The 57,671-nt window shown below is 47.2% G+C and carries 51 protein-coding genes (2 of these 51 cut by a window edge); 30 read left to right on the forward strand and 21 right to left on the reverse strand.

What is annotated here, in order from left to right; translation table 11 throughout:
- The 4 genes from H6F52_RS11310 to H6F52_RS11325 form a co-directional block, all read left to right on the forward strand.
- Positions 1-1,409, forward strand: the 3' portion of a protein-coding gene (locus tag H6F52_RS11310; RefSeq protein WP_190534654.1) for an AAA family ATPase. 160 nt of this gene lie to the left of the window's left edge; 1,409 of the gene's 1,569 nt are visible here — the last part of the coding sequence; the start codon falls outside the window, past its left edge; the stop codon is at positions 1,407-1,409.
- Positions 1,410-1,477: 68 nt separating this feature from the next.
- Positions 1,478-1,888 (forward strand): hypothetical protein, encoded by a 411-nt coding sequence (locus tag H6F52_RS11315; RefSeq protein ID WP_190412584.1) that lies wholly within the window; start codon positions 1,478-1,480, stop codon positions 1,886-1,888.
- A gap of 186 nt (positions 1,889-2,074) precedes the next feature.
- Positions 2,075-2,866: a YdcF family protein gene (locus tag H6F52_RS11320; protein ID WP_190412585.1), complete on the forward strand. Its 792-nt coding sequence runs from the start codon at positions 2,075-2,077 to the stop codon at positions 2,864-2,866.
- 62 nt (positions 2,867-2,928) lie between these two features.
- The gene (locus H6F52_RS11325) at positions 2,929-3,153 is read left to right on the forward strand and encodes a hypothetical protein (protein ID WP_190534657.1); all 225 of its coding nucleotides are present in this window, start codon (positions 2,929-2,931) and stop codon (positions 3,151-3,153) included.
- Between the two features lie 63 nt (positions 3,154-3,216).
- Here the strand turns inward: H6F52_RS11325 and H6F52_RS11330 are convergent, their stop codons facing one another.
- Together H6F52_RS11330 and H6F52_RS11335 are read right to left on the reverse strand one after the other, a co-directional pair.
- Positions 3,217-3,441: a ferredoxin-thioredoxin reductase variable chain gene (locus H6F52_RS11330; RefSeq protein ID WP_190412587.1), complete on the reverse strand. Its 225-nt coding sequence runs from the start codon at positions 3,439-3,441 to the stop codon at positions 3,217-3,219.
- 184 nt (positions 3,442-3,625) lie between these two features.
- Positions 3,626-5,812 (reverse strand): protein phosphatase 2C domain-containing protein, encoded by a 2,187-nt coding sequence (locus H6F52_RS11335; RefSeq protein WP_190534659.1) that lies wholly within the window; start codon positions 5,810-5,812, stop codon positions 3,626-3,628.
- A gap of 263 nt (positions 5,813-6,075) precedes the next feature.
- Here H6F52_RS11335 and H6F52_RS11340 point away from each other — a divergent pair, with 263 nt between their 5' ends.
- A complete protein-coding gene (locus H6F52_RS11340) occupies positions 6,076-6,510 on the forward strand; it encodes an NfeD family protein (RefSeq protein ID WP_242033923.1) in 435 nt (144 codons plus the stop codon).
- A 45-nt stretch (positions 6,511-6,555) separates the two neighbouring features.
- Complete coding sequence (locus tag H6F52_RS11345; RefSeq protein WP_190534665.1) at positions 6,556-7,539, forward strand: SPFH domain-containing protein; 984 nt, start codon at positions 6,556-6,558, stop codon at positions 7,537-7,539.
- On the opposite strand, the gene H6F52_RS11350 is transcribed toward H6F52_RS11345, so the two are convergent.
- Positions 7,536-7,943, reverse strand: a complete 408-nt coding sequence (locus H6F52_RS11350; RefSeq protein WP_190412589.1) for a Fur family transcriptional regulator — start codon at positions 7,941-7,943, stop codon at positions 7,536-7,538. The two genes, H6F52_RS11345 and H6F52_RS11350, sit on opposite strands and share 4 nt — an antisense overlap.
- Positions 7,944-8,105: 162 nt before the next feature.
- Here H6F52_RS11350 and purS point away from each other — a divergent pair, with 162 nt between their 5' ends.
- The 3 genes from purS (at position 8,106) to H6F52_RS11365 (ending at position 10,517) form a co-directional block, all read left to right on the forward strand.
- Complete coding sequence (purS, locus tag H6F52_RS11355) at positions 8,106-8,393, forward strand: phosphoribosylformylglycinamidine synthase subunit PurS (RefSeq protein ID WP_190412878.1); 288 nt, start codon at positions 8,106-8,108, stop codon at positions 8,391-8,393.
- A 108-nt stretch (positions 8,394-8,501) separates the two neighbouring features.
- The gene (gene purQ / locus H6F52_RS11360) at positions 8,502-9,176 is read left to right on the forward strand and encodes a phosphoribosylformylglycinamidine synthase subunit PurQ (RefSeq protein WP_190534669.1); all 675 of its coding nucleotides are present in this window, start codon (positions 8,502-8,504) and stop codon (positions 9,174-9,176) included.
- 228 nt (positions 9,177-9,404) lie between these two features.
- Positions 9,405-10,517, forward strand: coding sequence for an iron-containing redox enzyme family protein (locus tag H6F52_RS11365; protein WP_190534672.1), 1,113 nt, complete (start codon positions 9,405-9,407; stop codon positions 10,515-10,517).
- 250 nt (positions 10,518-10,767) lie between these two features.
- On the opposite strand, the gene H6F52_RS11370 is transcribed toward H6F52_RS11365, so the two are convergent.
- The 3 genes from H6F52_RS11370 to H6F52_RS11380 all read right to left on the reverse strand — a co-directional run bounded on the left by H6F52_RS11370 (position 10,768) and on the right by H6F52_RS11380 (position 13,057).
- Positions 10,768-11,484, reverse strand: a complete 717-nt coding sequence (locus tag H6F52_RS11370) for a class I SAM-dependent methyltransferase (protein ID WP_190430526.1) — start codon at positions 11,482-11,484, stop codon at positions 10,768-10,770.
- 469 nt (positions 11,485-11,953) lie between these two features.
- Complete coding sequence (locus tag H6F52_RS11375) at positions 11,954-12,310, reverse strand: hypothetical protein (RefSeq protein ID WP_190534675.1); 357 nt, start codon at positions 12,308-12,310, stop codon at positions 11,954-11,956.
- 135 nt (positions 12,311-12,445) lie between these two features.
- Positions 12,446-13,057 (reverse strand): Uma2 family endonuclease, encoded by a 612-nt coding sequence (locus H6F52_RS11380; RefSeq protein WP_190534678.1) that lies wholly within the window; start codon positions 13,055-13,057, stop codon positions 12,446-12,448.
- A 397-nt stretch (positions 13,058-13,454) separates the two neighbouring features.
- On the opposite strand from H6F52_RS11380, the gene H6F52_RS11385 reads away from it, so the two are divergent.
- Positions 13,455-14,471 (forward strand): SDR family oxidoreductase, encoded by a 1,017-nt coding sequence (locus tag H6F52_RS11385; RefSeq protein ID WP_190430524.1) that lies wholly within the window; start codon positions 13,455-13,457, stop codon positions 14,469-14,471.
- Between the two features lie 196 nt (positions 14,472-14,667).
- On the opposite strand, the gene H6F52_RS11390 is transcribed toward H6F52_RS11385, so the two are convergent.
- Both H6F52_RS11390 and H6F52_RS11395 read right to left on the reverse strand, forming a co-directional pair.
- Positions 14,668-15,360, reverse strand: a complete 693-nt coding sequence (locus H6F52_RS11390; protein WP_199292335.1) for an ABC transporter ATP-binding protein — start codon at positions 15,358-15,360, stop codon at positions 14,668-14,670.
- A gap of 568 nt (positions 15,361-15,928) precedes the next feature.
- Positions 15,929-17,182, reverse strand: a complete 1,254-nt coding sequence (locus H6F52_RS11395) for an FtsX-like permease family protein (protein ID WP_190412597.1) — start codon at positions 17,180-17,182, stop codon at positions 15,929-15,931.
- Between the two features lie 486 nt (positions 17,183-17,668).
- Here H6F52_RS11395 and H6F52_RS11400 point away from each other — a divergent pair, with 486 nt between their 5' ends.
- From H6F52_RS11400 to H6F52_RS11410, 3 genes are all read left to right on the forward strand, one after another.
- Positions 17,669-17,968 carry a hypothetical protein gene (locus H6F52_RS11400; protein ID WP_190412599.1) on the forward strand — a complete coding sequence of 100 codons (300 nt, stop codon included), beginning with the start codon at positions 17,669-17,671 and terminating at the stop codon, positions 17,966-17,968.
- A 136-nt stretch (positions 17,969-18,104) separates the two neighbouring features.
- Positions 18,105-19,037: an SH3 domain-containing protein gene (locus tag H6F52_RS11405; RefSeq protein WP_190534681.1), complete on the forward strand. Its 933-nt coding sequence runs from the start codon at positions 18,105-18,107 to the stop codon at positions 19,035-19,037.
- A gap of 209 nt (positions 19,038-19,246) precedes the next feature.
- Positions 19,247-19,465, forward strand: coding sequence for a hypothetical protein (locus H6F52_RS11410; protein ID WP_190534684.1), 219 nt, complete (start codon positions 19,247-19,249; stop codon positions 19,463-19,465).
- Between the two features lie 120 nt (positions 19,466-19,585).
- On the opposite strand, the gene H6F52_RS11415 is transcribed toward H6F52_RS11410, so the two are convergent.
- The 3 genes from H6F52_RS11415 to H6F52_RS11425 form a co-directional block, all read right to left on the reverse strand.
- Positions 19,586-20,347 (reverse strand): MinD/ParA family protein, encoded by a 762-nt coding sequence (locus H6F52_RS11415; protein ID WP_190412602.1) that lies wholly within the window; start codon positions 20,345-20,347, stop codon positions 19,586-19,588.
- Between the two features lie 287 nt (positions 20,348-20,634).
- Positions 20,635-20,961 (reverse strand): ArsR family transcriptional regulator, encoded by a 327-nt coding sequence (locus tag H6F52_RS11420; protein ID WP_190534687.1) that lies wholly within the window; start codon positions 20,959-20,961, stop codon positions 20,635-20,637.
- A 117-nt stretch (positions 20,962-21,078) separates the two neighbouring features.
- Positions 21,079-23,436, reverse strand: a complete 2,358-nt coding sequence (locus H6F52_RS11425) for a CHASE2 domain-containing protein (RefSeq protein ID WP_190534690.1) — start codon at positions 23,434-23,436, stop codon at positions 21,079-21,081.
- A 545-nt stretch (positions 23,437-23,981) separates the two neighbouring features.
- Here H6F52_RS11425 and H6F52_RS11430 point away from each other — a divergent pair.
- Positions 23,982-24,785 (forward strand): DUF928 domain-containing protein, encoded by an 804-nt coding sequence (locus H6F52_RS11430; protein ID WP_190687960.1) that lies wholly within the window; start codon positions 23,982-23,984, stop codon positions 24,783-24,785.
- A gap of 51 nt (positions 24,786-24,836) precedes the next feature.
- Here the strand turns inward: H6F52_RS11430 and H6F52_RS26425 are convergent, their stop codons facing one another.
- The 8 genes from H6F52_RS26425 to H6F52_RS11465 all read right to left on the reverse strand — a co-directional run bounded on the left by H6F52_RS26425 (position 24,837) and on the right by H6F52_RS11465 (position 29,869).
- Positions 24,837-24,995 (reverse strand): DUF6760 family protein, encoded by a 159-nt coding sequence (locus tag H6F52_RS26425; protein WP_347276133.1) that lies wholly within the window; start codon positions 24,993-24,995, stop codon positions 24,837-24,839.
- Complete coding sequence (locus tag H6F52_RS11435) at positions 24,980-25,357, reverse strand: phage tail assembly protein (RefSeq protein WP_190436942.1); 378 nt, start codon at positions 25,355-25,357, stop codon at positions 24,980-24,982. The genes H6F52_RS26425 and H6F52_RS11435 overlap by 16 nt, the downstream gene beginning before the upstream one ends.
- 9 nt (positions 25,358-25,366) lie before the next feature.
- On the reverse strand, positions 25,367-25,726 hold the full coding sequence (locus H6F52_RS11440; RefSeq protein ID WP_190534696.1) for a hypothetical protein: 360 nt from the start codon (positions 25,724-25,726) through the stop codon (positions 25,367-25,369).
- Positions 25,713-26,219, reverse strand: coding sequence for a phage tail protein (locus H6F52_RS11445; RefSeq protein ID WP_190412608.1), 507 nt, complete (start codon positions 26,217-26,219; stop codon positions 25,713-25,715). The genes H6F52_RS11440 and H6F52_RS11445 overlap by 14 nt, the downstream gene beginning before the upstream one ends.
- Before the next feature lie 122 nt (positions 26,220-26,341).
- Positions 26,342-26,842 carry a phage tail protein gene (locus H6F52_RS11450; protein WP_190412609.1) on the reverse strand — a complete coding sequence of 167 codons (501 nt, stop codon included), beginning with the start codon at positions 26,840-26,842 and terminating at the stop codon, positions 26,342-26,344.
- Between the two features lie 107 nt (positions 26,843-26,949).
- Positions 26,950-27,420, reverse strand: coding sequence for a phage tail protein (locus H6F52_RS11455; protein ID WP_190412610.1), 471 nt, complete (start codon positions 27,418-27,420; stop codon positions 26,950-26,952).
- A gap of 82 nt (positions 27,421-27,502) precedes the next feature.
- Entirely contained in the window at positions 27,503-29,221 is a 1,719-nt protein-coding gene (locus tag H6F52_RS11460; protein WP_190534699.1) for a phage tail sheath C-terminal domain-containing protein, read from the reverse strand.
- A gap of 99 nt (positions 29,222-29,320) precedes the next feature.
- Positions 29,321-29,869, reverse strand: a complete 549-nt coding sequence (locus H6F52_RS11465; protein WP_190412612.1) for a Pvc16 family protein — start codon at positions 29,867-29,869, stop codon at positions 29,321-29,323.
- A 240-nt stretch (positions 29,870-30,109) separates the two neighbouring features.
- Between H6F52_RS11465 and H6F52_RS11470 the strand changes: the two genes are divergently transcribed.
- The 4 genes from H6F52_RS11470 (at position 30,110) to H6F52_RS11485 (ending at position 35,503) form a co-directional block, all read left to right on the forward strand.
- A complete protein-coding gene (locus H6F52_RS11470) occupies positions 30,110-31,264 on the forward strand; it encodes a HAMP domain-containing sensor histidine kinase (RefSeq protein WP_190534702.1) in 1,155 nt (384 codons plus the stop codon).
- Positions 31,265-31,343: 79 nt separating this feature from the next.
- Positions 31,344-32,021, forward strand: coding sequence for a response regulator transcription factor (locus H6F52_RS11475; protein ID WP_190412614.1), 678 nt, complete (start codon positions 31,344-31,346; stop codon positions 32,019-32,021).
- A 99-nt stretch (positions 32,022-32,120) separates the two neighbouring features.
- A complete protein-coding gene (locus H6F52_RS11480) occupies positions 32,121-33,467 on the forward strand; it encodes a DUF4255 domain-containing protein (RefSeq protein WP_190534706.1) in 1,347 nt (448 codons plus the stop codon).
- The gene (locus H6F52_RS11485; RefSeq protein WP_190534710.1) at positions 33,464-35,503 is read left to right on the forward strand and encodes an ATP-binding protein; all 2,040 of its coding nucleotides are present in this window, start codon (positions 33,464-33,466) and stop codon (positions 35,501-35,503) included. The genes H6F52_RS11480 and H6F52_RS11485 overlap by 4 nt, the downstream gene beginning before the upstream one ends.
- Before the next feature lie 90 nt (positions 35,504-35,593).
- Here H6F52_RS11485 and H6F52_RS11490 read toward each other — a convergent pair whose 3' ends face one another.
- Positions 35,594-35,803 (reverse strand): Nif11-like leader peptide family natural product precursor, encoded by a 210-nt coding sequence (locus H6F52_RS11490; RefSeq protein WP_190412617.1) that lies wholly within the window; start codon positions 35,801-35,803, stop codon positions 35,594-35,596.
- 72 nt (positions 35,804-35,875) lie between these two features.
- Here H6F52_RS11490 and H6F52_RS11495 point away from each other — a divergent pair, with 72 nt between their 5' ends.
- From H6F52_RS11495 to H6F52_RS11525, 7 genes are all read left to right on the forward strand, one after another.
- Positions 35,876-38,227: a substrate-binding domain-containing protein gene (locus H6F52_RS11495; protein WP_190534713.1), complete on the forward strand. Its 2,352-nt coding sequence runs from the start codon at positions 35,876-35,878 to the stop codon at positions 38,225-38,227.
- Positions 38,228-38,369: 142 nt separating this feature from the next.
- A complete protein-coding gene (locus H6F52_RS11500; RefSeq protein ID WP_199299674.1) occupies positions 38,370-38,657 on the forward strand; it encodes a hypothetical protein in 288 nt (95 codons plus the stop codon).
- Entirely contained in the window at positions 38,657-39,247 is a 591-nt protein-coding gene (locus H6F52_RS11505) for a phage tail protein (RefSeq protein WP_190534716.1), read from the forward strand. Before H6F52_RS11500 ends, H6F52_RS11505 begins: the two co-directional genes overlap by 1 nt.
- A gap of 19 nt (positions 39,248-39,266) precedes the next feature.
- Positions 39,267-44,333: a hypothetical protein gene (locus tag H6F52_RS11510; protein WP_190534719.1), complete on the forward strand. Its 5,067-nt coding sequence runs from the start codon at positions 39,267-39,269 to the stop codon at positions 44,331-44,333.
- 28 nt (positions 44,334-44,361) lie between these two features.
- The gene (locus H6F52_RS11515; protein WP_190412621.1) at positions 44,362-44,892 is read left to right on the forward strand and encodes a hypothetical protein; all 531 of its coding nucleotides are present in this window, start codon (positions 44,362-44,364) and stop codon (positions 44,890-44,892) included.
- Between the two features lie 454 nt (positions 44,893-45,346).
- A complete protein-coding gene (locus tag H6F52_RS11520; RefSeq protein ID WP_190534722.1) occupies positions 45,347-47,440 on the forward strand; it encodes a VgrG-related protein in 2,094 nt (697 codons plus the stop codon).
- 113 nt (positions 47,441-47,553) lie between these two features.
- A complete protein-coding gene (locus tag H6F52_RS11525) occupies positions 47,554-47,844 on the forward strand; it encodes a PAAR domain-containing protein (protein WP_190412623.1) in 291 nt (96 codons plus the stop codon).
- A 140-nt stretch (positions 47,845-47,984) separates the two neighbouring features.
- On the opposite strand, the gene H6F52_RS11530 is transcribed toward H6F52_RS11525, so the two are convergent.
- Positions 47,985-49,661: a WD40 repeat domain-containing protein gene (locus H6F52_RS11530; RefSeq protein ID WP_190534725.1), complete on the reverse strand. Its 1,677-nt coding sequence runs from the start codon at positions 49,659-49,661 to the stop codon at positions 47,985-47,987.
- A 618-nt stretch (positions 49,662-50,279) separates the two neighbouring features.
- On the opposite strand from H6F52_RS11530, the gene H6F52_RS11535 reads away from it, so the two are divergent.
- From H6F52_RS11535 to H6F52_RS11555, 5 genes are all read left to right on the forward strand, one after another.
- A complete protein-coding gene (locus tag H6F52_RS11535; RefSeq protein ID WP_190412625.1) occupies positions 50,280-50,693 on the forward strand; it encodes a GPW/gp25 family protein in 414 nt (137 codons plus the stop codon).
- A 126-nt stretch (positions 50,694-50,819) separates the two neighbouring features.
- Positions 50,820-53,027 carry a putative baseplate assembly protein gene (locus H6F52_RS11540; RefSeq protein WP_190534727.1) on the forward strand — a complete coding sequence of 736 codons (2,208 nt, stop codon included), beginning with the start codon at positions 50,820-50,822 and terminating at the stop codon, positions 53,025-53,027.
- Between the two features lie 186 nt (positions 53,028-53,213).
- A complete protein-coding gene (locus H6F52_RS11545; protein WP_190534729.1) occupies positions 53,214-54,293 on the forward strand; it encodes a phage tail protein in 1,080 nt (359 codons plus the stop codon).
- A gap of 61 nt (positions 54,294-54,354) precedes the next feature.
- Positions 54,355-55,614, forward strand: coding sequence for a DUF4159 domain-containing protein (locus H6F52_RS11550; protein ID WP_190534732.1), 1,260 nt, complete (start codon positions 54,355-54,357; stop codon positions 55,612-55,614).
- A 230-nt stretch (positions 55,615-55,844) separates the two neighbouring features.
- Positions 55,845-57,671 carry the 5' portion of a hypothetical protein gene (locus H6F52_RS11555; RefSeq protein ID WP_190534735.1) on the forward strand. Its footprint extends 339 nt past the window's final position, so 1,827 of the gene's 2,166 nt are visible here — the first part of the coding sequence; it begins with the start codon at positions 55,845-55,847; its stop codon lies off the right edge, out of view.

Consider the following 57,671-nt stretch of genomic DNA (forward strand, 5'->3'; position numbering starts at 1 on the left):
GCTTTTTAAACTATTCAACCTTAGAGCTAAGGCAGCATTTTTGTAATGAAGAAATCCGGCTGAATCAGCGCGGTGCATCGGAAATTTATTTAGAAATTTTGCCGATTACTCAGACAGACGACCAATTTCATCTAAATGGCACGGGTGAGCCGGTGGAATATGTGCTGAAAATGCGCCAGTTTCCCCAAGATGGCTTATTCAGCAATCTGTTTGAGCAAGACTTGCTGACGGAAAAACTTATGGAGGATTTGGGACGGGTTGTTGCCAAATTCCATGAAAAAGCGCACACAGATGACTATATTCGTAAATTTGGAGAAGTAACTCAAGTTCGGGATGCCATTGATGAAAATTATCGGCAAACTGAAAACTATATTGGTGGGCCGCAAACTCAGGAACATTACGAGGAAACCAGGCAGTATACAGACTCGTTCTTTGCTGAGCGAGAGAAGTTATTTAAAAGCAGAATTCAAAATAATTGGATTCGGGAATGCCACGGAGATTTGCATCTGAGAAATATTTGTCTCTGGCAAGACAAGATTCTGCTATTTGATTGCATTGAATTTAACGAGCCGTTTCGCTTTGTCGATGTCATGTTCGACATTGCCTATGCAGTGATGGATATGGATGCGCGATCGCGTCCAGACCTCGGCAATGCCTATTTGAATACTTATGTCGAGCAGATGGGAGATTGGGAGGGGTTGCAGGTGTTGCCTTTGTACTTGAGCCGTCAAGCTTATGTACGGGCGAAGGTGACTTCTTTCTTGTTGAACGATCCGGCTGTTCCCGCAGCCGATAAGGAAAAAGCCGCCGCCACTGCTGCCCAATATTACCAACTAGCGTGGGAATACACGCGATCGCCGTCTCCGGCTTATGCCAATGTTAGTGGCTCCTCTCGCCAAGGAAAGCTGTTTTTGATGTCTGGTCTATCGGGTTCTGGAAAGAGTACGGTAGCGCGGCTCCAGGCGCGGCGCTTGGGGGCAATTCACATCCGTTCGGATGCGCTGCGGAAGCATTTAGGAGGCGTTCCCTTGGAACAACCAGGAGGAGCCGACCTTTATTCAGATGAGATGACTCAGAAGACTTACAGCCGGTTGTTGGAATTGGGGATAATGCTGACAAGCCAAGGTTGGTCGGTGATTTTGGATGCGAAGTACGATCGGCAGAAGTTGAGAGAAGATGCGATCGCTCAAGCCACTGCTCACCAAATCCCTTTGCAAATCCTCCACTGCACGGCACCAATGGAAGTTTGCCAGGATCGTCTCGCCTCCCGTACTGGTGATGTTTCTGATGCTACCGTTGACCTATTGGCGAAGCAACAAGCCACTGCTGAACCTTTTACTCAATCCGAACAAGCCTACGTGAAAACTTTAGACACGACTCAGGATTGGGAGTCACAATTAAATAGCTAATCGAAAAGTGGCTAATTGAAGGATTCAACCACTCTTCGATTAGCCACTCTTGGATTAGCCAGACACTTATGACGAACAAAGGCAATGGGTTCAGATCCCTGGGACTCTCAAGTGGGTTCTCTGCTGGGTTGAAGTACTGGTTGTTTTTTCTGATTTGCTTTGTAATGCTGGGGTATCGGGTGCCCTTGAGCATCTTTCTAGGGGCGGTTGGGGGTTTTGCAGGGGCATGGGTAGTTGCCTGGTCAAAAGCCAAAGATGAACCCCGGCAGGTACGCTCAGAGGAGACGAAAGAAGGTTCCAATGGGCGGAATCGGAATAATTCGGCAAACCGAAAACGCTATGGTAAACCCAAAAAACAATATCGTGGCTTAAGTGGTCGTCGCGACCGGGGCAACCTAGGAAATAACCAACAAAACAATACAGCTTACAACACAGAAGATAGCCGGGAAGACAACACAGAAGATAACCGGGAAGAATAATTCTGCTGGGGATGAAAAGCAGAGGCGCAAAAGGGGGACAGGAAGTTATCCTCTTTTAGATTTTGGACTTCAGATTCTGGATTTTAGATTTTGGCTCGTACAAGTCTTGTCCGTAGACACGCTGAGGCATTGATTTTTAGTGGCTTTAAGGTGAAATGGTATAGCAATTACTAATTACCTTGTTCTATGTTTTTGTTTCTCTCAAAACTGCTACCGCTATTTATCTATCCCTTGGGAATTGCCTGCGTGCTAATGATTGTGGCACTGGTATTGCTGTGGAAACGACCTCGTTGGGCGGCGGTGCCGATTGTTTTGGCATTGATTGCCTTGCTGGTGGGGAGTAATGGCTGGGTGGAAAACTCGTTATTGCGATCGCTAGAATGGCAAAATCTCCCACCAGCCGAACTCCCAACTGCCGAGGCGATTGTTATCTTGGGCGGTGCCACGAAATCGGCTTCGCCGCCTCGACCGAGTGTAGATTTGAGCGAAGAAGGCGATCGCGTCTTCTATGGTGCCCAGTTATACCGCGAAGGCAAAGCTCCTGTCGTGATTGCTAGCGGCGGACGCATCGACTGGCGGGGCAGTGGGGCACCGGAATCTGCGGATATGGCTGTAATTTTAGAAACATTAGGCGTCCCTAAATCTGCCATTCTTCAAGATCCTAGCTCTTTAAACACTTATGAAAATGCGGTGAATGTGCGGCAAATTTTAGAAAAGCAGGGGATTCGCCGAGTATTATTAGTGACTTCGGCAATGCATATGCCGCGATCGCTTCTGATTTTCAAGCGTCAGGGAATTCAAGCCATCCCCGCACCCACCGACTTTTTGGTGACAGAAGCCGACTTTCTCGAATCCAACCGGAGTCTGCAAGCTCGAATCCTGAATGTTTTACCAGATGCCGAGCGGTTACACAGGTCAACCAGAGCGTTAAAAGAATACATTGGAACAGGGATCTATCGCCTTAAAGGCTGGCTTTAAAAAGTTTAGACAGTAGTTTGAAGCGATTATTTTTCCAACCTTCAACCTTCCAACCTTCAAAAATGCCAAAAGAATTCCCACACTTTATTCCAGCACCTCCCCCCGTAGCGGACATCTTTGCCACCTACCAAATGACTCATGACTTTTACCGGGAAGCCGAGTACCGAAAGGAACTTGAGCGTTACTGCCAGTGGTATCACATGACAGCGGAAGCTAACCGGCAAGAGTTGCAGAGAATGCGGGGTGACATCAATATATTCGGCTGGTTTAATCGCGGTAGGCGATGATAGTCAATGGCTCATGGTCAATGGCTCATAGCTAATCGCGAATATGAGCCATTGACCATGAGCCTAATTTAGAGTTTCTAGCTCATCCTCGCGGAAGTGACCTTTAAATTTTTTGTCAAACTGGACAAAAACTGGAAGGTTGGCGCTGACGGGTCTGCCTTGCCATTCGTGAATGATTGAGACCACTTCTCCTTCCCGATCCTTGACATCAAAAGGCTTACCCTTATTTTCAGGATGGTGGTAAACAATCACAGATTTGATAACGCGGACGCGATCGCCTACTTTCATTTCTTGATCTCCGGTTGGGTATCTGAGTCAAACTGGTGCAGCCTTCTTTTGAGGAATAACTGCTTCCACCAAGCGTGGTGAGCTGGGAGCGTTGCCTATCAAGACGCTTGGCTCTTACCAGTACCCAAGCATTGTGCTATTGTGAACAACCTTAATATTCTTGCACAGGACGGTAACTTCCTCTTTATGGACTTGGAGGGGGTGCTGACGGAACTGGCGATGCTGAATCTTCGGGAGGGGGTACTGAGGGAACTGGTGACGCTGAATTTTCAGGAGGGGGCGGCACTTGTGTGGATGGAGAAGGAGAGTTCTGCGGCGATGGTGGCACACTCGACGCGGGAGATGGCGTTTCGGGAACTGGAACGGGCAACGGTGCGGGGTTGAACAAGCGATCGCGTATTTGCTGGAACCCTTGAGGATTGTATTTCCACCAAGCATATAACCCAGCAGCACTGCCCCCCAGCAGTAGGAGGAAGACTCCCAGTGCGACGACCAACCCTTTCCCTCGGCGCAGTCGGTTTGGCTTTGCCGGAACGATCTCTACCGGCACCGCTTCAGCATACTTCACGTCTTCAGCTTCAGCTTGCAGAGTAGCTTTCGGCATCAAGGTGAGATTCCCGATCTCGCCAAAATTGAGTAGCACCGGATACTCTGGGGAAACGCGGCAGTAAGTAATCACGACTGAAGTATTATCGTGACCGTTCTTCTGATTCGCTAAGTCAATCCAGGACTGGACTGCCGCCTCCAGGGGAATTTTAGCCTGAAGCACCGGCTCCACATAATCTACCCAGGAACGCTCAACCCAGTTATTGTCGCTCAGACCATCAGAACACAGCAGCAGCAGTCCGTCTTCTTCCACAATGAAGCGTTGCACATTCGGACGAAGAAACTCGGCATCCCGCGTGCCTAGCGCTTGGGTGAGTGCCCCGGCATCGGGTCGCTGTAACGCCTCCCGGTAGAGACTGCGCCCCATTCGTACTTCCCTAGCAGCAACGTCATCGTCTACGGTCAACAGCTGGCAAGAATGGGGGGTAATCCAGTAGGCGCGGCTATCCCCAACATGGGCGATATAGAGTTCGTGGGCATTCCCCACACCAGAGTTAGCCGTCGTCACCTTCTGGGGCAGCTGGAGAGCCATCACCAGCGTCGTTCCCATCCGCCGCCTAGACTCTCGTCCTTGTTCGTCATTGCGGGCACAAATGAGGTTATTGACTACCCGGATACTTGCTGCGAGTTGCTCTTTCACCAGTTCTGGGGGCACGATTTCCGTTTGCTCTGCCACTTCCGCCAAAAGCGCCCGCACTTGCAGTTTCAGGGATTGTACTGCTAGCTGGCTGGCAACTTCTCCACCTTCATGACCACCAATCCCATCGCAAACGATGCTCAAGTGGGGAATCAGCGGGTCAGTTGTTTGGGTGAAGTCTGCGGCTAGCAAATCCCGCGCCGTGGGATAGCAGGTGTCTTCGTTGTGGTCATGTTGAGGACCCGTATCTGTGGCACCGGCAACCCGCAAGCGCAAGGGGAGTTCCGCTGCCTGCTCCAGTAATAGCTGATTTAGCCGTTCGGCGATCGCGCTTTCGGTCGCATCTTCGGCTTGCATCAGTTCGCAAATTTCTAAAAGTGGCGTCACCGCTGATGCCTGGATTAATCGGCACCAACTCGCGATAACAAGACCCAGATCCCGGAGACTTGGGCCAAACCCCGCGACCATTTGATCCCCGGTCGGTTCCGCTAAGGCGTGAGCGGCAAAAGGTTCAAGGCTCAAGGTGAGAGGCAGAAATTTTTTCTCTTCCCGCCGACTTCCTCCGACGTGCTTGTGGTCGGAGATCCCATTCCCATTGTTTGTATGGGCAACTTCCATCTCTGGGTCGGTGACTGGGTCTGCGTAAAGTTCTAACAGCCGCAACCGCCACCCTTCAACTCGGAGATTGTCCGCAACTAAAAGGCTAGAAGCTACCCCAAATTCCGCCAGCGGCGTCCAAAGTTCCAGAATTTGCCAGAGCCAGTAAATCTGGCGGACTGCCGATGCTTGGGGCAAAGCGTCCAAAATGGAAGGAAATAGCTTGCCTGTGGCATCCATCGGGACATTTTCTAGCAACAGAATCTCAGTCGGGGATGGAGAATTTCCCACTGCTGCATATCCATAGACTTCGGGGAGATGAAACCGCTGGGGATATAAGCGCAGGTAAGGGTAAAGATTTTCCGGGAACTGTTCGGGGATCTGAGGCGGCTGTGTCGGTTGAGTATCGAGCCAAACTTGAGGTGCAACAACTTGATATCTGTCTTGCACGAATTCTCCGACCGGGATCGTTGCAGCAACTGAGCCAGTTGCCCAAAGATAGCGATCGCTCTTCAACTGGGAACTGTTCATAAACCGAAATTTTTATAAAAAAGCTTCCAAGAGATTCTTAAGGAAAAATTCCACTGGTTTCTGGGAAATTTATAGCTGAAATGTTGTAGTAAACAAACAGGCAAGATGCCTTCCCAATCCTAACTGGCTTTCATTGGAATAGTTCATCTTACCTTGATAACTATCCTTACCGGGATATCAAGAAGGGATTGAGTTTTATGACGATTTGGTTTCTAGCAGGGTTGTTGGATTCTCTTTTTCTCATCCAGCTGGCGCTCCAGCCTTTGGGATTCAGCCCAACTTTGTTGTGGTTACTGGTAGGAGCGATCCTTTGCTCGATAGAGCTAGTTGTACCAACAGCTTTTACTGCTTTCATGATGGGAATCAGCGCCTTCGTGGTGGCACTGTTAGTCATGCTGCTCCCATTACCGGCGGCTTTACAGGTGGTGCTTTGGTTAGTGTTTTCAATTGCTTTCGTTTACCTGGGTCATCGCTTGATGCCAAGACGAAAGGTATCTTCGATGGAAGATGCAACCGAGGGTCAGACTTTAACAGAGATTTTGCCAGGAGAGATGGGGCGGGTACTCTACGAAGGAAATTCTTGGAAGGCACGCTGTGAAGATGAGAAACTGGCGATCGCTCCCAATCAAAGAGTGTACGTCGTCAGACGGGAAGGCACAACTCTCATCGTGCTTCCAGAACACCTATTGAAATCCTAATTTTAGGGTTTATCAATCTGCGATATTGTAAAAACGAGGTTCACAATGGAAGGATTTTTTGGGTTACTAATTGCTTTAGTTTTAGGCGGATCTGCCCTCTCAGGCGTCAAAGTGGTTACTCAAGGAAACGAAGCTTTAGTCGAAACTTTAGGTAAATATAGCGGCAAAAAACTAAAACCCGGTCTGAATTTCGTGATCCCGGTTTACGAAAGAGTCGCTTACCAAGCAACCGTCCGGGAAAGAGTTCTCGATATTCCTCCCCAACAATGTATTACCCGCGACAACGTTTCGATTACCGCTGATGCTGTCGTGTACTGGCGCATTCTGGATTTGGAGAAAGCCTACTACAAAGTGGAAAATCTCCAGTCAGCAATGGTGAATTTGGTGCTGACGCAGATTCGCTCGGAAATGGGCAAACTGGAACTGGATGAAACCTTTACTGCCCGGACTCAAATTAACGAACTTTTGCTTAGAGAACTGGACGAATCTACCGATCCTTGGGGAGTGAAGGTGACGCGGGTAGAACTGCGAGATATCGTTCCTTCCAAGGCTGTACAAGAATCGATGGAATTGCAAATGTCGGCGGAACGTCGCAAGCGGGCGGCAATTCTTACCTCTGAGGGCGAACGCGAATCAGCTGTGAACTCTGCGAAAGGGAAGGCTGAGGCGCAAGTTCTGGAGGCAGAAGCCCGTCAAAAATCCGCGATTCTGGAGGCAGAAGGGCAACAAAAGACGATTGTTCTCAAAGCGCAGGCGGAACGGCAGCAGCAAGTTCTCAAGGCTCAGGCTACTGCTGAAGCGCTCCAAGTGATTTCTAAAACGCTCAAAACCGACCCCAACGCCCAGGAAGCTCTTCAGTACCTACTCGCTCAGAATTATCTAGAAATGGGGATGGCGATTGGCAAGAGCGGTAGCAGCAAGGTGATGTTTATGGACCCGCGCACTATCCCAGCTACGTTGGAAGGCATTCGCTCGATTGTCGGAGACACGAACCAAGCTCAATTTTTAGATTTAGGCGACGATAGTTAATCTAAGGCATCGCTAGCAACTTGAGCAACACAGCAGCGATCGCACAGTCCAAAAAACTCCAGAGTATGGTAGAAAATTTTAAACGAGTGCGATTGTTGCAGCTGGCTCTCCAACTCATGGACTGGACATTGATTGATGGGAATCGAGTCTCCGCACTGCAAACAAGTTAGGTGGTGCTTGTCTTGTTGCACGGAACTGTAGAGCGATTCGCCACTTGCCAATGTCCGTACCTGGACGACACCATCCAGTTTTAAGGCTTCCAGGGAACGATAGACGGTTGCTAGTCCCATGCTTTGGCTACGATTGCGAAGTTCTACATAAATATCTTGAGCTGAGACAGCTCGGTTCATCGTCTTGAGCAGATTCAAAATACGCTCCTGACTGCGGGTGCGTTGGGCTTTCATGGTCTTCAGTTTTGCTAGATATCCTTAATATGTTTCAGGTTGTCGCTGATACCTTTATCTCTTTCCAGCTTAAATTGCGAGAACTTCACGCAGCTCACACCCTTCCCCCCTTAGAATAAAACAAATATCACCTATCTAAGGGAATAATTTATAGGAATGGCTGTGAATCGGAAATATCAAGCGAAAATCTACGTGACTCTGCGCCCTTCAGTTTTAGACCCAGCAGGCACGGCGGTACAGTCTGGGTTGGGGCATATGGGATATGCCAATGTTGAGCAGGTGCGAATCGGAAAGTATATTGAACTGACTCTGATGGCAGAGAGTGAGGATGAGGCGCGGCATCAATTAGATCGGATGTGCGATCAGTTGTTGACGAATCCGGTAACCGAAAACTATCGGTTTGACCTAACTGAGATGTCGGGTCAGATAGAGACGGAGATATTCTTTTAGGATAATAGGGGCTAGGTAGTTGGTAGTTAGTAGCGATGGGTCATTTGTGAAGAACCAATCGCTACTGATGACTTCTGGCTAGCCAGTCTTCCATTAGCGATTAGCAATATGAAATTTGGGGTTGTTGTGTTTCCGGGTTCTAATTGCGATCGCGATGTCGCCTATGTGACTCGCGATTTGCTACATCAGCCAACGCGGATGGTTTGGCATGAAGACACGGATATTTCCGATCTCGATGTGGTAGTGATTCCGGGTGGCTTCAGCTACGGCGATTATCTGCGATGTGGCGCGATCGCTCGTTTCTCTCCGGTGATGCAAGCAACGATTAAACACGCCCAGCAAGGGAAGTTTGTCTTGGGTATCTGCAACGGGTTTCAGGTGCTAACAGAGGCGGGACTCTTGCCAGGGGCGCTTACCCGCAATCAAGAGTTGCATTTTATTTGCGATCGCATTCCCCTGAAAGTCGAACGCACCCATCTCCCTTGGACACAAGCTTATTCTACCGGACAAGTCATTACCCTCCCGATTGCCCACGGTGAGGGGCGCTACTACGCCGATGCCGCTACTTTGGCAAAGCTGGAAGACAACCAGCAAATTCTCTTCCGTTATCACGGCGAGAATCATAACGGCTCTTTAAATAATATTGCGGGTATTTGCAATAAAAAAGGCAACGTGCTAGGAATGATGCCTCATCCAGAACGCGCCTCAGATCCGATTTTAGGCGGTACGGATGGCATTGGGTTGTTCCAAGGATTACTGTCTGCGGTGGCAGCGAGCGCGTAGTGTCCTGGCAAAAAGTCCGGCGAAAAGTGCTTTGTTGAACCACAAAGACACCAAGATAGAATTTGTGCTTTCTTGGTGTCTTCGCGTGTTTGTGCTTAATCTTCAAGCACCTATATATTTAGGTAGAAATACGTTTGGCTGTCGCAAGTTCCCCCCACAGACCGACAATTGTTCCAAGCAGACAGCACTAGCATCAAAAAAGTGCAAAGACGGAATTCATGGGCAATTATGGTCGCGATTACTGATTTTCAACCAACGAATACGGCAACGAGTCAAGAAACAGCCACAAGCTACAACGAATCTGAGCAGCAATTTATAAAATTGCTCGAAATGGAAGATTTAGACAACAAGCTAGCTGCACAACCTGAACTAGCAAGCGACGTTGAAAGTGCGATCGCTACCGCAATTGAGGCGGCTTACAAGGTAGGAAGTGGTGATGAGCTAGTTGAAGCCGCACACCTCTTTTTGCAGCGCGTGCTGTATCGCATCAATCGGCTCAAGCTGTTTTGGTATGACGATCTGCGCCATTACACCAACGAGCGCTCAATTTGGTTGCAAAAAGTTCGCAACCAAATTGAATCCGCTTGGCAGCAGTGGGAATTGGCACACTTTGATGTAGAAGCACTCCAAAAACTTTCCCCAACCGATGTCAAGCAAGCGCTGAGCGAGCGGGGTGCAGCCGACTTAGATCCTCCCCTATCGGAAGGTAGTCGCTACTTGCGGGAGCAGACAACAGAGGCTGGTTATCGCCGAATCTTGGCAATTGGTTCCTTTGATGGCTTAGTTGAAGGCAGCCGCCTGTCGCGCATTCTGGGAGGCACCGCCAACGCAGTACAATGTACCCTCGTCAAAGTGTTGTTGGAAGAGTACGGCAACGGTCGCCTTTCCCGCAAGCACTCTACCTTTTTTGCCCAGATGCTTGACGAGTTTGGCATGAACACAGAGCCAGAGGGCTACTTCGATTTAGTACCTTGGGAAGTGCTAGCCTGCGCCAATCATAACTTTCTCGTCACCGAGCGCAAAATTTATTTCTTGCGTTACTGCGGTGGATTGACTTATTTTGAAGTGGCAGGTCCTGCGGCATACAAAACCTATCTAGCCGCAGCGCAACGGTTGAAACTTTCTGATGCAGCAATGGGTTACTGGGAACTGCACATTCGGGAAGACGAACGTCACGGTCAATGGATGTTAGATGATGTGGCGATGCCGTTGGTTGACAAGTACCCGAATGATGCTTGGGAAATTGTCCTGGGATATGACCAAGAGAAGCTAATGGGCGATCGCGCTGGTGTAGCGATCGCGCGTTCGGCAAGAGAAGCGGATCGAGAGGCCAATCAATAAAATACATTTTGCCTAAAATACTTGCCGACTTGTTAACAGTCAGTCGTCTTCCATTCTCGTTCTCATGGTTGAACCCTGAGAACGAGAATAAATTTGAATTTTTCTAGTTTTAGTTAGAAGTTAAACAATAAGAATAGGGCACTGAGAACTGTTAACTTCTCAGTACCCTTGATTCGTTCCCGTCTAAAGTGGCTTTTGGGTTTAGGGAAAGATTCTTTAGCGATCGCTCTCCCCCTCCCTGTTTAAACTTTTACAAAGATGTCATGATCTGAATCAGCTCAGTAGATAAATCCACTTGACATTTCTGCTGCTTCCTAAACAAAACACCAGCTAAAAGATAGATGTTCGCTGAGTAAAAAGCCATATTCTTTTCTCGCAACTCTCTAATTGTGTTTTTAACCTTTGGCTCACAACTGTAATAACCAAAGTTTAGAGGGGAGACGATAAAATTAGCAATCGAGTAGCCTTGCATGATTGCATAATTAATAAAGCCCTCCGGATTAGAATAACTAGAGAGCATTAGTAAGACGTTTTCATAATCTAAAGATAAAAGCCGTTTGGCAATTTTAGACCCATCTGTACCCCCATGTAACAGGGGTTGATAAATATTCTCATCTGGCGCTGGAAGGTATGGTGGATTTGAAATCAGATAATCGGCCTTGGGAAGAGATGCCTCAAAGAAAGAAGTATTGTGGATGATATATTGGGCGCTAAGTTCGTATTCCTGAATATTTGATTTAGCAGTTTTCCAGGCTAAGTCATTGAGTTCAAAGCCATGTATAATTCCATCAAATCTGGTTCTCATTAAGGAGTTAATGACTGGGGTTCCATCTCCTGAACCAAATTCGATAATAGTTTTACCATGAGCGCCCTCATTTAAAACTAAACTTTCTAAACATTGAGAATAAAAATTAGATTCTTCTGGGCAATAGAATACATCTTTTACTGGCCTGGATGAAATTAGCATAGTTTTCTCGGTGATAACTATAACAAAGCTAATTCATCCTCTATGCTTTTGTGATCTATCAAGAGAATTATACCCAAAGGCATTGACAAGCATTTACATTTATTTATAATTTTCTAAGGTGTTTTTACAGACTTTTAAAAAACACTGTTTTTTTGAACAAAAAACAACAAATGGCTAATTGCTTTTCAACACTTAGCAATTAGCCATGAGTCATCATTAAGTAATAAATGGAGCTATAAAAAGTTAAGCAACTACTGCCAGTTGGTTAAGATCGCCATTCAATCCACAGGTATAAACTAATCTTTGATGAGTACCTGGAGTTTGGCTAGCAAGCTACAAAATATCTTTGTTAACAAAACCTGGGATGATATCTGTGTGAACGCACATCCATCAGAAGCCAGCATTGCCTAACGTTGTTACTACAAGCATCAAACCAAAGGCGAGGCAATACTGACGACATGAAGCTGTTTCAGGGGTGGTTGATAGCGCTAGAAGCATTAGGGTAGCGTTTGCGGAGGACAACTGTATTGTAGTTGTAGGCGATTGCTAGAATATTTGTGACCAGGCAGGTGCTTCCCAAACATAGCAGGATATAGGTGGGAGGCAGCACTACCCCAACCTGGAACCAAGTAAAGACGTGTAGCACCATCACCAGAGCAAAGACGGTTGCCACTCCAGCACTCCGCCACACCTGAACTTGAGGGCGACAGAGTGCAGCCAGAATCATTGTCCAGATGGTAGCACCCAAGTTGGCTGGAACCAGAAACGCGCAAATGGCGATACAGTGGGCGCGTGAAAACTCAGAGAGGGAATTAAAGTCCAACATCTGTTCATTATATCGAATGGCAAGATTTTACAAGACTTTTTGCGATCGCCTGTAAGCACTCACGGCTGTTGATCACATTTATTCACATACGACTGCGATCGCTTTCCCACCAAAACTGCACGATCTCGTCTAAAACTACATAATTTGTTTTAAATCTAATAAAAACCCAGGTAACACATCTTCTCCTGATAAAGTTGCCGGATTTTCTAAAATTTCCACATCCTGCCCTTGACGATAGATTTCTACTCGCTGGTTTTTCCGGTTGATCAACCAACCCAAACGAGCGCCATTTTCCATATACTCTCTCATTTTCGCCTGTGCGATTTTCAGCGAATCGCTAGGAGAGAGTAACTCAACCACAAAATCAGGACATAGCGGTGCAAATCCCTGTTGTTCTTCGGGGGTCAAAGCATCCCAGCGACGCTCCTCCGGAGCCGCTTCGCTAACGCGTCTTACCCAAGACGCATCAGGTGAACGATCTGCACCATTCGGCAGTTTGAAGCCACTCGAAGAGTCGAAGGCAAGCCCTAAATTGTTTTGTCGGCTCCAAGCTTGGAGTTGATACGATAAATCGATATTACGATTTCCAGTTTCGCTACCTGTAGGGGGCATAATGATTAATTCGCCCGATGCTGTGCGCTCAAATCTTAAATCCCGATTGTTCTGACATAACTGGAAAAACTGCTCGTCTGTCAAGTCAATTGTTAATTTGAGGGTAGAAGGTAAAGTAATTGTTGCTGTGTTCATAAAGTTATTAAAGTATTCACTTGCTTATATTTTTTAGTCTATTATCGCTCTGTTATAAAATTTGTTCGCTTCTTCTTGCTTCTGTATTGGCGCTAAATAAATTGTTTTCTTTTTTTCTCATTCTGGAAAATTTAGTCGTGGACTACCTGCACGAATTCGGAGCTGACTTCTGTAAAAGTCAGCTATCCAGCGATCGCAAAATCTAGGCAAAGGGCGCTACTCCCATCCCCATTGTCAACCTTGAGGTCAACCCTGAGACTGATGTAACCCGCCGTGAGTCGATTAATTTAGTTAATAGAACTTAACATTCGACAACTAAGGCAACGTTCCTGGATGCAATTGAGCTGCAAAGGTGAATGGTTTGTCGTCAGCAACTTTAATAAAAGGATGAGCAACAATGCAATTAAAGCCAATCACAGAGCAAGTCGTCGCCGTCGTTGGCGCTTCTAGCGGCATCGGGCGCGAGACAGCTTTGCAGTTTGCCCACCGAGGCGCAAAAGTAGTCGTCTCAGCTCGCAGCGCACCAGGGTTAAAGTCTTTGGTGGATGAGATACAGCAACAAGGCGGTGAAGCAGTCGCAGTCGTTGCTGATGTCACGGATTTCGAGCAAGTAAAAGCGATCGCAGATAAAGCTGTGCAGGTATACGGGCGACTCGATACCTGGGTGCATTGCCCCGCCACGGGCGTTTTTGCCACTTTCGACAATACAACACCGGAAGAGTTTAAGCGGATTATCGATATCAGCCTGATGGGGCAGGTATACGGAGCAATGGCGGCGCTACCTCATCTCAAGCGTGAAGGACGCGGGGCGCTGATCCACATCTCTTCAATGGAAGGCAGGCGTTCATTACCCCTCCAGAGTGCCTACTCCTCAGCAAAGCACGGGGTTGAGGGCTTTCTAGAATCTCTGCGCGTCGAGCTGCAACATGAGGGAATCCCCATCAGTGTGACGAGTGTGAAGCCATCCGTGATCAACACGCCCTTCTACAACAACGGTCGCACAAAATTAGGCGTCAAGCCGACGGGAATACCGCCGTACTATGAGCCGAACCTTGTTGCTGATGCGATCCTCTACGTAGCCGAACACCCCACTCGTGACTTTATTGTGGGGGATGTGGGCAAGCTGTTAGATGTGGTTCAGCGCATCTCACCGGGACTGGTGGATCAAATTTTGGTTCTCATCGGCTTCAATTTTCAGAAAACCAACGAGCCAAAGTCTGAAGATGCGCCAGATAATCTTTACGAGCCGATTCTCAGCCATGACAAAGTAGAAGGAGATTTTGGCAATCTAACGATTCCCTCCTTTACTGACTGGCTGGATAAGAATCCGCCGGTTAAATGGGGCGCTGTAGCAGCTGCGGCGTTGGGAGTTGCCGCAGTCGTCAAAGAGTTTTTCCCAGGAAATAATATTTAAGGCGATCGCATCAGGGACACTACTCGGTTGAAGCGATCGCATCCAACCTCAGCCGCCTTCTCATCTAAAGTTGCGATCGCTCTCATAATTCTTAAAAGGAATGGGAAATTGGAAAGAAGGCACGCCTAATTTCATTTCCACTTCTCCATTCCCAAACAGCAACAAACTATCAATGACCCGATTCACAAATTAGATGTTATGCCTTCAACCTTCCATCTTCTAGATGCAACACTCGATCGGCAACATCCATAATTCGACTATCGTGTGTCACCATCAGAACCGTGCAACCGCCTTCCTTCGCGAGCTGACGCAGTAACTCAATCACAGCGTGTCCGGAGTGAGAATCTAAAGCCGCCGTAGGCTCATCTGCCATAATCAACTGAGGATTGCCAGCTAAAGCACGAGCGATCGCTACCCGTTGTTTTTGTCCCCCAGATAAATCGCGGGGTAAATTTTTCGCCTTATCCGCCAATCCCACCTGTTCTAGCAAAATTTGTGCTTGTTGCCGTGCCATTCGTCCCCGAATCCCTTTCAGATTCAGCGCTACTTCTATATTCTCAGCCGCAGTCAGCGCCGGAAACAAGTTAAATCCTTGAAAAATAAAGCCAATATTTTCCAGTCTGAACTTTGCTAACTGGCTCCGAGACATCCTTGTAATCTCTTCCCCCAGCAAGTGTACGCTGCCAGCAGTCGGCGTCAAAATCCCAGCCAAAATTGAGAGTAAGGTCGTTTTACCCGATCCAGATGGCCCCATCAATAGTTGAATATCGCCCTTGAAGATTTCCAGATTGACTCTTTTAAGGGCTTGGAAACGCGATCCTCCCGACTGGAATACCATTTCTACTCCGATGCCGATAATGGCTTTTCTGTGAGCCTGAAGCGAACTCATAGAAGGAATAGCATCTAGATTTCGGACACTGGCAAATTGAGTACGGTTGCTTTGGGAAAGAATCATCAAAATTTCTATTCGTTAGGTCTAAACTACAACGAGTTACTAAATGCAATCTGTCTTAAGTAACCATACTCCGGACAAAATTTCAACGGAAGCATCGAAGGAAAGAATCAGATGCAGGCTTTAAGAAGAAACCGAACATTAATGTCTCCGGCTCTAGATAAAAGCTGTTCGACTATTGAATAGCGAGCAGGAATCAATCTATTTGATAGAGATTGACATTAGGGACTAAATAGTAGGTGTGACTTTAGGTAGTACGAACCCTGCTCTCCTCACCGTTTCAAGTGAGATTGAATTACACTCACCTACTTAAAGTACGCATACTCTCCAAAATAGGTTTGTATAATGTTTTAATTTCTAATTGTTCCGCCCTGTTGCCAATATAAAGTTCAACTCACTATCAGTTAGGATAAAACAGACATCTACATTTATTATTGATGGTCATTGAGTATATCAGGTTCCTGAAAACCATCGACTATTATCATAAAGCGGCAAAATTCTAAAATCATGCCTTAAAAACAATAGCCGGATCGACACGAGTCACTCTTTGGATAGCAAAGATAGCTGAACCAACACACATCAGAGTCGTAATCCCAAAGATGGCGATCGCACTTCCAGGCGTGATTAAAATGATGATTCCCTGAGTAGCAAACGTCCAAGCTCCCAACCCCTGGCAAAGAACCATGCTGGGAATATAGCCCAGAACCGCCATCCAGAGAGCCTGCTCGACAATCACACCGTAAATTTTCCAATCAGAAGCTCCCATCGCCTTGAGCGTACCATACTCCTTTAAGTGGTCAGATACAGAAGCGTAGAGGATCTGACCTGCGATCGCCATCCCGATAATAATGCCAACAACGGCACCCAAGCCCAAAATAAACCCAATTCCCGTGCGCTGCTGCCAGAAAACCCGCGTCTGCGATGCCATTTCGGCCTTCGTATAAGCGCGGGTATCTGGTAGTGCTGCTTCTAACTTTTTCTTGAGTTGCTGTAAATCTTGACCGGGCTTTGCCTGCACCAATACATAGGTGATTAAATCAGTAGGAGTTAATTTCTGGGGTGCAGGAGCAGATAGATTATTCGCAGCGGGTGGGTTATTAAAACTGGCGGAAGCACTGGTACATTTTATGTCACCCGATTGGAGCTTGCAGTTTAAACTCGTCGTTACGCGGGAATTTGCGTAAGCGTTGGCAGTCTCCAACGAGGTGAACAAAAAAGTATTCGATGTAATTGATTGAGTGTCTTGCGTCAGAGCAACTAACTGTGCCTTAAATGAGCCAACTTCAGCAACATCGCCAATTTGTTTGATGTTCAAAGGACGCAAATTAGATTTATCCAGCATTACCGTGTAAGGCTGCTTTAAGGCACTCAAACTTCCTTGAATAACTTTCCCTGGACTAAATAATTCTCCGGCTGGATTGAATCCGATGATTCTCATCGGTGAAATCTTGTTCCGAGAATCTCGCCACAAAGATGCTTGGACAATCAGCGGTTCAGCTTGTTCTACGCCTTCTACCCGTCGAGCCTCAACAACTCGCTGCGCGGGTATGGGTAGTGTCAGCTCCATGTGAATCATATCCGCTGAGGATACCCAGATATCAGCATTGGAATTGTCGATTAGCAAAGTCGTAGCGCGAGTAAATCCATTGAAAATACCCGTTTGAATAGTGACTAAGCTAACTGCAAACATAATCCCCGCCTGAGCTGCCAGGAAGCGGGGAATATCCTCAAATAGGTTTTTGCGGGCGATTGATGCCATGAAAGGAGTTGTTTACTAGCGTGTTTATTATAAAACCGGAAAATTGAAAGACAATTTCCGCAAAACGAGCGAAATAAACTGAAAATTGCGTTACAGTACCCCAAACCCGATTTCTTAGAACAATCAGATTTGCTAATCCTATTCATTGTGCTTACCGATATATCCGCACTAAGATGGATTTTTTAAATCTTATTTTACTGTGAAAGGATTAAGCTTGGTTCTGGCTGCGATTTCCCTATAATTACCGACGTGCTGAGAGGAGTTCAATGCGATCGCGTCTTTTACGTGTCAGAGGAAATCTCGCCTATCCAGCGTTAAGCCAAGCCTCTGGCTATCAAACAATGCCGCTGCGCTCTCTACCTTTGCCTTTACCAATTTAATACCCGCGAAAGAGTAAAGAGCGATACTAACTAAGCTACCTTCATAAATAGAAACATCGTAATAAACAGACTACGCTCAACTTAAAATAACATAGGAGAAAAATTCATGAGCGACGAACAAAATCCAGTATTGCCAGAAGATCCCAGCGAAGCAGAACCGGGAAGAGGGGCACCAGGAAACAACCACATTGGAGTTCAATTATCGCAATCAGTATTGGGCGTGAATGCAGCAGATGCGGTGATTCCATCTAATGTGGACAAAGAGCTGAATAAACACCAAGTTGAAGCAGCTAGAGAACAAGAAGAAGGAACTGGTTTAGATACGACCGAGGGTTACATCCTGGATGAAGCGGGGCAGCTAAACAATTTTGCGATTGAGCCTCCAATGTATGTAGAAGAGAAATAATATACGACCTTTGCTGGGAGTGCCAATCATCAGCCTCCCGGCATATTTACATATTTAAAAACAAAAATTTAATAACTTTGCCTGAAATCCTAGCGTCTCAACTGTAGGTAACAAAAAGACGTTATCGGCATTAGTTATGAAAAAAATATACTTTTTGATTATGGGGGCAGTTGCGATTTCGGCAATTACTGGTGCCACTCTAGCAACAGCCGGTCGCCAAACTGGGGCACAGAACCAACAAAGCATAGAAACAAATATACCGGAATCAACTTCGATCCCAGAAGCAACTGCGATCGCTTCCACCGTTAAAACCAACAACGATGCAGTTGAAGCCACAACGCCACAGATAAAGACTCAAACGGATGTGGCAATACAGCCAAAGCTGGATGACTTTCCCCATCAACGCATCGTTCTGGTAGATGAAGTAAACCCAGAAAGTGACTTCGCTCAATTTCGGCAACAGTTGCGGGAAGCAGTGCGATCGCGCGATGCTGAGTTTCTGCAATCCATTTTGCCCCCCAACCAAATTGGCATTGGTCACGGCATCAGCACCCTCCCCGATTTAAAGCTAGAAAATCACAATGCCCCAATCTGGGGATGGCTAGAAAAAGCCCTAGCTGCCGGTTGTTTTCAAACCACTAACCAGGGGCAACCGGACGTTGATCCCCAATCTCCAGGTTGGATTTGTAACACCGTACCGCGCGATTTTGCTCGACAGTATCCCGCACCAAATTCTGCCGATGGCGTTTCCTACGAATTAAGCCGCGTCATCGTTGTAGGTGAAAATGTGAACGTGCGATCGCAACCCAGCGTGGAGAGTCCTGTAGTCGGCTTACTCTCAAACGAAGTCGTCAAAGTCAATCGTCAAATCGAAGAACAACGTGCTAGAGAACGCGCACAACGGGGCGAAGATTACAGTTCCATCAATGGGTGGACTGCGGTGATTTTGCCAAATGCAAAACCGGGCTACATTTCCAATCGCTTCGCTTATTCTCCCCTGGAATATCAAGCCGTCTTTGGCACAGTAAAAGGGCAATGGCGTCTGCTTTATATGCCCGGTGGAGAGTAAATCAAGGTAAAAGTATCGCTATTTCGGGGAAAATTAGACAGGCGATCGGGAATTAAAAGCAAGTTTCCTACAGACTAAGCTTGAAGCGAGATCGATGAAGTTCGCAAAGGTGACTTCACAAAAACTATCTCTGTATTTTCGAGCCAGCAAAGATTCTGTTACCTTGTCAAAATTCTCCAGCCTGATGAATACCTTTGAGAGCAACGTCCATGCCAGTAGACTTAATCATTCTAATTGCCGCACTCATCGTATCCTGGTTAGTCTTCACCTTACTAATTAAGGTAGTGAAAGCCAGCATCAGTACAGCCATTTTCATTGCGGCAGTTGTTCTCGTTTTACAACTCTTCTTTGGCATCGGCCCCCAAGACCTTTGGCAGCAGATAACCCAACTTCCCCAAACTATTTTACGAATGGTTACGGGCAATTAATTAAATTGGCGAAAGTTCATAGTGTAGGGGAGTTTATCAATATGCTTGTCCGATCGCCAATATTTTGTTAAACCCGTCCCTACAAATCAGTTGTTTTTCGGATGCACTGATAATGACCTATTAAGCCATAATCATCTTGGCAACCTTTTCCATCACCTTACTCAAGGGATGATCTGGAAACCGCAGGCAAAAAAGATCGCTACTTGCCATTTGAATCATCTCTTCCGAAAGCGGCAAAATTCCAGCCACCGGAGCATTGTAGGTTTTTTCTACCTGTTGCTTCAAGGCATCAAAATCCAAAACGGGTAGCGCCTTATTTACTAGCAGCAACATCTTAGGCACTTGTAATTTCCGAGCCACTTCCACCGTCACAGCAGTTCCCTGAAAGTCTTGGCGGTCTGGACGCAAAATTAGCACCAAGATATCAGAGATAGTAATAGAAAGTAGAGTTTCTTCGTTAAGACCTGGGTGGGTGTCAATAAATAAGTAATCCAGATTCAAGGTTTCCATTATCTCTTGGAAACCGTCATTGAGGAGACCAAAATCAAATCCCTCGCGCAGCACTTTAGTAATATCCCCCGCTTTGATACTAGAAGGAATCAGATGAATGCTGCCGCCTTTAACGCCAGTTTTTCTTAAAACTGAGGTGACATCATAAGCAGCTTCTTCAATTAAACAGCGACCCCACAGGTAGTCATTGAGAGAGTGTTCCATCTTCTGCTCATCGAAACCGAAAAGCACGTGAATTCCTGGCGATTGAATATCGGTATCAACGATACCAACGCGATACCCAAAGCGAGCCACTAAAGCTGCCAGATTCGCCGTCGAATTTGATTTGCCGGTGCCACCCCGGAATGAGTGGATGGACACAATTTTTGACATGGTTTACCTCAATATGTGAGAGGATTCTTCATCCTTAACAGAAAACAATCGAGAAAGCCCACTCAAGGGCGCGGGGAATGAACCGTGCGGCTTATACGCTATACCATTTTGTCTTTTGGTTGCAACATATAGATTCTCAGATGCCCTTTTTTCAAGCGTTAGGGAGGGGCTGGAAGAAGGGTTAATATAGTACTTCACAACCTCAATAGGATTACAACCTTATCAAGGTAGTAGAAACTTGCGTTTAGGCTAATTCCCACAACTTGATAGACGCTTATTTCGTTTACTCACTCCAGGTTCTGCCAGATATTTGTAGATAGCTTGCTTCGCTGTTTAGAGGCAAGGCGAGGTCGGTAGCGGAGTGTTTCTCCCTCTTCTAGTTCTTGCACGACGCCTTGAGCTACTAGAGCTTCTAACTGGGTGCGGACAACTTCCTCACTTTCGCCAGTGTGAGCTGCCACTTCCGGCAAGGTCACGTTTTTTTGACGCATCATCCAGTTGACGAGTTTTTGCAGGTCATCGGGCAAATTCATCATATCAAGCATATTCAGACCAATATCAGTTTGGTGTCCGCTGGAATCGGTGGGTGATTGATCGATTCGATCCTGATTCATCTTTTCCTTCCTTGTTCTTCAGCTAATGATGTGAATCGCGAGCCTACGCATCCGGCGTAGCATCCTCAGTTCGATGTATCGATAGATGTCCTCTAATAGCGCTTTATCTCGCCGCCATCAGGTAGATTCAGTCTCTGTATTCCTCACTGTTTTTGCCCGTTGCTGCAACTGCTGGAAGTAATCGAGTTCTTCGCTTTCAGCTTCCTGGCTAGTCTCTAGAGCTTCTATTGTTGAGGAATTTGACTCGGTAGTGGTTTCTGCGTGCCCGTCGCTGCTCGAATTTCTCAAGTTTGCTCGTTGCTGCAACTGCTGGAAGTAATCGAGTTCTTCGGTTTCAGTTTCTTGGCTTGCTGGTGTGACATCTGCTATTGAGGTATTTAACTCAGTGGCAGCTTGGGTTTGCCTATCTTCCTCCCAATTTCTCAAGGTTGCTCGTTGCTGCAACTGCTGGAAGTAGTCGAGTTCTTCGGTTTCTTCAACTTCTTGGCTTGGCTGGAGGACTTTTGGGGTGGAGGTATTGGACTCAATTGCGGCTTCTCCCTGTCCGTCCTGCTGATTGCTTAATTCTTCGACAGGAGAAGTAATTTGGCTTGCCAATGCAACTTCTGGTATTTCAACGTTTGATTCCGCAACAGCTTCTGCTTGCCCATCATGATGCCGATTTCTTAACTTTTTACCCTTTTTCTGTAACTGCTGTAAGTAGTCGATTTCTGCTGTTGTTTCAGTGGCTTGGCTTGCCTGTGTAGCTTCTGGTATTTCAACAGTTGGCTCAGTGGTAGCTTCTGCTTCCCCATCATTGGATCGATTTCTTAACTCTTGCCCCTTTTGCTGCAACTGCTGTAAATAGTCGATTTCTGTGGTTGTTTCAGCGGCTTCTGGGATTTCAACTGTTGACTCAGTGGTAGCTTCTGCTTCCCCATCATTGGAGCGATTCCTGAAACTTCTTCCCTTTTGCTGCAACTGTTGTAAGTAGTCGGTTTCTGCCGTTGTTTCAGCCGCTTCTGCCCTCTCGACTTTTAATTTAGAAGTTGTTTTTTCAGAAGAATTGCTTTCTCGACTCCTGAGATTTTTCGCCTTTTCTTGCAACTCTTGGAAGTAGTCACTTTCTGTAATTTCCGCTACTTGGCGTTCTTTCTTTTCCTGGTCAATCTCAATATCGATTTTTAAAAACCCTTTGACGCCTTGATAGATGGCTTTGGCGTATCCTCTATCTATCAAAACGACGCCGACTGCCGTTGTCACCAGTGCCAATGCTGGGGGCACGAGGGGTATCCATCCTGCTTTGAGAAACAAAACATAACAAGTTCCAAACAAGAGGGCGATCGCTCCCCCTCCCGCAATCACCAAGAGCAAGGGACGCCGAATTCGCCATGCCACTAAGCCTCCCACCAACGACCAGGCCCAAATCCATCCAATTTCGCCCCACTCATTCCAGTACCAAAATAGCGGTCGTTTATCCAGAACTGCACTGAGGATCTGACTCACAACCTGAGCATGAATGACCACTCCGGGCATTTTCTGAGTGCCTTCTTGAGCAGCACTATAGGGCGTGTTGAAGTCGTCATTCACGCTAACTGCGGTGTAGCCAACCAAAACAACCCGATCTTTGACTAAAGCTGGATCTATCTTGCCTTTGAGTACATCTGTAAGCGTTATCTTTTGGGCAGGCAGATTTGCCGAACGGTAGTTAATCAACATCTGCAACCCTTCCGTGTCGGCTTTCCGGTATCCGCCAGCATTCGGATCGGGGCTTTTGAAGAGAGTGGAACCGATCTTCAGATTCCCGTCATCTGAAGGTTCTGCTTCGATTCCCTCAGCTTGCAGGTACATGAGTGCTAGGGTCAAATCCAAGGAGGTGAGTTGCTCTTCGGGATCGCTACAAAGATGGGGGTTCTCTAAGGGAGCGTTCGGGACTGGAGGATTTGCCACTAAGAGACTGCGGCGAACCCATCCATCAGGTTCTTTGACAAAATCAGCAAATCCCACTTGGTCTGGTGAGATTCCAGGCGGTGGCGGAAATCCTGCCTGTTTACCATCACTGAGTTGGCAGATCGTAATAATGCGATCGCTTCCTTTGAGGATCTTCAATAAATTGGCATTCCCCTCTTTGACCGGAACATCCCGAATAATATCTATACCGATGGCTCTCGGTTCATACTGCTCTAGTTTCTCTAACGCTTTGGCAATTGTGGCATCCGAGATAGGCCACCCTTTCTCAGTTTGGATATCTCCCTCAGTAATCTCCACCAGCAACAGGCGATTATCTGGACCTTCATCACGACGCATCCGAGTCAGCTGGTCAAAAGCACCCAGCTCTTGTCCTTGGAGTATCCCTAGTTGCCTAGCTCCCACGACCAAGCTTGTCGCCACCACACTGGTGAGAACAACTTGTCCACCAAAATTTAAAGCTGCTGTGCGTAGGTTGTTTGTGTTTGATAGCAGGGAGCGAATCTTTGAACTGAGCTGAGAAACCATATAATTGCCGCCTCCTCTCTAGGGGCTAGAGTTTTAATCTTCGCTCAATGTGTAGCTTAAACAGAGGAAATTAAGATTAAGAATTTGTATGTATCCTTGTGTCCTTGAAAATTGTTTAAGCCGCAAATTGAGCCGTCAAGAACAAAAAAATTAATTGACTACAAAACTTTATGAAGCTTTCGAGAAGAAATCGGACAAATAGATATTTTTTTGATCGACAAAAGAAAAAGTGCCAACTTGAGAGATAATTTTATAGTAGTTATAACATCAAATTTTGTAATAAGCAAAAACCAGCGCTTTTAAGTACCCACTAAGGCAAGAAACATGACAAAATTAATCGCTAATTTCTAGAGATATGCCAGGAAAAGTGGGAAACTTTGTTGAAGATCAAAGAGTCTTTGTCTAAAACCACTACGGTCGCGATCGAGTTTATTTACAAAGCACGATGCCTCATGGAGGCGATCCCTTTGGAAAGTGTTTCGATCCCTTTGTATGCACTCCGCTTGCTGCTTGCTAGGTAAACCCACTGCAACAACTTAAAGATTATGGTGAACAAGTCTTCTGTGTATTTCACAACACTCTCCTTAGCCTTGTTTGTGGGGCTTAGTGCGATCGCTACCAGCTTTCCAGCCACCGCCACCACAAAAAGCAAACCGATTCAACAACCCAGCCTGAACCGTAGGGAAATGCGTGTGGCAGGACGCTTAAGATTTAGGCTGCCAAGGGTTGGGGCACCCAAAACTAGAGAACCGGGAGCATCGCGTGGTAGCAGCAGCTGCGCCGCCCAAGGAAAGTCGCTCATGGCATTGTTACCCAGCACAAATGTAGGTTTGACTGTAGCAGCTCGCCCGACATTATTTGTTGCTGTTCCTAAAACTTCCGCCCAAGACGCAGAGTTTATTCTGTATGACGGCGAAACAAGTCAGCAGGTAATATACGAAACAACATTGCCGATTCCTAGCACAGGAGGTGTTGTGAGTGTTAGCCTTCCTCAAAAGGATGCACCCTCGTTAGTTGCTGGCAAAAAATACCGTTGGTCGTTATCAATGATTTGCGATGCTGAAGATCGGGGAGCAGATATTTCTGTAGAAGGGTGGATTCAACGAGTCCAACCAAATGTTGCCCTGAGGAATGATCTAAAGAAAGCAGCACCGCGCGATCGCCCAGCCATTTATGCAGAAGCTGGGATGTGGCTTGACACCCTCTCATCTCTAGCTGACTTACGTAACGCCAATCCTAGCGATTTCACCTTAGAGACCGATTGGAAAGACTTGTTAAAGTTAGTTAATCTCGGCACAGTGGCGGAAGAACCCTTAGTGGTAGATATCACTCAGAAGCCAACCCGATAAAGGAAAGCATTGCAGCGAATTAGGGGTAAGGGTCAAGCCCTTACTCCTACTTTATTCTGGCTGCACCAGCTGACTAATTTCTGTCACCCAATCCCGGCGATCGCGATGTTCCAGATTGAGGATATCCTCTAAAGACCAGTGAAAGTGAAAAGCTATCAAGGCTACCTCTTGGCGTAGTACGTCCGAAGGGTAGCCTAGAATTCCCCCGATAGAGAAAGCTCCACCTGAAATTGACGATTGCACTGGGGACACTGAACCGGAATGTAAGCTTCCCCCTCCTGGTTAATGCGATTGTAAAACTCCCGCAAATATGCCAGATCTCGCGAGAAAAGACCCTCTAACAGTGTAGGCGTTACCTCGGTTACAGTACCGATACAGGTAATCACCCGCGAGAGCATTACCAAGACTCCATAAGCTGGATTATCCTGAACGCCCCGGTCTTTTTGGACGCACATTTCATCTTTTGCCGTTGCCAGACGCATCACCCCCTGGCGATGAACGCCCCCTTGAGCATCGACCAATCCTCTAGGGAGGACAAATTCAAATTCTGTTTGGATGCGATCGCTGTCCATCTCGTCGGGTTACTCGGAATCAGAAGCTAGTGCAGAATTTGCAGGGGGGTTTGTGGCTTCTTTCAATCCTGCATTTTCCTGTTCTAGGTCATTAATTTGACGATAAAATTTCTGGAGATAATTCAGATCACACGCAAAAAAGCCTTCAACCACTGAAGGCGTGACCTCCTCCAACGCTCCCAAGCGGACAATCACGCGAGACAAAATAATCACTGTAGCGTAGGCAGGATTTGATTTAACACGCGGATCTCGCAAAGGAACAATCTCATCCATCGCCCTCGACAAACGCATCACACCTTTGCGGTGCAGATTGCCATCCGCATCGAGATATCCCTTAGGTAAAGTAAATTCAAACTCAGTTTGAATCATTCCTTGCTACTTGAATCCGTTTTAACTGTTCAACTGTCATTTCTATTTCTTCAATCTCCAGCTCACCCCCAGCCGCATTCACATCAGAAATTTTATAGCTAGTAGGCCACGCCCGTTGAAACTCAAATCTAAACTGTTCTTCCGCCGCTTGATTATAAATCACCAAAGAACCATCTCGTCGTTGTTCAGCCCAATCTCCATCCTGGACAGCTTGAATCCAGTTCCATAACGTCATCGAACAAGTCAGCCCCCGGCGCAAAGTGATATTGCTGTAACTCACCTTACCCGGAATTTTTGTACTGACAATTCGACCCTTAGATTCCCCATCTTTTCCCCACTTTTGAGGTGTCACCTCTGAGATTTCTATCACCTGTTGGGTTGACTTAAAACCGCTACAATCCATAAAGTAGCCGTCTACTGCATCATTGCTGCCATTTAGTTTTAGTTCTAGAAAAAATCGGCAAGTGGTGAGAATTTCAGGGAAGTCTGTCACAGTTGATACCGCCTTACAACTAATGAGCTTTCGAGCTGATAAATCAATGACTGGTGAATAAGACTGTGTAACATCTCACCTCACCAGCGCAGTTTTACAGGGAGTTGACTTTAAAATTCTTTCTACGCCGATACAGTAAACTTCATCCGCTCGTAGTTAAGCTTAAGCGTCCAAGTTTCCAGTTCGCTACTTCCTGCGTCCCGCTTAGGAACATCAAAACTATTGGGAAGCACGCCTACAAAGCTGTACGTTAACCCCACCTTCCCCTCTGAACCGGAGTAATAGACATTAATTGTCATTTCTTTGCGTAAAGTTCGCGCTTTTGCAGCTTCCCCAAGGTTAGCTTTCGAGGCACAATCCTTGTACCACTCCCACAGCTTATCGTCATTCCCGCCTTGATGCGCTCCTGGCACCAAAACGAGCGTTATCTCGCCATACTTCGGTTGACTTGGAACACTGAGAACCAGCGATTTTCCCTTCGGGCCAGAACCGATGGCATTATCAGCACCCTTTGGGGACATATCTACTGACATCCCACTGACTTCTTTGATAATGATGTCTTTGATATCACCAATTGCTACATCGTAGTTATCACTAGATAGTAACTCAACAGCATCAGCCATAAATAACCTTCCAATCAATTACAAAGTGCAAAGGAATGATTTTTGCGATCGCTTCTTAAAGCGAACAAAATTAAGAATATTGTCTCAAACACCCAGACTTAGATAGATCAAGCTGGATCAAATTGGTCAACCTGTAGCGTAAAGGTTTCTTCAAGCAACCCGCCATCTGCACTGAGTTTCCCGATTTGATATTTACAAATCCAAACTCCGCTCATCTTCCAAGAGTCCACCATTTCTCCGGCTGAGTTATAAGATTTAATTACGCCTTCTGCCATCCTGGCACTCGTTGGAAAACCGCCACCATCCTCTGCTTTTGGCATACACTGTAGCAGCCACTTTCGCATCAGTGAGCTAGTGCTTTTTGCATCTCCACTCGCTAGGGTTACTAAAGTAATTTGAACCGCGGCTTCCCTTTTCTTAGTAAGAGTCTGCCGTACAGCTCCCTTGGCACCAGACATTAGAGCATCACCGTGTTGAACGTCAGTCTTATATGCTGGTAAGTCAACACTTTTAAACTGTAAACCGTCACCTACACCCTTAATTTCTAATTCAAAATTCTCAACGGTAATAATCGCCATTATTCAAAACCTCCTTACAAATTTTTCAATATCAGCTCAGATATCAGCTCTTGATCAAGAGCTGATATCTGAGAGTTTTAACCTACTGGTTAGGAGACCACTGACTGATGCGGAAGATCACAAATTCCGCTGGTCGGACTGGGCAAACTCCAATTTCGACATACAAACGACCCAGCATTACCGTCTCATGGGTGTTGATACTGGCATCGCACTTCACGTAGAAGGATTCACCAGGCGAACCACCGAATAACGCCCCTGCACGCCACAGTCGTTCGAGGAAATTGCTGACCGTGCGAGTAACTCGCGCCCACAAATCTTGATCGTTAGGCTCGAACACAACCCACTGGGTACCGATTTCAATCGAGCGCTCAATGTAGCTAATCAGGCGGCGGACGCTGATATAGCGCCACTGGACATTAGCCGGTTCTACCAGAGTCCGTGCGCCCCAAACTTGGAAACCTCGGTTGTAGTTAGCGAAGTTGCGGATACAGTTAATCCCCACCGGGTTCAACAGTTCCTGTTCGCGGAAGTTAGTTTCGTAGGCTAGACCCAAGACACCGCGAGGAACTTCGTTAGCGGGTGCTTTAAAAACGCCACGGGTCTCATCAGTGCGGCACCAAATCCCCATCATGTGACCGCAAGGGGGAACCAAAATCGGTCGTCCGGCATTGCGTGGATTCGCCACTTTAATCCAGGGATAATATAATGCCCCGAACATAGAACGACGATTGAAGTTAGTTAACCACTGAGCTACGTGCTGAGGCTTTTGTTGCTCAGGGGGTACAGGATCGCCGCCTCCCTTGCAAGGTGGCGGGTCAAGAACAACCATGCGGTAGTTGGGGCTGGGTGCGTTGTTTTCGCACATGCTAACCATCATTTCCATGATGCCGTGAACCTGATCCAAATCCAGCAGACCGCGTTGGTATGCCAGCATTAGGTCGGGGCAGGCAATCATCGACACTTCGTCAATTTCAAAAATCCCTTGGACGCCCGTGCGGTCATCGCGCACCCCATTTACATCCCGTGGAAAGCGTTCAGGGCTAGAAATGACGGGTGGAGGGCTGACTTCATAGGTGCCGTTGACAGGTCGTCGAGACAGGGGTTGTCCGCTGGTGGACATATCGGTGACGGACAAAAATTGAGATGCCTCTTGGTCGCCAATCCCCTCATTAATCGCAGTGATGACATAGGTACCCACTTGCGCCTCGACGTCCGGGTTCATGGTCAGGTGGCTGTACTCTTCGAGTTTCTCTCCACCGTGACTAACGATGACTTTAAAGTATTCACCCGTGTTGAGTGGGGGTTCTGCCTCTGGATCTTCAGGAGCTTTGGGTTCATCGGGAAGGATTGAAACATTGACTCGTCCACCGGGTAAGGCAAGAGCTGAGCTACCATCCTCTTCGCCTTCGGATGCCTTAATCGCAAACATCAAAGAGGGACGATTTCCAGAGGTTCTGAGCTTTGTGGCTGTTTCCTCTGGTGCTGGTGGTTCCGAACCGGGGAGTTTGGTACCAATGCTAGTCACCCAACAGCGTCCACCGCCGTTCATAAACCAGCCATTGACGGCAAAAGGGAGGTAGGCGTTGAAGTCTGTGTAACCATCGGAGCCTTGTTTGGCAAAATACTCTAAGTATTGGCTCCAGTTGGTAATCATCATGGGTTTGAACAGTTCGGCATCACCGCGTACATCCTCGGTAAAGCCAACAAACCCAGCAACACTCATGCTTACGCCTTCAATCGGGCGACTACCACGGTCTACTTCTTCGACGTAGACACCAGGAGCAAAATAATCCATTGGCATAGCGTAGTCTTCCTTGATTAGTGGTGGGTAATCGGTAATTGGTAATCGGTAATTGGTAGGGGCGACCTGCTAGATCGCCCCTAGAGTAGTAGGTAATTGTTACGACCTACTACCTACTACCCCATTCCCTACTACTTCTATAGGTGTGATTGGTTCTCCTTGTCCTAGCTGGTTAAAGGGAACTGTCACGGTTACATATAAAGCTGGACGTAATGGAACCCCCAGCGCACGCCATAGAGCGACGGCATCAATAAGCCCAACGGCAGAAATGGTCATTGACAAGTTGCCATAACCCCGTAGTGAAGGCGCTAGCAGCTCTTCTGGTAGCCAGCGGTAACGTAACAACAGCATCAAGGCTTCTGACAGCAGACGCTGTTCTCCCAGGACGGTACGATCCCAGGCACTGACTAGGAAGGAAATGTCAAACCATAATGGGGAATACTTCCCAAAAGTGGGTGGATGCGGTTTTTCCTGGTTAATCCTGTGGTCTACCTGACTGTTTTCCCCGATGTTGTAGCAGAACAGGTTCAGTGCTGGTCTTACATCCTGCCGCATACTAGGGTGGTTGAAATCAATTTGCTCTGTACTGAGCAGGGAAGTCCCTTCAGCCAGGATTTCTGCCAAAGTCTGGGCAGCAGCAGGGATCATAAGACTGGGTGTTTAGGCTGTATAGGTCTAGATTAGGAAGACAACCCCAGAGTGTTTATTAGACTTTGGTCGAAACTTTAAAAAATGTGTGTAAATACGGATGAAGACTGAAATCCCCGACTAAGCTAGATTTGTCATTTATTTCTTGCGGAAGATGACAAGCTCCGCAAAATGAAAATTCAGTGGTGCTTACATCCGATTCAACGTTACTGAAATATCCTGTATGGCGGGGAGTTACAGATGAAGGTTGGAATAAAACGGTTTGCTGTACAGGTGCATCCACCTTCCTCCACACTCGGTTCGCTAGGTACACCGTACCCTCCCGATCTTAGGAGTATTTGCAAGCTCCATCTCGAACAGATAGGCGCACAACTACCCGTTGTAGCCGCCTGGATTGTTTACCAAGATTCAGATACCCAAAAGCGTCAATTAGTAGCCTATTATCCAGACGAGCGCCAAGGAAATTACGCAGAGTTGCCCAAATTTTTTGCTGAGGTGGGGTGGGAAGATTCCCTACCTGCGCTGAAGTTGAGCGAAATAACCAAGTGTGCTAAAAGTGCATCTGCTGACGCCGCTTGTAGCTACAACACTTATGTTTGCCCTCTCAGCGAGCAGAAAGCCAAAGAAGTTGGGTATTTGCTGTTATGGAGTAAAAATCCCCTTTCTTCGCTGCAACAACAAGGCGTAGAAAAACAGGCTCAATTGCTGAGTCACTACCTGGTGATGTCTCGCGAGTGTTCCCATCAAAAAGCTGAGATTCAATTACTTGAGCAAGTGCTAGGTCGTACAGAACATCAACTGCGAAATCCCTTGGCACTGATTAGTCTTTACGCCGAAAATTTATGTTTAGGGTTGCCATCTGGCTGCTTGCAAGAGCAGGCTGGGATTGTTCGCGAAACCGTGAATGAGTTAATTGAAAACTTAACGGATTTGGTTTATTGCGGACAGCAGGCAAAACTACAGGTAGCACCTTATGAGCTGCGGAAAACATTGGCTGAAAGTATCCAAGGTCTGCAACCTTGGTTAGAAGAAAAACGACTGCATATCCGCTATCCGGAGAAGCCGGTCACGCTGGCAGGGGATCGATGGCAGATGAAACAGGTATTTGACAACCTGTTGAGTAATGCAGTTCATTTTAGCCCCCCTGGGGGAATGATTACTTGTAATTGGCAAGTCTTTCAATCTGAAGTAATCGTTGAAGTTTCCGATTGCGGTTCCGGGCTTTCTGAAGAAGACTTGAAACAAGTATTCACACCTTTTTATTCTAAGCGTCCAGGCGGTACTGGTTTGGGTTTGGCGATCGCAAAAAAAATTATCCTCGACCATCGAGGAACCATTTGGGTAGAAAACTTGCCTTCTGGTGGGGCACAGTTTTCCTTCACCCTACCTCGATAGCAATTTTCAGTGAGTCAGTGGGAATGATAAATGAGTTACTCACCCTCTAAAACGAACAGTCGCCTTGAGGTTCTCTAAAATGTCCGCACCAGCGCCAATTTCGATTTTACTCGTGGATGATGAACCACGCTTTCGAGCAGGGATACGGACTCTACTTGACTTCTTGAGTAATAACGGCTCTTTTCGATTTGAGATTGTCGGAGAGGCGGCTTCTGTAGAGCAAGCGTTAAAATTAACCGCTGAGCAAAAGCCAGCGATGATTTTGCTGGATATGGAATTGCCCCCTGGAGATGGAATTACCGCCTTGATCGGTTTAGGAGAAATGTCCTATAAGGGGAAAGTGTTAGTTCTCTCAGGACACCGGGAAGACGAATGGGTGTTTCGGGCGATGCAGGCGGGTGCTAGCGGGTACGTGTTTAAAGACCGGGTGGCAACTCAACTGTGCGAAGCAATTAACACCGTCATGAAAAATGAAGTGTATTTATCGCCAGAAGTTGCAGCTTGCTTCTTTCGATTGTTTCAATTTTATGCAGGGCGATCGCATCTTTCCGGTCGGAGCATTCACTTAACCGAACGAGAGCGAGAAGTCTTACACTGGCTCGTTGAAGGATCTTCTAATGAAGAAATTGCCCGCCGCCTTTACATCACAGTCGCTACAGTTAAAGCTCACTTAACAGCAATTTTTGAAAAACTCAGTGTCACCAGCCGCACGCAAGCAATTGTAAAAGCCTTAAAACTGGGATTAGTTAGTGCTTAATGGTCAGAATCTGGTCATTATCAAAAGAAACCTTTGTCAAGCTAAACTGTGAAAACGAATAAATCAGCTTTTTGCGAAGCTGATTGCTGAATTTTTTTTATGAGCAATTATTTAGCGATCGCAACTGTCACCGCCGCCTTGCAAAGAACTTTGCAAGCTGTTGTACAAATAGACCTGGATGGCGCAAGAGTGACAACAGTGCGACCCAGTAACTTAGGGAGTGGCACCCCAGAGACGGGAGTGAACATCTACTTGTATCAAGTGAGTCTCAATCCCGTGTGGCGCAGCAGTGCAGATGTGCGGAATCGCAATCGTAAGGGCGAAATGGCAAAGCGCTCGCACAATGCTCTCGATCTGCATTACATGATCAGTCTCTATGGCAATGAGGTTGAGTTAGAACCGCAACGACTTTTAGGCAGCGTCGTTCGTACCCTTAAAGAACGCTCAACTCTAACCCAGGAAATGATTTGGGACACGATCGCTGATTCTAACTTTACTTACTTAGCTGACTCTAACCTCTCCGAACAGCTCGAAGAAATTAGCTTCGTGCCAATGGATTTATCTTTAGAAGATTTATCTAAAGTTTGGTCGGTATTCTTCCAAACCCCATACACCTTATCAGTGGCTTACCGAGCGACCGTAGTCATGATAGAAGGGGAAGAAGCAGCCCAGAAAGCTTTACCCGTGCGCGAGTACAGGTTCAGCGGTGTGGTACCGTTTTCCAATCAGCCGGTGATTCAGGAGGTAGTGTCTCAAGCAGGCAGGTTTCAGGCAATCTTGGCAGACAGTACGTTGCTGATTCGGGGTAAAAATTTGAATAGCAACATCACGCGGGTTCGTCTTGGTGAGGTGGAAGCGACGCCCTCAGAAGTTCACGAAACCCAGGTCACATTGCCCCTAAGTGCCTTCTCTGCCGAGTCGCTCCGCGCAGGCGTACAAAGTCTACAGGTGATTCATCACCTCTCAAGCCCCAGCGCCCCTGTAGCAAACGGGGGAGTCGAATCTAACGGCGCAACATCCAGAGGCAACTCGACCCCTGCGTTAAGCCTCCAGCCTGCTCTCCAACGCAGTGTTGAGTCGAATGTGGCACCGTTTGTATTGCGTCCAACGATTACAGAAGTAAGTATTACCGACATTCAGGGAAGTGGAGATGAACTGCGCTCGGCGAACCTGACGCTGCAAGTAAATCTTACTATCGGCAACAAGCAGCGAGTTTTGGTGGCGCTGAACGAACGGTCAATCAATAACCCAGGCGCTTATCTGTTTGATGCTTTACCGCGTCGAGCCGATACAACCTCGGTAATCATTCCGGTTCGAGATGTGAAGCCAGGAGAGTATTTGGTGCGGGTACACGTAGATGGAGCGGAAAGTATGTTGAGCGTGGATACGGACAAAGACAGCCCGACCTTCCAGCAGTATATTGACCCAAAGGTAACGATTGTATGATGACCACGACTAGCGATCGCTGGCAAGCAGCTAATCAGCGCTACTTCATGGGACAAATTGCTCGCGTGCGTCAGGCGTTAGAACGCCAAGTGGCAAAGATGCAAGGAGAGGAAAAAGTCCAGGAAGAAGATTTTCTACCTCTGACCTCGAACCTTTCGCCTCCAGCAACACTAGAACAACTGTGCAAAACCTTCGGTTTGTCAGATTTTGAGCGGGATATCCTGCTGTTGTGCGTGGGGATGGAACTTGACCCCAGTTTTCCTTCTTTATGCGCGATCGCTCAAGGCAACGAGCGGCAGGCATATCCGACAATGAGCTTAGCGCTGGCGATTCTACCTGCCTCCCATTGGGATGCACTCACCCCCACGGCATCTTTGCGTCGCTGGCAATTGATTGAAGTTGGGACAGGCACTACACTCACCTCCAGTCCCTTGCGAATTGACGAGCGAATATTGCACTACATCGCTGGCGTGCAACATCTAGATGAACGGCTCATAGGCATTATCGAGCCATTGCACCGCTCGGTTCAAAGTTTGGTGCCATCGCACCGACAAGTTGCAGAACAACTGGCAGGGACGTGGTTGCAGGCATCGCAACAAGGTTCGGCGTTACCTGTTGTGCAGCTATGTGGAGATGAGACTGCCAGCAAACGAGCGATCGCATCTGCAACTTGCGCTCTTTTGCAGCTCAACTTAAATGCGATGTCCGCCCAAGTCATTCCCACCAGTCCCAGCGACTTTAACAGTATCCTGCGGCTATGGAATCGGGAAGCCATTTTAAGTGAGAGTGTCCTGTTACTCGACTGTGACGATGTCGAGACAAGCGATCCAGCGCGAGAAAATGTTATCGCCACGTTGATAGAAGGAGTCACCAGCCCGATAATCGTCACTAGTCCCGAAAGAAGGCGATCGCGGCAGCGTCCCTCAATTACGATTGATGTTAGCAAGCCAACTGCCCCCGAACAACGGGCTATCTGGCAAGATGCTTTGGGTGAAGCAGCAGAAAGCTTGAACGGACATCTAGATACGCTGGTATCCCATTTCAGCCTTAGCGCCCCTTCTATTTACGCTGTTTGTACTGAGGCAAAAGGTAGAGGAGATAATAAAGAATCTCTCTGTTCACTCAGTCCTCAGTCCTCAGTCCTCATCCCTCAGTCCTCACCCCTCAGTCCTCAAGAAACGCTCAGCACCCTCTTGTGGGATACCTGCCGTTCACAAGCTCGCCAGAGACTCAACGACCTGGCTCAACCCATTATCCCAGGAGCCAGTTGGGATGAGCTGGTATTGCCAGAGGCACAGCGACAGGTGTTGCGCGACATTGCCGCTCACGTTCGGCAACGTGCCAAAGTGTACGAAAACTGGGGATTTGGCGGCAGCGGACGCGGCTTGGGCATCAGCGCCTTATTTGCCGGAGGCAGCGGTACTGGCAAAACAATGGCAGCAGATGTACTGGCTGGCGAATTGCAGCTAGACCTTTATCGCATCGACCTGAGTTCCGTCATCAGTAAGTATATCGGGGAGACAGAAAAGAACCTGCGGCGCGTATTTGATGCCGCAGAAGCTGGGGGAGCAATTCTGCTGTTTGACGAAGCTGACGCCCTGTTTGGCAAGCGTTCTGAAGTGAAAGACAGTCACGACCGTCATGCCAATATTGAAGTTGCCTACCTGTTACAACGCATGGAAGCTTACCGAGGCTTAGCGATTTTGACGACTAATTTAAAAGGTTCTCTCGATCAGGCATTTCTGCGCCGGATTCGTTTTATCGTTCAGTTTCCCTTCCCTGATGCCACCCAAAGAGCTGAAATTTGGCAGCGCATCTTCCCCAGAAAAACACCGACTGAAGGGCTAGATCCTGTGAAGCTAGCACGGCTAAACGTCGCCGGGGGAAACATTCGCAATATTGCCCTCAATGCAGCCTTTATCGCCGCAGATGCCAATGAGCCGGTCGGGATGCAACACATTTTGCAAGCAGCAAAAAGCGAATATGTCAAACTGGAAAGACCTCTCACCGATGCGGAAGTGAAAGGCTGGGTGTGAAATAAGAAAGCGAACCGACAGGTCGGCGCTAGGCTAACGCCTCGCTTCGCTAACGCTATCGCGCTAATTATTCTTTACAGCTGATTAAACTTATAAACCAGGGATTTCTGACAATTCCCCTTCCAACTCTTCTACCTTAAATCCGGTTGTATCTTTCCATTCTTCAACTGTAAAGTGATAACCACATTCTTCAGCCATTTTGACTAATGTTTCCAAGTCGGGTGCAGAGTTGAGCTTTTCCCGTAAGCCGGAGTCAGTTTGAACAGCTCTAAAAAGTTTTATTACTTCCTCTTTTGCCATAAGTTTATATTCCCAGTACGTTAAATCAATGTTAACTTACCATCCACCTATCGCTTATCCGGAGAATTTTCGGTGGCACTGACAAACATTCCCAAAATTGTTCTGAGGGAGTATCTAAGGCGGAACCCCCCCCATTTCAGACTCCACCAATACGGTTGGTTGAGTCAATACCAATGGATTGCGCCTGTCGTTGATGAAATCAAAACCGAACTCGATCCGCTAACGCTAGAAGAACCAACGACTCCATCAGACCTAACAGAAGTACCGCCGCCTCAATTTACCCCGCAGGTTCAGGGAGTTGACCACCTCTACAGACAGTACCGTTGCAAGTATAGTGAAGCCTTAAGCTGCACCTTACCGCTACAAACGGTTCAGCAAGATCCAACCGCCAAATATTGCTCAGAATGTAGTTTCCCAGCTACCTTAGCCGAGAAAAGTGAGATCCGGGGGCGTCGGGGAAGATATCGGATCGAAGGCTTGTTGGGACGCCGGGGAATGGGGCGACTGTATAAGGGAATTCAGGTTGCCGATCAGCAGCCAGTTGTGATTAAAGAGTACCTGCTTCCCGACCGTTGTTTCAACGAGGAAGAAATCCGCCTGCGTCAGCAAACCTTCGAGTTAGCAGCCGGTTTGACTCTAGCAGATGGAAGAGTCCAAGATGTTCGCTTGCGTCACCCTTGGGACGCTATTTCTGACCCGATTGCGGAACGCTGCTATCTTGTTACCACGAGCAATTTAGATACCCATCCAACTCTAAACGCCTGCCTTGCCGCCAATGGTGCGATGACCAGTCGGCAAGTGCGCCAAGTTCTCAACCAAGTCCTGCAAACCCTGGAGTTTCTCCACGGTCAAAAGTTCAGTCTGCCCTCCGGTCAGGTGCAGCAGGGAATCGCTCACGGCAATATTAGTTTAGATAGTCTGCTGATGGTGACAGACGACCAGAAATTTTTTATCCATGTATGCGATTTGGCGCTTTGGGAACGTCTGTTCGACCTGCCAACTGCCCAAACCGTTATCCCTACAGTTACCCAAGACTTAATCGCTTTGGGATACGTGGCTTTTTACCTGTTAGTAGGACGCTCTACTGACCCCGTTTCCGGTCAGCTGCTTGACCCCAAGGATGAACAGCAATGGCCTGTAGTGGAACCTCACCTCAAAATGTTCATTTTTCGCCTTTTAGGGCTAGATGTCAGTTTTGAGAGTGCTGAGGAAGCACGACAAGCACTGTTGAAGTTGCCGCCGGAGAAACTAGTCGATCTGGTAGTTGTAGACACAGTGCCGCTAGAAGAGCAAAAAACCAAGCTGCGCCGTCCTCCCTGGCTGCTGTTGGGTGCTTTGGGAGTGACTTTGTTGGGAATACTCATTTGGTTTTTGATTCCGAAGTCCCAAGCGGGTAATCGTGCCGCCGATGATGATTTTCTGGTTTGTTGCATCAAGGAAATCCCTGGTATTCCTGCGGGTAAGTTTACTTACACAGCAGAAAAAGACGGAACATGGAGCTATATCCTGCGCCAGTCCAATCTCATCTCAAAGAATAAAACTTTAGAAGACAAGCTCAGAGAACGTCAGCCAAAATTAGAGTTGAATTATCAAGCTGAGCCTTCCGGAGAGGACGCGATCGCGAAAGTCAGTTCGCAGCAAGTAGACTTTGCGATTTCTAGCTTGGTGAGTGATTTGACCAGCGAATTGAAGTATAAACCAGTTGCCTACGATGGGCTGGTCGTGTTTGTTGCCTTCAGCTACGCCAAACGAGATAAAAGCCTTCCTCAGTCTCTCAAGGGTCAAATTACTTTTGAGCAATTGCGTCAGCTTTACACTGGCGAAATTACTAATTGGCAAGTTTTAGGAGGGCCTGATTTACCTGTAAAACTCTATATTCCGAAAGAAACTGAGGCGGTACGAATATTTGAGCAACGAGTTCTTAAAGATAAGCAAAAAATTGCTCTATTTAGAAAATTAATTCAAAAGAGCGAGCAACCACCTCCTTTGTTTAAAAACTCTTTCGAGCCAGAAATTAAGCCTTTGTCAACTTTCGAGACTCTACGACAGGTGATTCGGGATTTTGAGGATGATGAGGTTGGGGGAATTGCCTTTGGCACAATCAGCAAAGTTTTCGGTCAATGTTCGGCTTATCCCTTAGCTTTAAAAGACGGAAATAAACCAGCAATCCAGGCGTTAATTCAAGATAATGGGAAGCCTGTAGAGCCAACAACAGACCTCTGTGATGATAAAGGAAGTTATCATCCTAATATAGAATTTTTCAAAAATAGCACCTACCCCTTGGCATATCCGATAACCGTTATTTATTCTGGAGATAACCGCCGTATCCCTGCCGGTCAAAAGTTCGCGGAGCTGCTGAGAACTCTTGAGGCACAGCGATTGCTGAGCAAAGCAGGACTGGTCCCGTTACAACCGCTAGAATAGTTTTTAGATAATTACCTGCTGGATTAGAGTGGATTAGATTCCTAAAGGTTAATGGTGAATAGCTATTAGCTGAATTTAGACCTTTGTCTAGCAATCAGCCAAAAACGGATGCCCTAAAATAACAGGAAGTTTTGGTTTTTTTATGAACAGGTATTCTTCCCAACAAGCGGTTTCCGGCGCGATCGCTAATCTGGGGACACAATCTTATCTACAACCCATTGGGAGTAGCACTCGTCCCGCTGGGTACGCAGCACCGGGTTTAGTTCCCAGTAACGATAAAGATAACCAAACTGCGGTATCAAAGACAGCCGCTAAAGTTCTGCGCGATCCTTTATTGCTGAGGCAATTGAGCGATCGCGTTTATGAATTGATGCTTGAAGATTTACGTCGTCAAAGGGAACGCAGTAGAAACTACGGAGGATACTTCTGATGCCCGCCCCACTGCCACCAGCACAGTCGTCTGCGTCAAGTCGCAATAATGGACAGAACAAAAATGGTACTAGCGTCCGCGAACTAAACTACGTTACTGCCAATCGTTTTTATGTAGAAATTCAAAGTAATATTACTGCCTGTTTCACCGAGTGCCAAGGCTTGGGCGTGACTATCAAAGCTCAAAAACACTATGAAGGCGGTGTCAACGATCAACAGAGAATTTTTCTAGGTCAGGCAGAATTTTCAGATGTAACCCTCAAGCGGGGTATCACTAATGATTTAGTTTTTTGGGATTGGATTAGTAAAATATTAAGCGATGTTGGGCGCAATCAAGGCAATAATCTTCCGAAAAAAGAACGTCGTAACATTAATATTCTAGTATTCAACCCAGCAGGAGAAACAATGCAGTGTTGGACACTAATTGGTGCCGTTCCTGTTGCCTGGAAGTCAGCCTCATTAAACGCGGATTCTAATGCAGTGGCAATTGAAGAGTTAACACTTTCATACGAGAGTTTACAGGTTGATAAGTCACGCAATGGCGGATCTTCAATTTCCGGTGGACGCGATAGTTTGGGATACTTTGCCTAGAAATTAACACAACAAAAATATGGCGGAACATGAGGGCACAGAACCAAGGAACAATTTTCCCGATGGAGAAACGATACCCCAGGAACCCCTTGGTATCAAAAACCCCTTGCTTCCACCTAATCCGTTAGGGCAGAACTTACTAAATCCTAAATTTTTGCACCCGCTGGGAGCAAGATCGATTACCGTTTTCAATCCTTCCGGTTTTTTCTCTGAGGAAGTGGCGGATGAATTTCCGCCAGATAATCCTTTCAAGAATTCACCCTTTTTTGCAGAATCTCAAAGCTCAAAATCAAGTGAATCGGTCGATGTTGACACGGCACCGATCTCAGCAGAGGCTGCTTTGCCAGTTATGCGGGCAACCGATCCAACATTAGTGCAACCCGTTTTAGCTACCGAACCACCAGCTAAAGCAGTAAGGATTGGTCCTATCAGGACACCCATTGCAGCACCAGTAACTGAGATAAGCAATGCGATCGCTAGTTCGCCCTCACCCAGCACAATTGAGCCACCAATAGCTGCTCTCACGGCACCTCTTGAAGCAGCAGGAATTGAAATAAGCAATGCGATTGCTAGTTCGCCGTCACCCAGCACAATTCAAAGGGCAGCAGCGATTGAAGCTTCCACACCGGGTGTAACACCAGCAACTGAAATAAGTAATGAGAGCGCTAGTTCGCCCTCACTCAGCACAATTGAGCCATCAATAGATGCTCTCACGGCACCCGTTGAAGCAGCAGGCACTGAAATAAGCAATGCGATCGCTAGTTCGCCCTTTTCCAGCACAATTCAAAAGGCACCAGCAATTGACGAACAAACGACACCTATTGAATCACTAGGCACTGAAATAAGCAATGCGATCGCTAGTTCGCCCTCACCCAGCACAATTCAAAGGGCAGTAGCGATTGAGGCTTCCACGGCACCAGATTCAACACCAGCAACCATTGCAGCACCAAGAACTGAAATAAGCAATGAGAGCGCTAGTTCGCCCTCACCCAACACAATTCAGCCACCAATAGATGCTCTCACGGCACCCCTTGAAGCAGCAGGCACTGAAATAAGCAATGAAATTGCTAATTCGCCCTCACCTAGCACAATTCAAAGGGCAGCAGCAATTGAGGCTTCCACACCGGGTGTAACACCAACAACTGAGAGAAGTAACGATAGCGCTAATTCGCCCTCACCTAGCACAATTCAAAGGGCAGCAACAATTGACGAACAGACGGCACCCCTTGAAGCAGCAGGAATCGAAATAAGCAATGAAATTGCTAATTCGCCCTCACCTAGCACAATTCAAAGGGCAGCAGCAATTGAGGCTTCCACACCGGGTGTAACACCAACAACTGAAATAAGCAATCAGAGCGCTAATTCGCCCTCATCCAGCCCAATTCAACGGACAGCAGAAATTGAGGCTTCCACACCGGATGTAACACCAACAACTGAGAGAAGCAATGCGATCGCTAATTCGCCCTCAGCCAGCATAATTCAAAGGGCACCAGCAATTGAGGCTTCCACACCGGGTGTAACACCAACAACTGAAATAAGCAATGAGATCGCTAATTCGCCCTCTTCCAGCACAATTCAAGAGGCGGCAGCAATTGACGAACAAACGGCACCCATTGAATCACCAGGAACTGAAATAACCAATCAGGGCACTAGTTCACCCTCACCGAGCACAATTCAAAGGGCAGCAGAAATTGACAAACAAACGGCACCTATTGAATCACCAGGAACTGAAATCAACAATGAGATCCCTAGTTCGCCTTCATCTAGCACAATTCAGTCGCCAATAGATGCTCTCACGGCACCCCTTGAAGCAGCAGGAATTGAAATAAGCAATCAGAGCGCTAGTTCGCCCTCTTCCAGCACAATTCAAAGGGTAGAAGCAATTGAGGCTTCTACACCGGGTGTAACACCAGCAACTGAGAGAAGCAATGCGATCGCTAGTTCACCCTCAGCCAGCATAATTCAAAGGACAGTGGCGATTGAGGTTGCCACGGAACCAGATGCAGCACTAGGAACTGAAAGAAGCAACGAGATCAGTTTACCCTCTTCAACCACACCTTCATCGGTGCCAACTAAGACAGCCGCAACCGAAGCAAGGTTAGGACAAGCCTTTTTGGATACAGAACCACAAGTTCAAAAAGCACCAGCAATTAACGAACAAATAGCACCAAATGTAGCATCAGCACCACGAGACACCATTGCTAGCCAGCGAGATCCCATTGATAGCCAACCAACTTTGGGACAAACCCTTTCGCATACAGAACCACAAGTTCAAAGGGCACCAGCGGTTGAGGAATTCACGTCATCTATTACAGCACCAGCGCCAGAACAGATGACTCAGGTGAAAAACCCTCTGGCTGATTCGTCCTCACCCACTATGCCTTCATCTGTGCAGCCAGATACAGCCGCCATAGCACCAACCGTAGAACAACAGCTGTTACAAGCTGAACTGCAAGTTCAAAAGGTACAAATGCCTCCGTTAACTGCACCGCAAGCGGCATCGGTGCCACCAGAGACAGAGTTAGAGGTTACTTCAGCAGTAAACGAAAACTTAGCCACAGTCTCTAATTTGACCACTTCCAAGACTGTGCCAGAAGTCACTACAGATCGAGTTGTTGTACAACCTCTGTCGGAAACAAAAGCAGCAAACCACATAGAAACTACGTTATCGAAGGTTACGGAATCGATTGAGTCACCAATGTCATTTTCTGCGGTGACAGAGGCAGAATCAGTTGAAATACCAGCGATCGCTTCTGAGAATATAACAGTTGACCGTTCGGATAGCACAGCGCCTGTAACAAAGGTAGAATCCCTAGTTCAAAAGGCACCAGCGCTTTCAACAGCCACAGAACCAGGTGAACCCCCACTGGTACAAAGGATGGAGGAAAATTTCTCTTCAGAAGTAACTGACAACTTCGCCCCCACACCCTCGCTTTCCACACCAGCTACTGCGCCACCTGAAACCACACCTAACATATCAACCCTTGTACAAGCCAGCTTAAATTCACAGCCGTCTGACTCAACATCACCAGTGTCAGATGTCCTGGAACCATTTGAGCCTGCGGTACAGTTAAGGGCTGAATTTCCATCGCAGGTAAGCTCGTCTCCCCCGATTCCTACCTCTGCGATCGCTCCAAAATCTGTACGCGAAGAAACGACGCCTACAGAATCCACGCTAATACAACCGATTGGGGAGTTATCTATACAAACAAAGGGAGAAGTGTTGCCAGAATTCTTGGCACCCATCGCTGAATTACCACTCCCCATAGAATCATCGGTAAAAGAGCCTGAAGCGTTCAACTTGGCGCTTTCACCTACTGAATCAACCGACTCTCCTCTACAGACGCCCGAAAGTACGCCGATTATAGGCGATACAGTCATTCAACCGAAATTAGAAACCGTATCGGCAAGTGAAGATTTGACTCGGTTAGCACCAAAAGCGATCGCTTCCACCGATTCCAGACAAGTACCTGAAAGTACAACAACGCCAGACGCTACAGTCATTCAACCGAAATTAGAACCCGAACCAGTAAGTGGAAATTTGGCTGGATTGGCACCAGACGCGATCGCTTCCACCGATTCCAGACAAGTACCTGAAAGTACAACAACGCCAGACGCTACAGTCATTCAACCGAAATTAGAACCCGAACCAGTAAGTGAAAATTTAGCTGGATTGGCACCAGAAGCGATCGCTTTCACCGATTCCATACAAGTCCCTGAAAGTACAACAACGCCAGAAGCTACAGTCATTCAACCGAAATTAGAAACCGTACCAGCACGTGAAAATTTGGCTGGCTTGGCACCAGAAGCGATCGCTTCTACCGACTCCAGACAAGTCCCTGGAAGTACAACAACGCCAGACGCTACAGTCCTTCAACCGAAATTAGAAACCGTACCAGCAAGTGAAGATTTTCCGGTTGATACAAAACAAGGCATCGCTTCCACCGACTCCAGACAAGTACCTGAAAGTACAACAACGCCAGACGCTACAGTCCTTCAACCGAAATTAGAACCTGAATCGGTAAGTGAAAATTTGGCTGGATTGGCACCAGACGCGATCGCTTTTACCGATTCCATACAAGTACCTGAAAGTACAACAACGCCAGACGCTACACTCATTCAACCGAAATTAGAAACCGAACCAGCACGTAAAAATTTGGCTGGCTTGGCACCAGAAGCGATCGCTTCTACATCCTTTGCCAATCCCCCTGTAGAGGTGCCTCAAAGCACACAAATTACAGAACCCACCGTTATACAACCTTTGGTGGAAACAGAGTCTCTTGACGAGAGCGAAGAACTGCCTCAATTGCCTCAAGTGCTGACTAATCTATCCATTCTCAGCCCTCTAGCTCAACAATCCAGTCTTCTCGCTTCCCCATTTCCAGACATGGGCAGCAATAAGGTTGAGGAATCCTTTCTTGCACCACTCTCCTCAAACTTCTCGTCTGCTTCGGAGCCGCCTATTCCTATCCAGAGAATGCCAGAAGATTCAGGGCAGAATAACCAAGAAGCTACAGCATTTTCAAGCAGTGTAGAACAAGTGCAAATGGCACCTTCTTCCTTTTCCTCTTCCCCTGAAACTCTACCTTCCTTAAACAGTTCTACAAACACCAGAGAGATACCAACATCTTGGTCAAGTATTTCTGAATTAATAGGGGAGAATACGCCTAAAGCAAGCGAATCAATCGTTGTACAACCTCTCTCAGAACAGAGGACGTGGGAGGCACCGCAAAAGCCGATAATTTCCAAACCATCCGACTCTAACAGCTCCCAATCAAATGTTTCCCAGCCCCTGATAAATTCCCCACAAAACAATAGTTTGGGCAATGTTATTCAGACCTATTCCATGCCCTCGCGTCGCACATCAGCCTCTGGAATGGAAGCTCTTATACAGTTAATGGGGGACGCTGATAGCCAAGTAGGAGCAATCGATCAAAGCGTATCTACCGTTGATAATTTCTCTAGTGAAGAAGCCACCGACAACTTAGAGCTTCTAGCTCGTGAAGTCTATAGTTTTATCCGGCAACGGTTGGAAATAGAGCGAGAGCGTCGAGGAAATAACTATTCTGGACGCCTGCCCTGGTAAAGTCACTGCCATTATTAAGGAGAATAATATGTCAACCACTCGTTTGGTCAAAGCAAAACTTATTCCAAAGGTTCCAGCACAGGGTGTGGACACGATTGAGTTCATGTTCAACCCCACCAAGCTTTCCTTCAGCCGGAGTGTTCAAATCAATGCCCCTCAAGGCGCACGTACTGCTAGAGGACTGCCGAAAGTCAGCTTCCAAAGTATAGATCCTTATAAACTCACTATCTCAGAAATTCTGTTTGATACCTATGAAGAAGGCACCAGCGTCCTCTGGTACATCAACAAACTAAAAAAAGCTGTTGAGTTTCCCGATGGTCAAGATGTCCCGCCCGTCTATGTCTTTACTTGGGGTGCCCAAGAATACCTCCGTTGCTTTGTGCAATCACTCAGCTACGAACTGACCATGTTTTTGCCTGATGGCACTCCAGTGCGTGCTTCAGCTAGCCTGACCCTCCACGAAGTAGATGTACTTATCCCCCCAGGCTCTCCAGAAGCTCCTTCTAGTGTGAATCGCGTCGGGGAAAGTCGAGGCAGCAAGACTCGAAAAGCTACATGAACGGTCATCATTTGTTGGATTGCGCCGAACCAGAACGGTTAGAAAAAATTGTAGTTCGACCTTTGGAGAATGGGCGGGGGCGTAGAGTTTCTTCTAAACTAGCTGAAACTTGCGTTCTAAATTTTGAATTTGGATGAACGTCTGCATGGGTTTAAATATCCTCTCGGTGATTGAGAAATTATCCGCGTGTAGATTACCTTGCTTGACTAACAAAACGCCTGATAATTTTAAAAAATCTTAGTTTTGACAGAGAGTTTTTTTACCCAACTAAACTCACAGTTCTAATTTGAGATTACAAAATCTAGCCTAAAAATTCGAGATTTGTCAGGCAACAAGGCAAAAGACCCCTATAGTTCAAATACCAAAGAATAAAAAATTTGAAAAAAAATGCCAGTCAGGATTTCATCCAAAATCTAAAATTTAGAAGCTAAAATCATTTACGTGTTGCCTACAAATGCCAAAGTATATATCCTATCCTCAAATAAAAATTGATGGAGATGATGCTCCTGCGAGTTTGATGGAAGATATTCTTCAAATCTCCGTAGAAGAAAGCCTCCATCTTCCAGCCATGTTTACCCTAGTTATCCGGAACGACTACTTCCCAGGGCGCGAAGGAGATGAACTTTGGCGCTACGAAAACTTATTAACAATTGGTAAACCCGTCCAGATTGGCTTTAAATCCAGCACTACAGAAGATGCTGATTTTGACGATCCACAGCAGGGCAACATTCTGAATGGCGAGATTACAGCAATTGAAACCCACTTTACCAGTGGTTCTCAAGCTCCGGTCGTGATTCGCGGGTATGACGTTTCTCATCGCCTACATCGGGGACGCTACAACCGCTCTTTCCAAAACATGACCGACACCGACATTGTTCGGCAAATTATCGGTGAATTGGGGATTACAGCGGGCACCATTGACGAAAGTGGCGGGCCTTATGGCTTTGGCGATCCCGTTGGCTATATTTTCCAAGAAAATCAAACCAACATGGAATTCTTGCGAGAACGGGCAGCCCGGAACGGTTTTGAGTTGTTTGTGCAAGATGGGAAACTGCACTTCCGCAAGCCGGTGGCGGGTGCTTCTTTGGCTCTCAAGTGGTTACAAGAAATACATAGTTTCCAAGTTCGGGTAACAAGTGCCGAGCAGGTAGATTCTGTTGAGGTAAGAGCTTGGGATTATAAAAGTAAACAGGTGATTGCATCTACTAAAAGCAGTCAAACAACACAAGTCATTACCGATACCAAACAAGGCAAGGGCAAAGCAACTAGCACTAGCTTTAGCAGTACCCCCAAGATGATTGTTGTCGATCAGCCAGTCTCTTCTCAGAAAGAATCAGACGCGATCGCGCAAGCTTTGTATAACGAGTTATCGGGGGAATTTGTCTACGCTGATGCCAAAGCTGAAGGCGATCCGCGAATTCGACCGGGACGGGTCGTGGACTTGGCAAGTATGGGCAAATACAGCGGCAAGTATTACGTCACGACAACCCGTCACGTTTATCAGGAACGGTTCTACACTACCGAATTTAGCGTGCGGGGATTGCGGGGAGACGATCTTCTGGCAACCCTGTCTCCCCGAACCCATCTCCAAGCAGGACAAACATTATTAGTAGGAATTGTCACGAATAACAAAGATCCCAAAAAATGGGGTCGAGTGAGAGTAAAGTTTCCCACTTTAACAGAGGAACACGAAAGTAACTGGGCAAGAGTGGTGGGAGCCGGAGCTGGTGTAAATCGCGGGTTTGACTGTCTGCCGGAGGTCAATGACGAGGTATTGGTTGCCTTTGAACACGGCGATATTCATCGCCCCTACGTCATTGGCGGTGTCTGGAACGGTACAGATGCACCGCCGGAAGATGTGGATAATACAATTTCAGGTGAAGGCAAAGTCCGCCTGCGGACATTTAAAACCCGTACCGGGCATAAATTACAGTTTGTGGAAGAGGATAAAGATACTAGCAAGGCTGGTGTCTACATTGAGACGATAGGCGCTCATAAATGTCACATGAATGACAGCGAAAAGTTTGTGGAAATTAAAACCACTGACGGTCATTATGTGCGCCTAGACGATCAAAATAAGAAGATCGAAATTAAAACCAAAGGCGGTCATAAGATCCTCATCGACGATCTCAATAAGAAGCTGGATATCACAACAACTGGTGGTCAGAAGTTGCTGATGAATGACATGACCAATACCATCACGATGCAGGCAGTGCAAAAAGTGAGTATTTCAGCACCAATGGAAATTCTGCTGCAATCAGGCCCTAGTAGTATAAAACTCGCACCTGCTGGCATAGAACTTCAAACCGCGGCCAAGTTAAGCGCTCAAGCAGGCGGAGTTTTAGACTTGAAGTCTGGGGGTGCTGCCACTATGAAAGCTGGTGCGGCATTGTCGCTGCAATCTGGCGGTGCTTTGTCGGCGCAGTCGGCTGCTGCTGTAAGCGTACAGTCTGGCGCAGCGTTGAACCTGCAAGCAGGTGCTGCGGTAGCGATTATGGCAGCTGCCACAGCCAGTATGACTGCACCGCTGATTCGGCTGAATTGCTAACAATCGAGGGGAGCAGGAAAGAAGAAATTGCGATCGCGACCAATGGCTAATGCCTAACCATAGAAACGTGGTACACAATTAGCCATTCTCGATTAACGATTAAGGAAGGTTTTATGTTACCAGTAGCCGTATTGGGCGATGTCGCTAGTGGTAGTCCCATTATCGGACCGGGGGCACCAACCGTTTTAGTTATGGGGCGACCTATCGCTTGTCTGGGAGATGCTGTCACGGGTCCGTCAATTGCTGGCGCTCTCGCGATGCCTTGTTCTGTCACCGTTCTGGCTTGCGGGCGTCCAGTGGCGCATATGGGCACAATGGCAGTGGGAGCAACTCCTACTGTGCCTCCAGTTCCCATTTCTTTACCTGTGATTGCCACAGGAGTCACTGTATTAGTTGCTCCTTAATGAGCAACTATAAGAGGTAGAATTCGTTATTTCTAGTTTGGGTTAGCGATCGCTTATTCTTTAAGGTGTGTCGGCAAATCCCGACGAACGCATCCCTGAATTGCCCAAATCATCCTCAACAGGGAATACTTTAAACTTCCTTATCGAATTCCCCACACTTTGATGGTGTTGTCGTAACTGCCACTAACAATCGTCCTTCCATCTGGGGTTATTGCTACGGAACTCACTGCGTTTGAATGCCCCTCTAGCGTACCTCTGCACTCGCACGTCTCAAGATCCCACACTTTGATGGTGTTGTCCTTACTGCCACTGACAATAGTTTTACCATCCGTCGCTATTGCTACGCAAAGAACATAGTCTGAATGTCCCTCTAGCGTGCCCTTACACTCGCACGTCACGAGATCCCACACTTTAATAGTATTGTCCTTACTGCCACTCACAATCGTCCTTCCATCCAGGGCTATTGCTACGGAATAAACTCGGCGTGAATGCCCCTGTAGCGAACCCTTCCACTTACCTGCTTCGATATCCCACACTTTGAGGATGTTGTCGTCATTGCTACTAACAATCGTTTGATCGTTCGGGGCTATTGCTACGAAATAAACATCCCATAAAAACTTATTTACCATGCGGAGGCACTCCCTCGTCTCTATATCCAACGCTTTGATGGTTTTGTACTGACGACCATGAATCAAAGTTTTACCATCTGGGAATATTCCTAGTATTTGTAGGCTGCGCTGACACTTGCCCGTCAGAATATCCCATACGTTGATACTCTTTAAGCCCCCTCTACCACAGAAGTTGTTGTCCCTACTAGCACTGACAAAAGTCTTACCATCTGGCGCGATTGCTACGGAATCAACCGAGGCTAAATGCCCCTCGAAGGTGCCCCTACACTTGCCCGTCAGAATATCCCACACTTTGATATTCATATCGCCACTGCCACTAACAATGGTTTCACCATCCGGCGCGATCGCTACCGAACTAACATAGTCAGAATGCCCCTCAAAGGTACAAAGACATTCAAAAAATTGATAAGGATTGAATTCTTGCAAGGCAATTTTGACTTTCGTTTCTGTCCTTGTCCGCAGTAGCGAGTACGCAGCCCACATTACCTGTGCCGATTCATCCAGCAAAGCAGGAATCACCAAATCCAAGCCTGATTCGCCATAATAGAGGGCACCGCTTAATGCAAGAATTCTTTGCGCTGACACTGCTCTAGCCAAGCGTCTCTTAACAGCTTCTAACCCGCCAAAGATAACAGCAAGACTAATGGAAATGTCTAATGAAAGGTCTTGAATCGCAACTAATTTGCCTTGATAAAATGTCATCCCCAAAAGAGGTTTTAAGAAGATTCCATCAATGAAGTCTTTACCTAAGGTGATTCTCCCAGTAAAACGGGTAAAAATTTTAAGATTCCGATAACAAAAACCACTACAGTTATCGTAGGTTGGCATAACTCCTTCTATAGGTTTATGACCGCCCGTAACACCACCGACAGTCATTTCCTTCAAAAACAATTCTTCATTAACAATTTCATAGGTTGAATAAAATCCTCTCCGGCAAGCTGTAGAAAATAGAATCTCTTTCATTCCATAGTCGCGTGGTCTAATTAAAACTCCTTCTTGTATTACGTTTGAGGGAACTGATTCCTCATTCAACAAATCAAATATTTTATCTTTTATTTTATCGAAATCTACAGATTCTTCTGCTGTAGCATTAATTTTATCAACCGGATATTCTAAAGAAGGCTCTAAGCCAGCTAAATAGTAGGTTTCTCCGTTATAGACGAATTTTTCCCTTATTTGTTCTGTCATAACAATAAAAAAACCTTAAATTCGAGGTCTAAATCATATCTGTAAGAAAACCACATATTTGAGCTTGCACTTTCCCAAAGACTAGTGTTAATTTTCAGCAGAATCTCTTCTAATCACTTCTCAAAAATCTTGTTCAGTCGCTAAAGTTTCCCGTCCTAAACCTTAAACGCTGCGCGATCAAAAGCATCCCGATCTACAATAACCTCTGTCTTCAACTGCTAACCAATTCGCTCTAAACACTTGCTCTGGGGTGCTGTCCAAGCACGACTTATTACATTACTAATTCTTGGAGTATGCCTCGCATACAAGGAGCATCCCGGTTTTGTAAAACCTCCATTTCCATCAAAATCAGGATACTGGGTAGAGAGTCAACGATTAGTCAGCCATTAAACACGGGGTAGACCCCGCAGTGTCAAACTGATTCAGGTCATTTAAGCAATGTTGTATGTGCTGCGCTTGGCGACTGTTGCCTTCGGCTACAACCCGCTTTGAGGCGGAAGGGCACCGCCCCTAGAACCTAGGGCTACAGCCAGCTTGGGATAACTCGACTTTTGGCGAATAGTCGGGGACTTTCAGCTTTAGTAAAGTAGCTGCGATACTAGGCACAGAGTCACTTTTATGCCAGAAGGATCGGATAAGCAGCGCAGCCACTTGGGTACGGGATGGTCTTTCCCACTACGGGTGAACGTACAGGGAGGGCTTCAACTCAGTTCGGCAGAACGGAATATTGAAGAATCTATTCGGATTATCCTGCGGACTGAAATCGGAGAAAGGGTGTATCGACCCAATTTTGGGTCGCGCTTATCGGAGATGGTCTTTGCGCCCATGAATACTCAAACCCTTCTCCTGTTGCGCTTGCACGTCCAAGAAGCTCTAGAAATGTGGGAGCCGCGCATTGTCATCGATTTGGTGCGGACTGACCCCGATCCCATCCGAGGCCGAGTGGATATTATTGTGGAATACCATCCTAAGGGCACTTATGATGCTCGGAGCTTGGTCTATCCTTTCTATCTGAACGGCAAAGAGGAGTGATGGTTCATGAGGGTTCTGAGTAACAAGAGAATTCTTTAATTCAAAATCCCTACTCATTTATCGCATTTCTATAACTTTTGCCCAATTACTAATTACCAATTCCTAGTTACCGATTATTTATTAATAATGGACTTTGATTTTTTACCCAAGTTACCGAAGTCTGATTTAGATGATCGGACATTCAAAGATTTAGTAGATGAGTGCATTCTACGGATTCCTCGCTATTGTCCGGAGTGGACGAATTATAACCCTAGCGATCCTGGCATCACGCTGATTGAGCTATTTGCGTGGCTGACCGATCAAATGTTGCTGCGGTTCAATCAAGTTCCCCGTCGCAACTATGTTGCTTTTTTAGAGTTACTAGGGGTTCGCCTGCAAGCTCCGGTTCCCGCTCAGACAGACCTGACTTTTTATCTGAGTGCTGCTTTGCCCGAACCATATACGATTCCATCTGGGGTAGAAATTGCGACCGTCAGGACAGAAACTGAGCAAGCGATTGTCTTCAGTACCAACCAGCCGCTGGTGATTGGCAAGCCCAGTATCCGACATTTTCTAACCGCTCAGACGGTTGAAGATACTCCCCAAATGTTACGCGATCGCTTCACGAACCTTTGGACTCTGCGCCCTGACGGTGAGTGGATGGGCAGAGAATTAGCCTTTTTTGATGAGCAACCCCAGTCGGGAAATTGCTTTTATCTGGTATTCGACCCGGAGGACGAATGCGAAGGGAATGTTCTGGCAGTCAAATTCAAAGGAGAAGTTGCGACATCCACTGGCATTAATCCCGACGCGCCTCCTCGCCGCTGGGAAGCTTGGAATGGCGCGTACTGGCAGCCGGTTTTGTTGCAGGAAGCTGATGATGGCACGAAAGGATTTAGTTTCAGCGAATTCGCTCGGACTGGAAGCAATCCCCTCCAAAGTGGGGACGTCGTGCTACATCTGCCCCAACGCTGGCCTGTGAGCCACTTCCTCACCTACCAGGGTCGCTGGCTGCGCTGCGTTTATAGTCACATCGATCCTACGCAACCGGGTTACAGTAGTTCCCCGCGGATTGTGAGTTTGTCGGCGAGAGCGATTGGCGGTACCGTCCTCGCTTCTCAATGCGAACAGATTAGAAATGAACTTTTGGGAGAAAGCGAGGGTACGCCCGGTCAAACTTTCCAATTGCAAGGCGTTCCTGTCTTGACACGGCGGGAAGATGAATACATTTTGGTAAGTCCGCCTGGAGCCTTGCCTCAAATATGGACAGAAGTCAATGACTTTGCTGATTCTGGCCCTCAGGATCTTCACTACACGATTGACTCGCGGACTGGGATGGTTCAGTTTGGCCCCCTGATTCGAGAACCCGCCCAACTCCAGCAGCAGACTCAGTTGCGCGCGAGAACGCAGATGCAGAACCTGGTGAGCGATCGCTTGTTGAATGCTAGCGCCCGTCCCGAAGAAGTGCGATCGCTAGAGCGTCAATATGGTGCAGTGCCGCCCAAAGGCTCCGCGATTCGCATGGTCGCTTACCGCACGGGAGGAGGTCGAAAAGGCAATGTTCAACGGGGAACCATTACTATCCCCAAGTCAGCCGTTCCCTACGTTGCCAGAGTCATTAACCATACCCCCGCCCGCAACGGTGCCGACGCCGAATCTTTGGAAGATGCCGTCGTCCGAGTGCCAGCAATGCTCCGCACCCGCGATCGCGCCGTCACGCCCGAAGATTTTGAGGTACTGGCACTACAGGCAGGAGGCGGTGGCGTGGCGCGTGCCCGTTGTCTGACCCCTACCGATAGTAGCGAAGCCGGAACCGTCCGACTGATGCTGGTGCCCCAGGCGAATACGGATGCGATCGCGCGAGGCGAAGGCATTCACCCAGACCTATTTTCCCTCAGCCCTCAACTGAGCGAGCAAATCCACGCTTACCTGAACGAGCGACGACTGTTGGGAGTGCAAGTGCGTCTGCAAGCACCCGAATATGTCGGAGTGTCCGTTCAGACTGAAGTGGCACTGGAGCCAGAGTACAATAACCCCCGCGCCCAAGAAGAAATCCTGCTGAAATTACGGGTAGCGTTGTACCGCTTCCTCAACCCACTTACTGGCGGAATGGATGGGAAAGGCTGGCCTTTTGGACGCCCCGTTTATCCTTCAGACATTGTCACCTTATTCCAGCAAATTCCAGGCGTTCGCTATTTAGGTGTGGTGCAGCTGTTTGAGTTGCGTCAGCAGGAACAAACCTGGATACGGACACTGCCTCAAAACCCCGTCATCGATCCCGGTCCTTTAGGGCTAGTCTGTTCCTGGCTGAACAGTCGCCTGCGCTCTGGTCATGTTGTCAACTTGATTCAATAAAGGACTGAGGGGTGCAGGACTGTTAACGAAGCGGTGCGAAGCCCGGATTAAGTGCAAGCGTGAAGAGAATGAGAAAGTAGTATCAGTTCCTCTAGCTTTTTGACTGCTGACTTCTGGCTTTTCACTTTCTGATTCCTCACTCACTCCTCATCCCTTACTCCTGATTTTCAGCACTCACCACAGACCATGACTCAAAGCACGTCGCACGGTAAAATCTTACACCTGACACTCACCCCCATGCAGCTTGCCGAGGCAGTTCAGCCAGTGGGGGCGAGTAACACGGCTAATGCCCTGGCACTCAGTGGCAGTGTCAGTACCGAAGGCATGACGAGCAATCAATTGCTCGTGTATCCAGGCGAACCGAGTGAAATGGTGGTGCAGCTCAAAAACTTGGGAACCCGAATCCTAGACGTGAGCCTGCAACTTGAGGGCAACTTCCCAAGCCAATGGTGTCGCATTGGGATGGAGGGGCATGAAATTGCTCCAGGTCAGCAGATGGATGCGGTGTTATATTTCCAAATCCCAACCAACTTCTTTGAGAATAACCAGTCTTTGGAGTCGGGCGAAACCCTAGTCGTTGATTATCATAGCCGCCTTTATGTGTACTACACAGAGCTAGGAGGAACTGGAGGGATTGCTACACCAGGTCGGCAACTAATTGAATCCGCAGCTTTCAACCTTTATGTACGTCCCCGCAGTCTCTACCTGGATTTTTTGCCCAGTCTCTATCGGGAAGTAGACTTTATTGGTCGCTTTTTAAAGATTTTTGAGGAGACTTTTGAACCCGCAGTGCAGTCGATGGATCTGTTGTGGGCTTACTTAGATCCTTTGACTGCGCCGACGACGATGCTACCCTTTCTAGCCCACTGGGTAGCATGGCCGATGGACCCTCGATGGAGTCTAAATCGGCAGCGATATCTGATTCGTCAGGCGGTAGAACTTTATCGCTGGCGAGGAACGCGACGGGGGTTGCGGCTCTATCTACATCTCTATACAGACTTGCCACTCGACGAGCATCTCCCTGAAGAAGCTGATAAGCACATTAGTATTGAAGAAATCTTTGGTAAAGGTTTCCTGTTAGGGGAAACCCGCCTTGGCGAAGACTCCATGTTGGGCGGTGGGCGTCCTTATCACTTCATTGTACGCCTGCGACCTGAGCGACCTGGTCAAGTTGATGAAGGATTGGTGCGGCACATCATCGACCAAGAAAAACCGGCTTTCTGCACTTACGATCTGGATATCGCAGAGGTAATCGGTAGTGGGTAATCTGAGTAAAAAAACCATGAGTCATTAATAATTAGCAATCATTAATTAGCCATTAATCATTATGTTTCCACCACCCCCAACGAATCCTTTAGAACGTCTCCAAGTTACTGATGGTCTGTTGATGAATGCCGACCGTTGGCGTCGGGCACATGAGTACCACCGACAGAGACAGAATATCCATTACCAGTCGCTCAATCAGCCAGGAATTGTCTGCGGTTTGGGCGTGCGCTTGATCGCAGCACCAGCGGAAGTCGCGCCGCAATTCCGGGATGGACGTTGGGTACAAATTCAGCCGGGAATTGCGATTGATTTAGCGGGAAACCCGATTGTTGTTTCCGAACCGATTGAATTTCGGGTGTCGGGTGAGACGCTGACAGAAAATCCTCAGATGGTTTATCTAGCGATTAGTTATGTAGATCCGGAGAAATTGCGCCGGAAAGAGTCTCGTGAATTTGAAAAGGAAACCTTCCGGTTAGATGAAAAGACCACTCCACCGAGTGAAATGGAAGTGGAATTGTGCCGAATTTTTCTGCAATCCGAGTCAGAGGAATTAGAGAATCCCAAGGATGTATTTTTTCCGACAGTTAATAGCTTAGATTTACGTTATCGAGCGATCGCGCGATCGCGTCCTCAAGCAGTTGTCCGCGTTGCCCAAGTCACGCAGCAACAACCTGCCGATGGGCGCAGTTTTTCCAATCTTTCGTACTTACTCAATTCGGTTCCTGCGCTTTACCCAAGCTTACAGGGAGCGGATCAGATTGGACAAGTTCCCTTTTTGGGTGCCGAAAAGTCTTTGCCGCTTGCCGCTTTAGGCTATGACCTACTTTACTTCACGGGTCGTCAGGCACTCTATCTGAACGATCGAGAATTTGAAGCCCTGAAAAATTATTTAGAGACAGGGGGTGTTCTGCTAGTCGATGCTGCCACCGATGCCATAGAGCTGATTGAGAGCATCATGGCGATCGCTCAACAACTCGGAACTCCCTTAGAGGATATCAAACGCTTGAGCCGAAATCATCCCTTGCGGACACAGCCTTTCTTGTTTGCAGCCTTACCTAGTTTAAATCAACAGCCCATTCAACTCGGCTATGGAGGAGGAATTATCTTAGTCGTTGGCAATCTCTCAGCAGCATGGGGATTAGATGACAAGCTTTTACTACCGCGAGAAACGATTCGTACCGCCCAAGAATTAGGAATAAACCTTCTGCATTTCGCATGGCGCAAGCGGCAACTCACCCAATTATTAAGGGCAGACAATCCTGTGTCAACCGTTGCTAAACCGTCTGTCAAACAAGCGATTTTTGACAAACTACAATTTTAAAAGATTCTCTACTCCAAACACAAACTAGGCATCTTTCCGGTGTTCTTATTTTTTGCTAGCAACGGCTAACAGTTATTAAGATATCTAGGTACTAAAGTAATTCTAATGAACTCATAAAATTCTCTCTTCTTTCCTTCTTCCTTAGCGCTATTTGTGTCTTCTCGGTTCATAAAAAAAGGTAGCTCTCCTCAATTAAATAAGACTGCTATCGCTAAAAAGGTATATTTTCGATGGTAAATAAAAGTTTAATCTACGCTAAATTATCCACCCAGTTACTTCGATACAAACCAGGAGGTATACCAGCTGCCTTTGAAGTAACAGTTACGAATGAAAGCAATCAATTTGCAACTTTTCAAGTAGAACTACTAGCCGCTGGTGCTGACTCTAGTTTAGCTAATTCCTGGTATAAACTATCTCCAGGAATTAGCGCCAAAACACCCCCTGGAGATAGTACAAAGTTTTATGTAGCGATTACTGACACGCCCGTTCCTGGGTTTGTCGGCAAAATGAATATCACCGTCCGCATCTTCTCGATGGAACTGCGGGAAGAAGAAAGACAACTTCTGAGGATATCCATTGAGCAGGGAACTGGCTCTATCCCCATGCAGGTTGAGCTGCCAGTCCGAGAATTTGTTGTTCATCCGACAGATTTGATCGAGATACCAGTCTGGGTATACAATCCCAGCCAACTGTCCACCAACGTCGTGCTACATTTTGTGGGCATAGAGCCGACTTGGCTAGCCGAGAGTGCCGAACGACGGCTGCAAGTTGCACCCGGTAGCAAGGTAGAAACAAGTTTCTTATGCCAAATACCCATTGCCACCCTTGCTCCCAGCCAGGTATACCCTTTTTCCGTTGAATGTACTCAGCACAATGGTCCTCCATCAAAGAATGCAGGAGCCATTAAGGTTGTTGCTGCGGGATTTATAGATTTCAGTTGCACCCCAGCCTTACAGCAAATCCCTCCATCGCGAAATTGGCTGCCGAGATGGAAGTCTAACTCCGCAACTTACAAACTCAATTTTGAGAATGCCAGCAATTTAACTCAGCAAGTAAGTTGCGAAGTCAATGCGGAAGATCGGCGGAGATTCCATTTGCAGATCATCCCTGAAGTGGCAGACCTGAAGCCAGGTGAGACGACTCAACTACAGCTAGTCTGTACGAGGAAACGCCGGTGGTTGGGTTCAGTTCAAAGATTTCTTTTGGAAGTTAAGGCGATTGTGTCGGATGAGCGCTTAGATGTCCGAAATGACACCCAAATCTTGAAACTGCTTGTCCGGCCAGTTCTCCCTATCTGGATGCAGTTAACTGGATTAATCTTGCTGCTTTTCTTGCTCTGGGCGCTGTCGTGGTTAAACCCTTACAACCCATTTTGGGGACACAAAGCTTCTGTCACGTCGGTGCAATTTAATGGACTCGGAGAGCAACTCATTACTGGCTCGAATGACCAAACCGCAATTAGATGGCGCACTTCAGGCTTTCTGAATCCCTTGCTTAATCAACAAATGGGAGTTGTGGGAAAGGCGGGTAAAGCTGTGCGGGTCATCCGCTATAAACCAGTAGACAATGATGTGGTTGCCGCAGGCTTGGAGAATGGAGAGATCCAGCTATGGAATGTATCGGGAGAAAGAAAGCAACCGATAAATTCTTTCTCGTTCCAAAAGGACGATCGGGTTTTAGCTCTAGAATTCACCAAAGACTCGCGTTATCTATTAAGCGGTCACGGGAGTGGTTTAGTTGCAGTGTGGGATGTGGAACGCGACCTCGACAATCCTAACGCTACCAATCAACCGCTGCGAGGGAAGAAATTTGATTTTGTCGTGAATGCTCTGGCATTGGTGGGAAAAGCGGATAAAAACCTAGCGATCGCAGGACGCTTCAACCAATTTGTCGTCTGGAATTTGGCAAAAGACAAGTGGGGGCGCGTATCCTATCCTCGCCAAGGAGGTCAGGAAGATTACATCGTCAGCTTGGATAGTGCTGAATACAAGCCGAATCTTTTAGTCACTGCTGATAACCAGGGGTACATTACCTTATGGAATATGCAAAAATGTCTT

It is taken from the genome of Coleofasciculus sp. FACHB-542, from assembly GCF_014695825.1.
Classification (GTDB): Bacteria; Cyanobacteriota; Cyanobacteriia; order Cyanobacteriales; family FACHB-T130; genus FACHB-T130.

Coding starts and splice junctions, on each gene's coding strand:
- H6F52_RS11315 (WP_190412584.1), top strand. CDS start 1,478: ATGACGAACAAAGGCAATGGGTTCAGATCCCTGGGACTCTCAAGTGGG.
- H6F52_RS11320 (WP_190412585.1), top strand. CDS start 2,075: ATGTTTTTGTTTCTCTCAAAACTGCTACCGCTATTTATCTATCCCTTG.
- H6F52_RS11325 (WP_190534657.1), top strand. CDS start 2,929: ATGCCAAAAGAATTCCCACACTTTATTCCAGCACCTCCCCCCGTAGCG.
- H6F52_RS11330 (WP_190412587.1), bottom strand. CDS start 3,441: ATGAAAGTAGGCGATCGCGTCCGCGTTATCAAATCTGTGATTGTTTAC.
- H6F52_RS11335 (WP_190534659.1), bottom strand. CDS start 5,812: ATGAACAGTTCCCAGTTGAAGAGCGATCGCTATCTTTGGGCAACTGGC.
- H6F52_RS11345 (WP_190534665.1), top strand. CDS start 6,556: ATGGAAGGATTTTTTGGGTTACTAATTGCTTTAGTTTTAGGCGGATCT.
- H6F52_RS11350 (WP_190412589.1), bottom strand. CDS start 7,943: ATGAAAGCCCAACGCACCCGCAGTCAGGAGCGTATTTTGAATCTGCTC.
- purQ (WP_190534669.1), top strand. CDS start 8,502: ATGAAATTTGGGGTTGTTGTGTTTCCGGGTTCTAATTGCGATCGCGAT.
- H6F52_RS11365 (WP_190534672.1), top strand. CDS start 9,405: ATGGTCGCGATTACTGATTTTCAACCAACGAATACGGCAACGAGTCAA.
- H6F52_RS11370 (WP_190430526.1), bottom strand. CDS start 11,484: ATGCTAATTTCATCCAGGCCAGTAAAAGATGTATTCTATTGCCCAGAA.
- H6F52_RS11375 (WP_190534675.1), bottom strand. CDS start 12,310: ATGTTGGACTTTAATTCCCTCTCTGAGTTTTCACGCGCCCACTGTATC.
- H6F52_RS11380 (WP_190534678.1), bottom strand. CDS start 13,057: ATGAACACAGCAACAATTACTTTACCTTCTACCCTCAAATTAACAATT.
- H6F52_RS11385 (WP_190430524.1), top strand. CDS start 13,455: ATGCAATTAAAGCCAATCACAGAGCAAGTCGTCGCCGTCGTTGGCGCT.
- H6F52_RS11390 (WP_199292335.1), bottom strand. CDS start 15,360: ATGAGTTCGCTTCAGGCTCACAGAAAAGCCATTATCGGCATCGGAGTA.
- H6F52_RS11395 (WP_190412597.1), bottom strand. CDS start 17,182: ATGGCATCAATCGCCCGCAAAAACCTATTTGAGGATATTCCCCGCTTC.
- H6F52_RS11400 (WP_190412599.1), top strand. CDS start 17,669: ATGAGCGACGAACAAAATCCAGTATTGCCAGAAGATCCCAGCGAAGCA.
- H6F52_RS11405 (WP_190534681.1), top strand. CDS start 18,105: ATGAAAAAAATATACTTTTTGATTATGGGGGCAGTTGCGATTTCGGCA.
- H6F52_RS11410 (WP_190534684.1), top strand. CDS start 19,247: ATGCCAGTAGACTTAATCATTCTAATTGCCGCACTCATCGTATCCTGG.
- H6F52_RS11415 (WP_190412602.1), bottom strand. CDS start 20,347: ATGTCAAAAATTGTGTCCATCCACTCATTCCGGGGTGGCACCGGCAAA.
- H6F52_RS11420 (WP_190534687.1), bottom strand. CDS start 20,961: ATGAATCAGGATCGAATCGATCAATCACCCACCGATTCCAGCGGACAC.
- H6F52_RS11425 (WP_190534690.1), bottom strand. CDS start 23,436: ATGGTTTCTCAGCTCAGTTCAAAGATTCGCTCCCTGCTATCAAACACA.
- H6F52_RS11430 (WP_190687960.1), top strand. CDS start 23,982: ATGGTGAACAAGTCTTCTGTGTATTTCACAACACTCTCCTTAGCCTTG.
- H6F52_RS11435 (WP_190436942.1), bottom strand. CDS start 25,357: ATGGACAGCGATCGCATCCAAACAGAATTTGAATTTGTCCTCCCTAGA.
- H6F52_RS11440 (WP_190534696.1), bottom strand. CDS start 25,726: ATGATTCAAACTGAGTTTGAATTTACTTTACCTAAGGGATATCTCGAT.
- H6F52_RS11450 (WP_190412609.1), bottom strand. CDS start 26,842: ATGGCTGATGCTGTTGAGTTACTATCTAGTGATAACTACGATGTAGCA.
- H6F52_RS11455 (WP_190412610.1), bottom strand. CDS start 27,420: ATGGCGATTATTACCGTTGAGAATTTTGAATTAGAAATTAAGGGTGTA.
- H6F52_RS11460 (WP_190534699.1), bottom strand. CDS start 29,221: ATGCCAATGGATTATTTTGCTCCTGGTGTCTACGTCGAAGAAGTAGAC.
- H6F52_RS11465 (WP_190412612.1), bottom strand. CDS start 29,869: ATGATCCCTGCTGCTGCCCAGACTTTGGCAGAAATCCTGGCTGAAGGG.
- H6F52_RS11470 (WP_190534702.1), top strand. CDS start 30,110: ATGAAGGTTGGAATAAAACGGTTTGCTGTACAGGTGCATCCACCTTCC.
- H6F52_RS11475 (WP_190412614.1), top strand. CDS start 31,344: ATGTCCGCACCAGCGCCAATTTCGATTTTACTCGTGGATGATGAACCA.
- H6F52_RS11480 (WP_190534706.1), top strand. CDS start 32,121: ATGAGCAATTATTTAGCGATCGCAACTGTCACCGCCGCCTTGCAAAGA.
- H6F52_RS11485 (WP_190534710.1), top strand. CDS start 33,464: ATGATGACCACGACTAGCGATCGCTGGCAAGCAGCTAATCAGCGCTAC.
- H6F52_RS11490 (WP_190412617.1), bottom strand. CDS start 35,803: ATGGCAAAAGAGGAAGTAATAAAACTTTTTAGAGCTGTTCAAACTGAC.
- H6F52_RS11500 (WP_199299674.1), top strand. CDS start 38,370: ATGAACAGGTATTCTTCCCAACAAGCGGTTTCCGGCGCGATCGCTAAT.
- H6F52_RS11505 (WP_190534716.1), top strand. CDS start 38,657: ATGCCCGCCCCACTGCCACCAGCACAGTCGTCTGCGTCAAGTCGCAAT.
- H6F52_RS11510 (WP_190534719.1), top strand. CDS start 39,267: ATGGCGGAACATGAGGGCACAGAACCAAGGAACAATTTTCCCGATGGA.
- H6F52_RS11515 (WP_190412621.1), top strand. CDS start 44,362: ATGTCAACCACTCGTTTGGTCAAAGCAAAACTTATTCCAAAGGTTCCA.
- H6F52_RS11520 (WP_190534722.1), top strand. CDS start 45,347: ATGCCAAAGTATATATCCTATCCTCAAATAAAAATTGATGGAGATGAT.
- H6F52_RS11525 (WP_190412623.1), top strand. CDS start 47,554: ATGTTACCAGTAGCCGTATTGGGCGATGTCGCTAGTGGTAGTCCCATT.
- H6F52_RS11530 (WP_190534725.1), bottom strand. CDS start 49,661: ATGACAGAACAAATAAGGGAAAAATTCGTCTATAACGGAGAAACCTAC.
- H6F52_RS11535 (WP_190412625.1), top strand. CDS start 50,280: ATGCCAGAAGGATCGGATAAGCAGCGCAGCCACTTGGGTACGGGATGG.
- H6F52_RS11540 (WP_190534727.1), top strand. CDS start 50,820: ATGGACTTTGATTTTTTACCCAAGTTACCGAAGTCTGATTTAGATGAT.
- H6F52_RS11545 (WP_190534729.1), top strand. CDS start 53,214: ATGACTCAAAGCACGTCGCACGGTAAAATCTTACACCTGACACTCACC.
- H6F52_RS11550 (WP_190534732.1), top strand. CDS start 54,355: ATGTTTCCACCACCCCCAACGAATCCTTTAGAACGTCTCCAAGTTACT.